This window comes from Flavobacterium sp., from assembly GCF_034111225.1.
Classification (GTDB): domain Bacteria; phylum Bacteroidota; class Bacteroidia; order Flavobacteriales; family Flavobacteriaceae; genus Flavobacterium.
Map to the genome: position 1 here is coordinate 288,358 of NZ_JAWUXR010000006.1, position 57,671 is coordinate 346,028.

At 30.9% G+C, this 57,671-nt stretch carries 54 protein-coding genes and 1 tRNA gene (2 of these 55 only partly in view); 22 read left to right on the plus strand and 33 right to left on the minus strand.

The window, feature by feature from the left end:
• A protein-coding gene (locus UXY25_RS03445; RefSeq protein ID WP_320814600.1) for a hypothetical protein crosses the window boundary here: on the plus strand, window positions 1–1,150 show its 3' portion. The gene continues 446 nt to the left of window position 1, outside the view; 1,150 of the gene's 1,596 nt are visible here — the last part of the coding sequence; its start codon lies beyond the left edge, outside the window; its stop codon occupies window positions 1,148–1,150.
• Between the two features lie 61 nt (window positions 1,151–1,211).
• A complete protein-coding gene (rlmB, locus tag UXY25_RS03450; protein WP_320814601.1) occupies window positions 1,212–1,946 on the plus strand; it encodes a 23S rRNA (guanosine(2251)-2'-O)-methyltransferase RlmB in 735 nt (244 codons plus the stop codon).
• Between the two features lie 29 nt (window positions 1,947–1,975).
• Here the strand turns inward: rlmB and UXY25_RS03455 are convergent, their stop codons facing one another.
• Window positions 1,976–2,734 (minus strand): rhomboid family intramembrane serine protease, encoded by a 759-nt coding sequence (locus UXY25_RS03455; RefSeq protein ID WP_320814602.1) that lies wholly within the window; start codon window positions 2,732–2,734, stop codon window positions 1,976–1,978.
• 72 nt (window positions 2,735–2,806) lie between these two features.
• Here UXY25_RS03455 and UXY25_RS03460 point away from each other — a divergent pair, with 72 nt between their 5' ends.
• The gene (locus UXY25_RS03460; RefSeq protein ID WP_320814603.1) at window positions 2,807–4,084 is read left to right on the plus strand and encodes a replication-associated recombination protein A; all 1,278 of its coding nucleotides are present in this window, start codon (window positions 2,807–2,809) and stop codon (window positions 4,082–4,084) included.
• 14 nt (window positions 4,085–4,098) lie between these two features.
• Here UXY25_RS03460 and UXY25_RS03465 read toward each other — a convergent pair whose 3' ends face one another.
• The 6 genes from UXY25_RS03465 to radC are packed head-to-tail and all read right to left on the minus strand — an operon-like array spanning window position 4,099 to window position 8,653.
• Window positions 4,099–4,833 carry a hypothetical protein gene (locus UXY25_RS03465; RefSeq protein WP_320814604.1) on the minus strand — a complete coding sequence of 245 codons (735 nt, stop codon included), beginning with the start codon at window positions 4,831–4,833 and terminating at the stop codon, window positions 4,099–4,101.
• Window position 4,834: 1 nt separating this feature from the next.
• The gene (locus tag UXY25_RS03470) at window positions 4,835–5,527 is read right to left on the minus strand and encodes a YjjG family noncanonical pyrimidine nucleotidase (RefSeq protein WP_320814605.1); all 693 of its coding nucleotides are present in this window, start codon (window positions 5,525–5,527) and stop codon (window positions 4,835–4,837) included.
• Between the two features lie 9 nt (window positions 5,528–5,536).
• Window positions 5,537–6,022, minus strand: coding sequence for a hypothetical protein (locus UXY25_RS03475; protein WP_320814606.1), 486 nt, complete (start codon window positions 6,020–6,022; stop codon window positions 5,537–5,539).
• Window positions 6,015–7,268 carry an ABC transporter permease gene (locus UXY25_RS03480; protein WP_320814607.1) on the minus strand — a complete coding sequence of 418 codons (1,254 nt, stop codon included), beginning with the start codon at window positions 7,266–7,268 and terminating at the stop codon, window positions 6,015–6,017. Before UXY25_RS03480 ends, UXY25_RS03475 begins: the two co-directional genes overlap by 8 nt.
• A 1-nt stretch (window position 7,269) precedes the next feature.
• Complete coding sequence (locus tag UXY25_RS03485; protein WP_320814608.1) at window positions 7,270–7,932, minus strand: ABC transporter ATP-binding protein; 663 nt, start codon at window positions 7,930–7,932, stop codon at window positions 7,270–7,272.
• Window positions 7,933–7,969: 37 nt separating this feature from the next.
• A complete protein-coding gene (gene radC / locus UXY25_RS03490) occupies window positions 7,970–8,653 on the minus strand; it encodes a RadC family protein (protein WP_320814609.1) in 684 nt (227 codons plus the stop codon).
• A gap of 181 nt (window positions 8,654–8,834) precedes the next feature.
• Here radC and UXY25_RS03495 point away from each other — a divergent pair, with 181 nt between their 5' ends.
• Entirely contained in the window at window positions 8,835–9,419 is a 585-nt protein-coding gene (locus UXY25_RS03495) for a DUF1287 domain-containing protein (protein ID WP_414601362.1), read from the plus strand.
• An 89-nt stretch (window positions 9,420–9,508) separates the two neighbouring features.
• On the opposite strand, the gene UXY25_RS03500 is transcribed toward UXY25_RS03495, so the two are convergent.
• Together UXY25_RS03500 and UXY25_RS03505 are read right to left on the minus strand one after the other, a co-directional pair.
• On the minus strand, window positions 9,509–10,864 hold the full coding sequence (locus UXY25_RS03500; RefSeq protein ID WP_320814611.1) for a UDP-N-acetylmuramate--L-alanine ligase: 1,356 nt from the start codon (window positions 10,862–10,864) through the stop codon (window positions 9,509–9,511).
• 79 nt (window positions 10,865–10,943) lie between these two features.
• Window positions 10,944–11,636, minus strand: a complete 693-nt coding sequence (locus UXY25_RS03505; RefSeq protein WP_320814612.1) for a hypothetical protein — start codon at window positions 11,634–11,636, stop codon at window positions 10,944–10,946.
• A 209-nt stretch (window positions 11,637–11,845) separates the two neighbouring features.
• Here UXY25_RS03505 and UXY25_RS03510 point away from each other — a divergent pair, with 209 nt between their 5' ends.
• Window positions 11,846–12,622, plus strand: a complete 777-nt coding sequence (locus UXY25_RS03510) for a hypothetical protein (protein WP_320814613.1) — start codon at window positions 11,846–11,848, stop codon at window positions 12,620–12,622.
• Window positions 12,623–12,694: 72 nt separating this feature from the next.
• Here the strand turns inward: UXY25_RS03510 and obgE are convergent, their stop codons facing one another.
• Together obgE and UXY25_RS03520 are read right to left on the minus strand one after the other, a co-directional pair.
• A complete protein-coding gene (gene obgE, locus UXY25_RS03515) occupies window positions 12,695–13,696 on the minus strand; it encodes a GTPase ObgE (RefSeq protein WP_320814614.1) in 1,002 nt (333 codons plus the stop codon).
• 39 nt (window positions 13,697–13,735) lie between these two features.
• Window positions 13,736–14,857 (minus strand): adenylate kinase, encoded by a 1,122-nt coding sequence (locus UXY25_RS03520; RefSeq protein WP_320814615.1) that lies wholly within the window; start codon window positions 14,855–14,857, stop codon window positions 13,736–13,738.
• A gap of 90 nt (window positions 14,858–14,947) precedes the next feature.
• Between UXY25_RS03520 and UXY25_RS03525 the strand changes: the two genes are divergently transcribed.
• The 8 genes from UXY25_RS03525 (at window position 14,948) to UXY25_RS03560 (ending at window position 22,596) form a co-directional block, all read left to right on the plus strand.
• Window positions 14,948–15,481, plus strand: coding sequence for a hypothetical protein (locus tag UXY25_RS03525; protein WP_320814616.1), 534 nt, complete (start codon window positions 14,948–14,950; stop codon window positions 15,479–15,481).
• 126 nt (window positions 15,482–15,607) lie between these two features.
• A complete protein-coding gene (locus tag UXY25_RS03530) occupies window positions 15,608–16,768 on the plus strand; it encodes a 5-(carboxyamino)imidazole ribonucleotide synthase (RefSeq protein ID WP_320814617.1) in 1,161 nt (386 codons plus the stop codon).
• A 9-nt stretch (window positions 16,769–16,777) separates the two neighbouring features.
• Complete coding sequence (gene purE / locus UXY25_RS03535; protein ID WP_320814618.1) at window positions 16,778–17,257, plus strand: 5-(carboxyamino)imidazole ribonucleotide mutase; 480 nt, start codon at window positions 16,778–16,780, stop codon at window positions 17,255–17,257.
• A 159-nt stretch (window positions 17,258–17,416) separates the two neighbouring features.
• Window positions 17,417–19,444 (plus strand): M3 family metallopeptidase, encoded by a 2,028-nt coding sequence (locus UXY25_RS03540; protein ID WP_320814619.1) that lies wholly within the window; start codon window positions 17,417–17,419, stop codon window positions 19,442–19,444.
• A gap of 136 nt (window positions 19,445–19,580) precedes the next feature.
• The gene (locus tag UXY25_RS03545) at window positions 19,581–20,087 is read left to right on the plus strand and encodes a GbsR/MarR family transcriptional regulator (RefSeq protein WP_320814620.1); all 507 of its coding nucleotides are present in this window, start codon (window positions 19,581–19,583) and stop codon (window positions 20,085–20,087) included.
• A gap of 398 nt (window positions 20,088–20,485) precedes the next feature.
• Window positions 20,486–21,397: a TIGR01777 family oxidoreductase gene (locus tag UXY25_RS03550; protein ID WP_320814621.1), complete on the plus strand. Its 912-nt coding sequence runs from the start codon at window positions 20,486–20,488 to the stop codon at window positions 21,395–21,397.
• A gap of 352 nt (window positions 21,398–21,749) precedes the next feature.
• On the plus strand, window positions 21,750–22,136 hold the full coding sequence (locus UXY25_RS03555) for a hypothetical protein (RefSeq protein ID WP_320814622.1): 387 nt from the start codon (window positions 21,750–21,752) through the stop codon (window positions 22,134–22,136).
• 4 nt (window positions 22,137–22,140) lie between these two features.
• Complete coding sequence (locus UXY25_RS03560; RefSeq protein ID WP_320814623.1) at window positions 22,141–22,596, plus strand: SRPBCC family protein; 456 nt, start codon at window positions 22,141–22,143, stop codon at window positions 22,594–22,596.
• On the opposite strand, the gene UXY25_RS03565 is transcribed toward UXY25_RS03560, so the two are convergent.
• Window positions 22,576–23,391 carry a hypothetical protein gene (locus tag UXY25_RS03565; RefSeq protein WP_320814624.1) on the minus strand — a complete coding sequence of 272 codons (816 nt, stop codon included), beginning with the start codon at window positions 23,389–23,391 and terminating at the stop codon, window positions 22,576–22,578. The genes UXY25_RS03560 and UXY25_RS03565 overlap by 21 nt on opposite strands.
• 147 nt (window positions 23,392–23,538) lie before the next feature.
• On the opposite strand from UXY25_RS03565, the gene gcvP reads away from it, so the two are divergent.
• The 3 genes from gcvP (at window position 23,539) to UXY25_RS03580 (ending at window position 28,068) form a co-directional block, all read left to right on the plus strand.
• Window positions 23,539–26,382 (plus strand): aminomethyl-transferring glycine dehydrogenase, encoded by a 2,844-nt coding sequence (gene gcvP / locus UXY25_RS03570; protein WP_320814625.1) that lies wholly within the window; start codon window positions 23,539–23,541, stop codon window positions 26,380–26,382.
• A 123-nt stretch (window positions 26,383–26,505) separates the two neighbouring features.
• A complete protein-coding gene (locus UXY25_RS03575; protein ID WP_320814626.1) occupies window positions 26,506–26,874 on the plus strand; it encodes a group III truncated hemoglobin in 369 nt (122 codons plus the stop codon).
• A 135-nt stretch (window positions 26,875–27,009) separates the two neighbouring features.
• A complete protein-coding gene (locus UXY25_RS03580; RefSeq protein ID WP_320814627.1) occupies window positions 27,010–28,068 on the plus strand; it encodes a 3-oxoacyl-ACP synthase III family protein in 1,059 nt (352 codons plus the stop codon).
• Here UXY25_RS03580 and UXY25_RS03585 read toward each other — a convergent pair.
• Genes UXY25_RS03585 through UXY25_RS03595 form a run of 3 tightly spaced genes read right to left on the minus strand, consistent with a single transcriptional unit; the run spans window position 28,043 to window position 31,370 of the window.
• Complete coding sequence (locus UXY25_RS03585) at window positions 28,043–29,524, minus strand: lipopolysaccharide biosynthesis protein (protein ID WP_320814628.1); 1,482 nt, start codon at window positions 29,522–29,524, stop codon at window positions 28,043–28,045. The two genes, UXY25_RS03580 and UXY25_RS03585, sit on opposite strands and share 26 nt — an antisense overlap.
• A complete protein-coding gene (locus tag UXY25_RS03590; RefSeq protein WP_320814629.1) occupies window positions 29,524–30,396 on the minus strand; it encodes a glycosyltransferase family 2 protein in 873 nt (290 codons plus the stop codon). Before UXY25_RS03590 ends, UXY25_RS03585 begins: the two co-directional genes overlap by 1 nt.
• A 2-nt stretch (window positions 30,397–30,398) precedes the next feature.
• Window positions 30,399–31,370 (minus strand): LamG-like jellyroll fold domain-containing protein, encoded by a 972-nt coding sequence (locus UXY25_RS03595; protein WP_320814630.1) that lies wholly within the window; start codon window positions 31,368–31,370, stop codon window positions 30,399–30,401.
• 76 nt (window positions 31,371–31,446) lie between these two features.
• Here UXY25_RS03595 and UXY25_RS03600 point away from each other — a divergent pair, with 76 nt between their 5' ends.
• From UXY25_RS03600 to UXY25_RS03615, 4 genes are all read left to right on the plus strand, one after another.
• Complete coding sequence (locus UXY25_RS03600) at window positions 31,447–32,298, plus strand: glycosyltransferase family A protein (protein WP_320814631.1); 852 nt, start codon at window positions 31,447–31,449, stop codon at window positions 32,296–32,298.
• 143 nt (window positions 32,299–32,441) lie between these two features.
• Window positions 32,442–33,347 (plus strand): DUF6268 family outer membrane beta-barrel protein, encoded by a 906-nt coding sequence (locus UXY25_RS03605; RefSeq protein WP_320814632.1) that lies wholly within the window; start codon window positions 32,442–32,444, stop codon window positions 33,345–33,347.
• 169 nt (window positions 33,348–33,516) lie between these two features.
• Complete coding sequence (locus UXY25_RS03610) at window positions 33,517–34,266, plus strand: ABC transporter permease (protein ID WP_320814633.1); 750 nt, start codon at window positions 33,517–33,519, stop codon at window positions 34,264–34,266.
• Entirely contained in the window at window positions 34,263–35,033 is a 771-nt protein-coding gene (locus tag UXY25_RS03615) for an ABC transporter ATP-binding protein (RefSeq protein WP_320814634.1), read from the plus strand. The genes UXY25_RS03610 and UXY25_RS03615 overlap by 4 nt, the downstream gene beginning before the upstream one ends.
• Here the strand turns inward: UXY25_RS03615 and UXY25_RS03620 are convergent.
• The 11 genes from UXY25_RS03620 to porU form a co-directional block, all read right to left on the minus strand.
• The gene (locus UXY25_RS03620; RefSeq protein WP_320814635.1) at window positions 35,026–36,399 is read right to left on the minus strand and encodes a DUF389 domain-containing protein; all 1,374 of its coding nucleotides are present in this window, start codon (window positions 36,397–36,399) and stop codon (window positions 35,026–35,028) included. The genes UXY25_RS03615 and UXY25_RS03620 overlap by 8 nt on opposite strands.
• Before the next feature lie 3 nt (window positions 36,400–36,402).
• The gene (locus UXY25_RS03625) at window positions 36,403–37,455 is read right to left on the minus strand and encodes a mannose-1-phosphate guanylyltransferase (RefSeq protein ID WP_320814636.1); all 1,053 of its coding nucleotides are present in this window, start codon (window positions 37,453–37,455) and stop codon (window positions 36,403–36,405) included.
• 28 nt (window positions 37,456–37,483) lie between these two features.
• On the minus strand, window positions 37,484–38,086 hold the full coding sequence (locus tag UXY25_RS03630) for a SprT-like domain-containing protein (RefSeq protein ID WP_320814637.1): 603 nt from the start codon (window positions 38,084–38,086) through the stop codon (window positions 37,484–37,486).
• 1 nt (window position 38,087) lies between these two features.
• Complete coding sequence (locus UXY25_RS03635) at window positions 38,088–39,230, minus strand: hypothetical protein (protein WP_320814638.1); 1,143 nt, start codon at window positions 39,228–39,230, stop codon at window positions 38,088–38,090.
• 62 nt (window positions 39,231–39,292) lie between these two features.
• The gene (locus tag UXY25_RS03640) at window positions 39,293–39,970 is read right to left on the minus strand and encodes an SDR family oxidoreductase (RefSeq protein WP_320814639.1); all 678 of its coding nucleotides are present in this window, start codon (window positions 39,968–39,970) and stop codon (window positions 39,293–39,295) included.
• Window positions 39,970–40,938, minus strand: a complete 969-nt coding sequence (locus UXY25_RS03645) for a M28 family metallopeptidase (protein WP_320814640.1) — start codon at window positions 40,936–40,938, stop codon at window positions 39,970–39,972. Before UXY25_RS03645 ends, UXY25_RS03640 begins: the two co-directional genes overlap by 1 nt.
• 72 nt (window positions 40,939–41,010) lie before the next feature.
• Entirely contained in the window at window positions 41,011–42,627 is a 1,617-nt protein-coding gene (locus UXY25_RS03650; protein WP_320814641.1) for a 2-oxo acid dehydrogenase subunit E2, read from the minus strand.
• Window positions 42,628–42,630: 3 nt separating this feature from the next.
• Complete coding sequence (gene pdhA, locus UXY25_RS03655; RefSeq protein ID WP_320814642.1) at window positions 42,631–43,629, minus strand: pyruvate dehydrogenase (acetyl-transferring) E1 component subunit alpha; 999 nt, start codon at window positions 43,627–43,629, stop codon at window positions 42,631–42,633.
• A gap of 127 nt (window positions 43,630–43,756) precedes the next feature.
• Entirely contained in the window at window positions 43,757–44,239 is a 483-nt protein-coding gene (gene cdd, locus UXY25_RS03660) for a cytidine deaminase (protein WP_320814643.1), read from the minus strand.
• A 67-nt stretch (window positions 44,240–44,306) separates the two neighbouring features.
• Window positions 44,307–45,485, minus strand: a complete 1,179-nt coding sequence (gene porV, locus UXY25_RS03665; RefSeq protein WP_320814644.1) for a type IX secretion system outer membrane channel protein PorV — start codon at window positions 45,483–45,485, stop codon at window positions 44,307–44,309.
• A 38-nt stretch (window positions 45,486–45,523) separates the two neighbouring features.
• Window positions 45,524–49,393 (minus strand): type IX secretion system sortase PorU, encoded by a 3,870-nt coding sequence (gene porU / locus UXY25_RS03670; protein ID WP_320814645.1) that lies wholly within the window; start codon window positions 49,391–49,393, stop codon window positions 45,524–45,526.
• A gap of 198 nt (window positions 49,394–49,591) precedes the next feature.
• Here porU and gldJ point away from each other — a divergent pair, with 198 nt between their 5' ends.
• The gene (gene gldJ, locus UXY25_RS03675; protein WP_320814646.1) at window positions 49,592–51,286 is read left to right on the plus strand and encodes a gliding motility lipoprotein GldJ; all 1,695 of its coding nucleotides are present in this window, start codon (window positions 49,592–49,594) and stop codon (window positions 51,284–51,286) included.
• A gap of 65 nt (window positions 51,287–51,351) precedes the next feature.
• Window positions 51,352–52,635 carry a UDP-N-acetylmuramoyl-tripeptide--D-alanyl-D-alanine ligase gene (locus UXY25_RS03680; RefSeq protein WP_320814647.1) on the plus strand — a complete coding sequence of 428 codons (1,284 nt, stop codon included), beginning with the start codon at window positions 51,352–51,354 and terminating at the stop codon, window positions 52,633–52,635.
• Between the two features lie 41 nt (window positions 52,636–52,676).
• On the opposite strand, the gene UXY25_RS03685 is transcribed toward UXY25_RS03680, so the two are convergent.
• The 7 genes from UXY25_RS03685 to UXY25_RS03715 form a co-directional block, all read right to left on the minus strand.
• Window positions 52,677–52,751, minus strand: a tRNA-Val gene (locus UXY25_RS03685).
• A gap of 82 nt (window positions 52,752–52,833) precedes the next feature.
• Window positions 52,834–54,048 carry a folylpolyglutamate synthase/dihydrofolate synthase family protein gene (locus UXY25_RS03690; RefSeq protein ID WP_320814648.1) on the minus strand — a complete coding sequence of 405 codons (1,215 nt, stop codon included), beginning with the start codon at window positions 54,046–54,048 and terminating at the stop codon, window positions 52,834–52,836.
• Between the two features lie 8 nt (window positions 54,049–54,056).
• A complete protein-coding gene (locus UXY25_RS03695; RefSeq protein ID WP_320814649.1) occupies window positions 54,057–54,860 on the minus strand; it encodes an energy transducer TonB in 804 nt (267 codons plus the stop codon).
• A 32-nt stretch (window positions 54,861–54,892) separates the two neighbouring features.
• Window positions 54,893–55,294 (minus strand): biopolymer transporter ExbD, encoded by a 402-nt coding sequence (locus tag UXY25_RS03700; protein ID WP_320814650.1) that lies wholly within the window; start codon window positions 55,292–55,294, stop codon window positions 54,893–54,895.
• Between the two features lies 1 nt (window position 55,295).
• Window positions 55,296–56,003, minus strand: a complete 708-nt coding sequence (locus UXY25_RS03705; RefSeq protein WP_320814651.1) for a MotA/TolQ/ExbB proton channel family protein — start codon at window positions 56,001–56,003, stop codon at window positions 55,296–55,298.
• Window positions 56,004–56,050: 47 nt separating this feature from the next.
• On the minus strand, window positions 56,051–57,406 hold the full coding sequence (gene nhaD, locus UXY25_RS03710) for a sodium:proton antiporter NhaD (protein WP_320814652.1): 1,356 nt from the start codon (window positions 57,404–57,406) through the stop codon (window positions 56,051–56,053).
• 7 nt (window positions 57,407–57,413) lie between these two features.
• Window positions 57,414–57,671, minus strand: partial view of a Glu/Leu/Phe/Val dehydrogenase dimerization domain-containing protein gene (locus tag UXY25_RS03715; protein ID WP_320814653.1) — the final stretch only. Its footprint extends 972 nt past the window's final position; only the last 258 of its 1,230 coding nucleotides appear in the window; the start codon falls outside the window, past its right edge — the gene reads right to left on this strand; the stop codon is at window positions 57,414–57,416.

Sequence of the window (57,671 nt, forward strand, 5' to 3'; positions counted from 1 at the left end):
AGTTGATGATTTGGTTATTCTTGGGTATGATAAGTTTCCAACTAATATTAAAAAAAATTGGGTAAAAAAATACAAGAAGAGAATATTTAACCAAGATTTAGTAAAAGAAATTAATGATGATTTTTCTGAACTTCCATTCATTACACAAACTAAATATCCGGAAATATTATTTACAGATAGTTCTACAAAAATTTACGCGTATTTAGAAAAATCGACACCTAATAAATTTGATGGCTTTATAGGATTTTCAAACGATGAAAACAGCAAATTGGTTTTCAACGGTTATTTGGATTTATCGCTGCAGAATATTTTTAATTCTGGAGAGAAATTCAAATTGTATTGGAAAAATGACGGAAAACAACAAACCTCATTTAATTTAGGAACCGAATTACCTTATTTGTTTAAAAGTCCGCTTGGACTGAAAACAGATTTAAGAATATTTAAAAAAGACAGTACTTTTCAAAACACTATCGTTGATTTAAATTTAGGCTACTATTTTACCTATAATAAAAAAGTATATTTAGGTTTTCAAAACACGAAATCTGTTGATATTCAAAAAGCAAATTCTGATGTGTTAAACAATTTTACAAACACATTTTACACAACAAGTTTTGAATACTTTAAACGAAATTTAACTGACTTTCTTTTTCCCGAAAGAATAAATTTTATTTTCAAAACCGGAGTTGGAAATCGGAAAATAAAATCAGAGAACACTTCGCAATTTTTCGGACAAATAGATGCTTCACATACATTGTACTTAAATACAAAAAACAACATTCGAATAAAAAATCAAACTTTTTACTTGAATAGCGACACTTATATCGTAAATGAACTATACCGTTTTGGAGGAATTAATTCCATAAGAGGTTTTAGGGAAAATAGTTTGCAAGCTAATTTTTTCTCGGGATTAATGCTCGAATACAATTATATTTTAGCGCCTAATATGTATGTACATTCTATTACCGACTATGGCTATTTTCAAGACAAAGCCTCAAATTTACAGAACAGTCTTTTAGGACTTGGATTTGGATTTGGGTTACTTACCAATAATGGCCTTTTCAATTTAGTTTACGCCAATGGATCTACAAATGAGCAAGCTATAAAACTTTCAAATTCAATAATTCACATCAGTTTTAAAACGAATTTTTAATTTATGGAAATTGGTTTTTTGAAACGCATTACATTTTCAACTTAAATAGTATCTTTGCCAAATGGAAAAAGAAAATCAAATATTTGGAATTAGAGCAATAATTGAAGCTATTGTTGCAGGTAAAGAAGTAGATAAAGTTTTTATTCAAAATGACTCTCAGAGTGAATTGATGCAAGAACTTTTGAAAACAATGAAAAAAAACAATATTAATTTTGTTTACGTTCCTGTTGAAAAGTTAAATCGATTGACTTCTAAAAACCATCAAGGTGCTGTTGCAAGTATTTCGCCAGTATCATTCCATGATTTAGAAACGCTTATTACAGCAGTTTTAGAAAAAGAAAAAACACCTTTATTTTTAATATTAGACCAATTATCTGATGCTAGAAATTTTGGAGCAATTATAAGAACTGCAGAATGTACTGGAGTAGACGGAATTATCATTCAAAAACAAGGTTCTGCACCTGTTAATGGAGACACCGTTAAAACTAGTGCTGGCGCTGTTTTTAATGTCCCTATTTGTAAAGTAGATCATATTAAAGATGCTATTTTCTTTCTACAAGGAAGTGGAATAAAAACTGTTGCTGCAACTGAAAAAACAGACAATACTATTTACGATATATCACTAGCTGAACCTCTTGCAATTATTATGGGTAGCGAAGACCGCGGTGTAAATCCATCTGTTTTAAAAATTGTGGATGAAAAAGCAAAATTGCCAATGTATGGAACTATAGAATCATTAAATGTTTCTGTGGCTTGTGGTGCTTTTTTATACGAAACGGTTAGACAGAGACAGTAGAATTTTGATTTTAGTTTGTTTTAGAAAAATTATTCCTTCTTAATTCCAATAAAATTATAAATTACCTTTAAAGAAGTTGTGAAGTATTCCTTTACGACTTCTTCTGGTTTTGGTGGCGGGCTAAACCTTCCTGTTTCATCGAAATTTTTAACAAATGGATCTAATTCAGGGTTAAAATCAGGTTCTTCCCAATCGTATAATATGGGTTTAGCAAATTGTGGCGTCCTTAAAACCAATGCAAAAGCTACTCCAGTTAAGAAGCCGCTTAAATGACCTTCCCAAGAAATAGCATCGTCTACTTTCGGAAACATGTACCAAACCATTCCTCCATAGAAAACTACAATTAGCAAAGACAAAGCGACTAGGCGATAATATTTGGTAAAAATCCCTTTAAAGAACATAAAACTTACTAATGCATAAACTAATCCACTTGCACCAATATGATAACTTGGCCTTCCTAACAACCACGTTCCTAAACCTGAAAATATAATTCCGAAAAAAAGTACTCCATACGATTGTTCTCTATAAAAAAACCGTAGCACTGCTAACAAAACCAACAAAGCAAGCGAATTATTCACTAAATGTTTTAAATCGCCATGAAGAAAAGCACTGAAAAAAATTCCTTTTGCACCAAATGCTTCTCTGGGATACACTCCGTAATGCGACAAGCTGATATGAAAGTGTTTTTCTACCCAAAAAACAGTCCACAATGACAATACAAAAAGTAAAGGCAATAACACTACAGATGGTGTAAAAACAAACGGATTATCTAAACTTGTTTTTTTCATACGTTTCAAGTCTCAAAGATAAGACCAAAAAATTTGTTATGCGCTTTTGTCAGAAAAATGTAATTTTACCAAATGGAAGCACCGTTAGCAGAAAGAATTAGACCTAAAAATTTATCGGAATACATAAGTCAGTTGCATTTAGTAGGCGAACAAGGTTCGTTAACACATCAAATTGCAAAGGGAATTATTCCAAGTTTAATTTTATGGGGACCACCTGGAACTGGGAAAACTACTTTAGCACAAATAATGGCCGAAGAAAGTAAGCGGCCATTTTACATCTTAAGCGCTATTAATAGTGGCGTAAAAGACATTAGAGAAGTTCTTGAAAAAGCCAAACAAAGCGGCGGGTTATTTACTGCTAAAAACCCTATTTTATTTATAGATGAGATTCATCGTTTTAGTAAATCGCAACAAGATTCTTTACTTGCAGCGGTTGAGAAAGGCTGGGTAACTTTAATTGGCGCTACAACTGAAAACCCGAGTTTTGAAGTGATTCCGGCTTTATTGTCAAGATGTCAGGTTTATGTATTGAATCCGTTTTCGAAAGATGATTTAGAAGCATTATTACACAGAGCAATTGCTACTGATACCTATTTACAAACCAAACAGATTGAATTAAAAGAAACTGAAGCCTTACTTCGATTATCGGGTGGAGACGGAAGAAAATTATTGAATGTTTTTGAGCTAGTAATTAATGCTACTGAAGAGGATTCTATAGTAATTACAAATGAAAGAGTAATGCAATTGGCTCAAAAAAACACGGTTTTATACGACAAAACTGGGGAACAACATTATGATATTGTTTCGGCATTTATAAAATCAATTCGCGGGAGTGATCCTAATGGAGCCGTTTATTGGCTAGCTAGAATGATTGAAGGTGGTGAAGATGTGAAATTTATTGCACGAAGATTGTTAATTCTAGCAAGTGAAGATATTGGTAATGCCAATCCTACGGCTTTAATTATGGCTAACAATGCTTTTCAGGCGGTGACAACTATTGGTTATCCCGAAAGTAGAATTATTTTGAGTCAGTGTGCAATATATTTGGCTACTTCTGCAAAAAGCAATGCTAGTTACTTGGCAATTGGTAAAGCGCAACAATTAGTTAAACAAACTGGTGACTTACCAGTTCCATTGCATTTACGCAATGCGCCAACCAAGTTAATGAAAGAATTAGGCTATGGTGATGAATATAAATATTCGCACGATTTTGCTAATAATTTTGCAGAACAAGAGTTTTTACCAAATGAAGTTTCAGAAACAAAATTCTTTGACCCTGGAGATAATGCTCGTGAAAGAGAATTACGTGCTTTCTTAAAAAATAGATGGAAAGATAAATATGGGTATTAAAATAAAGTTAAGCTCTAAAACTTCACTTCCACTTTTTCAGAAACTAAAACATCTTTTTGATAATAATCAAAATACCAGCCGTTCATTTTCTTCATAAAAACACCTTTTATTTCGCCTTTTGAAGCAATAAATACCGATTCGTTTGATGTAACGTAAATCAGGTAAATTACATTTGGAGTGCTGTCTACAATTTTATATCCGTTTGGAATTGGAAGTGCATATACAACTCCATCTTTAGCACTTTTAACTTCTGTTACAGAAGCGTCAGACACCTTAACAACCTCTTTTACTACAACAACTGGCTTTTCAATTACTTTTTCAATAGCATTTAAATTCTTGATTTTTAAACCACCTCTCAAAGACGTAAGTGCAACCCTTAGAGCTTCGTTATACGCTTTATGATAATCCTTCTCTCTACTTGTCCCTTCTGAACTTGTTAAGATAATATTATTTTGACAATCTGTTAAAACAACTTCAAGTTTGCTTACAAAAAGACTGTTATTTGCAACAACATCTGCAAACAAAACGTTACATCTATTATTCGCAATTTCTTTTGGCAAATTGTCTTCAGCATAAAACACTTTAAACCCTTCTGTTTCAAAAAATGATTTTGTCAAAGAATTTAAATTGTATTTATTCTCTTCATTTAAAAAAGAATATTTTTTAGGGACAATTATTACATCATAATTTGATTGTGCAGAAACACTAATTGTAAATAAAACAGCTATAATAAATACTACTTTTTGCATACTATAAAATATTTTTTAATTCTAATAAATGATTTACTTGATGAATTGGCTTTAGAGTTTTAGAATTTTGCTCATTAAAATAAATTGCATCTATCCCATAACTTAATGCGCCTTCAATATCTGCTTCTAAACTATCGCCTATCATGAGGCTCTCTTCTTTTGAAGCTTTAGCCAAAGATAATGCAAATTCAAATATATTTGGATGTGGTTTCTTAACTCCAGCCATTTCTGAATTGGTAATGGTTTGGAAGAAATGTTCAATTTTAGAATTTTTTAATTTTCTATCTTGAACCTCACTAAACCCATTGGTAATAATATGAAGATGATAATTCTCTTTTAAATAATTAAGTAGCTCAACTGCTCCATCAAATAACAAATTATTATCTGGCAAATGAGTGATGTAATCTTCTGAAAGTTGATGAATCATTTCATCTGTTATCGTAAAATCTAAAACATCAAAAACGTCTTTTAAACGATAATAACGCAAATCTTCATGAGAAATTTGGTTGACTTGATACAACTTCCAATAATGGTGATTTCTTGGAATATAATGCTCCAAAAACTCCACAACAGAAACTTCTAAATTGTGTTTCTTGAAAATAATTTCAAACGCAAACGCAGAATTTTTATCAAAGTCCCAAAGGGTGTGATCTAAGTCAAAAAATATGTGTTTTTTATTTTGGAAAGTTTTCAATTGACAGTACTATTTACCTACAGTTATTACTGCATTTTCAACATGATAAATCCAATCTTCAACATCATTATCATTATAACGAAACGTTCCTACTAAAGTTACATATTGGTCTGTTTTTAATTTAGGTAAATCTCCTTTAAATTTAATTCCCATAATTGTTTCTGGACCTGATTTTCCACAGAAAAAACAAGCTGCAAAAACATTTTTACTAATGGCATAATTTTTATTGTCGATAGGAATAATAAAACCAGTAATTACTATAGACTTCCCTTGCATAGACTTTAACTTTGGATTTATTACAGGAAACATTACTTCACCATACAACTTGTCTGGTTTTTTTAAATAATCAATTTTTCCTAATAACGTCCATGTCAAAGTATCTCCATATACAGAAGTTGTCGGTTTTTGAAATGTTGTTTTAGTTTCTTTAGTATTAAAACTAAATAATGTAATTGCAATTAATAATGCAAGAGTAAATTTGAATGTATTACGCATTTGCTAATGTTTTTGATATGTTTAAATTATAGGCTTTTACTGCTGGAATTAACGCTGCAATAATACCTACTGATATTGTTAATAAAAATAATACGCCTTCTTTTTCCCAAATGAATTCATAAGGATTAAAACTTAATTTAAAATCTTCCTCAGATGAGTTTGAAATAAATATCAATGCTACTCTTCCCAAAATCGTACCAAAGACGAATCCTACAACACAAAGCAATAAACTTTCTATCATAATAAGCTTTAAAAGCTGTAATCTCTTAGCTCCATTTACCCGTAAAAGTGCGAATTCATCTTTACGTTCTTTTAAAGTATTGAATAAAGCAATGAAAATTGAAATTCCAGAAATCAACATAATTCCATAAGCTAGATAACGAAGTGCGTCAATACCTATTCCAAATAACGCAAACAATCTATTGATTTCTAATGCTGGTGAAGCCGCTTGCATTTTTGTATTTTGAGGAATAAGTCTTTGCCAAGTAAGTTTTGCCATAGGATTTCTAATCTGTAACAAAACAGCCGTAATATCCATTCCTTTTTTATCTAAAGTAAAACCTTCTACATGATTTTCTTCACCATCTTCATGGACATGACCTTCTTCTCCGTGTTCCGGATTTGCTTTTTCATGTCCGCCGTGCATTTGCCATACACTTGGAATATTACATAAAATTAAATTGTCAACAACTTTACCTGTTTGTTCTGCAATCCCCACAATTTTATAAGCATAATGATCATGAACTTCTCCTTCGGCAGCATCGCCATGTGATCCAAAAAATTCATCTCCAACCTTTAAACTTAATTTTTTAGCAATTTCAGCACCAATAACTACTTCAAAATTATTTTCAAATAATTTTCCTTCAGCAATCTTTGCATTGTATTTTTCTAAATAATCAGGAGTAGTTCCCAATATTTTATAACCTCTATAATTATCTCCAAAAGCAAGTGGAATTGCTTTTTTTACAAATGGATGCTGCATCCAAACTTTTGCAGAATCATAACTTATGTTTCCTGTTGGTGCATCTACTTGATAAACCGAAGAAAGTATTAATTGCAATGGGCTTCCTTGTGCTCCTAAAACTAAATCGACACCATCAATATTATTCGTAAATTTTTCTTCAAACTGCTTTTCAAGTAAAACCAAAACGGTAATAATTGCAACACTTGAAGTTAGTAATATTATACTTAAAGCAGTATTTAATGGCTTAAACCAAATATTTCGCCATGCTAATTTTGTTATCATCTTACACTAACGTTATTTGGTTAATAAATCGTTCTTTTATTCTTCTATCATGCGTTACAATAACTAAAGCAGCTTTGTACTCTTTAGATAAACTTGTAAGCAACTCAATTACTTTTTCTGCATTTTTATCATCTAAACTAGATGTAGGCTCATCAGCTAAAAGAACTTTAGGCTCATTAATTAATGCTCTTGCAATAGAAACACGTTGCTGCTGACCAATACTCAATTGACTAGGTAATTTATGCGCTTGTTTTTCAATGTCTAATTGTTCCAAAAGTCTTTTTGCTCTTGTCGTATTCTTTTTACCATTGGCCAACCAACTTGCCATTTCTAAATTTTCTAAAACCGTTAAAGCAGAAATAAAGTGTGATTTTTGAAAAACCAAACCAATATTCTGTCCTCTAAATTTATCATTTTTCCCTTCATTTAGAGAAACAATATCAGTTCCATCAATAAGAATTCTCCCTGTTGATGGCTTTAACAAACCTGCAAGAATATGCAAATAGGTTGTTTTTCCTTTACCAGAATCACCCGTTATTAAGATTGTACTTCCTTCAGAACAATACAAGTTAGGCAAAATAAAAGATTGCTCTTTACTGTATGAAAAAGTAATATTTTCAGCACTTATAATCATTGGATAAGCTAATTTTTTAATAAGCTGCAATATAGGGAATTGAAAAGATATTATTTCTTAATGTTTTCTAAAAAATTCCTTCATCGGCAAAACTAAAATAACTGTGCTCTGTAATTATTACATGGTCTAAAATTTGAACATCCAAACTCCTTCCGGCTTCTTTTATTTTCTTGGTAATTTGAATATCTGCTTCACTTGCTTTCAATTTTCCAGAAGGATGATTATGCGATAAAATAATAGAAGTTGCATTATGCTCTAAAGCCATTTTAAATACAATTCGCGTATCGACAAGTGTTCCAGTTAATCCACCTTTACTAATTTGCGATTTATAAATCACCTTATTAGAATTATTAAGATATAAAACCCAAAATTCCTCGTGTGGTAATTCGCCAATAATGGGTTGCATAATTTCGAAAACCGCTTTGCTAGATGTGATTTTTAATAATTCAACTGCTTCTTCTGTCCTACGTCTTCTTCCTAATTCTAAAGCTGCAGCAATAGAAATAGCTTTTGCTTCTCCAATTCCTTTGAATTGAATTAATTGCTGAACTGAAAGCTTCCCAAGGAGATTTAGATTATTGTTTGTTGAAGCTAAAATGCGTTGGCAAAGTTGCACTGCACTTTCATTTCGAGATCCAGAACCTATAAGAATAGCTAGTAATTCTGAATCGGATAAAGAAATTCTTCCTTTTAGCAAGAATTTTTCACGTGGTCGATCATCCTCGGCCCACTGATTAATTGGCGTGTACATAAAATTTATTTTGGCGTTTATAAAAACAAAGTAAATTCTTTTTTTAATACGTTCAAAATAAATGCCTTGAAAAATACGTTTAAGAAACAAACACTATATGAAAATGCATTTCATCTTCTTCTTTTTTCCACTATTATTATGTTGCCAAAAAGAACAATCAACTCTTGCAACCGAAAGAAAAATGGCTAATCATGTTATAGAAATTGAGCAAGAAATAAAGTCAATTCAAAACCCAACTGATTTTTATCAAAAACTTTCAAATGCAGCAATTTCTATTATAGATCCAGATGTAGTTTACACACCTGACTATGTTGGAATAAAATACCCAAATGGAGATGTTCCTGCAAAAACTGGAGTTTGTACAGATGTTATTATTCGTGCTTATCGAAAACTTGATGTTGATTTACAGAAAGAAGTGCATGAGGACATGAAAACTAATTTTTCAAAATATCATAACTTAACAAAATGGGGCTTAAAAACTACCGACAAAAATATTGACCACAGAAGAGTCCCAAATTTGGAAGTTTTTTTTGAACGAAAAGGAGAAAAATTAAAAATAACAGATAATGCTTCTGATTACAAAACGGGTGAAATAGTTAGTTGGATGATTAACGGTAAATTGCCACATATTGGTATTATCACACATTTAAAGTCTAAAGACGGAAAACGACCTATGATTGTTCACAACATTGGTGGCGGACAAGTTTTAGAAGATTGTTTGTTTAATTTTGAGATTGTTGGGCATTATAAGTATAAGAAAGAATAATTGTCATTTCGACGAAGGAGAAATCGCAACAGTGATTAACATTGTGTGATTTCTCCTTCGTCGAAATGATAAACTTCAATGACAATAAACTACTCAATCAACGCTTTCACTTCATCAAAATTCAAACCGCCATAATTTCCTGAGCTCATCAACAATAAAGCAGAATTATCAAAGTTTTGAGCAAATAAGAATTCTTTAAACTCTGTTGGATTGGTATAGATAACTAAATCGTCACGTTTAAAAGACTGTGCAATTTGGTCATAAGTTACTTCTTCTAATTGTTTTATTTTTACTGCATCTGGCGAATAAAAAACAACAGCAACATCTGCAGACTCTAAAGCGCCTTCGTATTCTTTTAAAAATTCTGCATTTAAACTACTATACGTATGTAATTCCAAACAAGCAATTAATTTCCTTTCTGGATATTGATTTTTAACTGCTTTTGTAGTTGCGGAAACTTTACTTGGCGAATGCGCAAAATCTTTATAAGCAACTTTTCCTTTTCCTTCAGCGATTTTTTCTAAACGTTTGCTCGCTCCTTTAAAAGTAGCAATGGCCTCGTAAAAATCAGCTTCGTCAATCCCCATATTTTGGCAAATCCATTTTGCACCAGCAAGGTTATTCAAATTATGTGCACCAAAAACTTCAATTGGCATTGGACCGTCTGGAGTTTCTAATAATGTTACACCGTCTTCAACAGTATAAGCTGGAGTTGTATAAGGAATTCTTCTGATTTGGTTATCCGTTTCTTCAGCAACTTGTTTTACTGTGGCATCTTCTTCATTATAAATCAAGATTCCGCCTTTCGTAATTTGATTCGTAAAAATTCTAAATTGGTCAACATAATTCTCAAATGTTGGAAACACATTAATATGATCCCAAGCAATACCAGAAAGTAAAGCGATATTTGGTTTGTACAAATGAAATTTAGGACGTAAATCCATTGGAGAAGACAAATACTCATCACCTTCCAAGACAATAAAATCGTTGTCTTCTGTAAGATGAACCATCGTGTCAAAACCTTCTAATTGCGCGCCAACCATATAATCGACCTCAATATTATGATAATGCATGACATGTAAAATCATGGAAGTAATTGTCGTTTTTCCATGAGATCCACCAATAACTACTCTGGTTTTGTCTTTTGATTGTTCATATAAAAATTCTGGATACGAATAAATTTTTAATCCTAATTCTTGTGCTTTTAATAATTCGGGATTATTAGCTTTTGCATGCATTCCAAGAATAATTGCATCAATATCATTAGTTATTTTTTCTGGAAACCATCCCATTTCATTTGGCAACAAACCTTTTTTATCTAAACGTGATTTTGAAGGTTCGAAAATAGCATCATCACTTCCGGTAACTTGATATCCTTTATTATGTAATGCTAATGCTAAATTATGCATTGCTGCTCCGCCTATTGCTATGAAATGTGTCCTCATTGTATATGTTTAAAAATCAAAAGCTTAGAAGTTTAAGAGTTTTGGCACAACACCTTTTAAATACTTAAACCTATAACTTTTAACCTATTTTTTTATTAAAATTTTCTTTTAGTTGATTTGCTTTAGTTTTCTCATTTAACTTATTTAAATACAGATCGTACAATTTTTCAAAAGTAATTTGTGAATTACCTATTTTGTGAGCATTTAAATAATTTTTTTCTGCGTTCTTATATCTTTTAAAATATACATCAATATATCCTTTAGATAAATATCCGTCCACTTTTGAAAGTTGCATTAATTCATTAGAATAAACTTGTGCTTTCTTTTCACTACCGCCAATTATGGCAGGAATTTCTATATAAAACATTACCAAAGCCCAACGAGAATCTATATGAGTTTTATCCAACTTTACAGCTGTTAGAAAAGAGTTTTCAACATCATCAATCATTCCTAGAGCAGCAAACTTATTACTCTCTTTTGCTTTCATTCCTAAAGCTCCTCCATATTTATAATGATAATTAGCATTTTGAGGCTTTTGCTTTTTTATGTTTTCATAGCATTCAATAGCTTCATCCCATTCTTTATAAATTCCAGCAATATCTCCTAAATACTCTAGTGTTTTTAAATCAGACGGATGTTCTTCAAGGTTGTTGTTAAAATACACTTTTGCTTCTTTGTATTTTTTTTGGACAAATAACTTTTCACCCTTTTCAAAATTAGATTGAGAAAAGAGGCTAAAAGAAATAAAGAATAAACAGAAGTAATATTTCAAAGTGTAAAATTTGATTCAAAAATAAGAAAATGATTTTTAGTTGAGTTTATAATTAACGTAATTTAATTATAAAATACCATTTAATGCATTAATGTGATAAAGCGCAATTTTTAAAAATAATGGATGTATTTAAGAATTACTCCTTTTTTTTTTTATTTTTATCCCGTTTTGAAGTTAAATACAAATACTAAACTATAAAAAAATAACCAATGAGTTCTAAAAAAATTACAAAAATAGAAGGAGCTGACGAACAAGTTTCTCAATCGAAAGGATTTGTCCCTACAGAAGACAGTAAAGGCAAAGCTACTCAATTACGTATGTTTGCAGCATTATCATGGCTTGGTGCTATTGGTGCTCAAATAGGCGCAATATTATTATTATTTAAACCACCAGTTAATATGACGTGGGTTATTGTTTTAATAGTGGTGGATCTAGCTTTCGCAATATTAGGTTCTTATTTATGGAAAAAATCTAACCGCTTAGATCCTGCATCTGAGAAAAACAAGTTTATGTTTTTCATGCAAAGTCAATTAGGATTAGTAGTTGCAATAATTGCCTTTTTACCTCTGGTTATTTTTGTATTTACTAGCAAAAATTTAGATGGAAAACAAAAAGGGATCATTGGAGGAATTGCCGCAGTTGCATTAGTAATTGCTGGAATTGCTGGAACAGATTTTAATCCGCCATCTGTAGAACAATATACAGAACAAACTGAACAAGTTGAAGGATTAAACAATGGAGTGAATCATGTGTTTTGGACAAAATCAGGAAAAAGTTTCCACTTATTTCAAGATTGTGGATATATCAATTCTGACAGAACTACTGAAATTTTTCAAGGAACTGTTGCTCAAGCAAGAGAATTGAAAAACATTACTGACCTTTGTGATCGTTGTGGAAACAAAGCTAAGAAAAATCAAGAAACTGAGAGTGTTTTAGAAGCACCCGCTATTGAAGAAATTTCTGTAGATGCAGAAGCTGCTGAATAATTTCAAATAACTTTATAAAAAAACCGACTAACATAAGCTAGTCGGTTTTTTTATAATCATATTATTTAGAACCTAAACGTTTAACATTTTCCAAAGCTTGTCTTTCAACTCTACTAAACCATCTTCAGCTATAGATGAGACAAACATATAAGGAACTCCTTTTAACTCTTTATCTAAAACTTCTTTCATTTCTACCCTCAATTCATCATCAAGCATATCTGATTTAGAAACCACTAAAAGTCGGTCTTTATCAAGCATTTCTGGATTATAACGACGTAATTCGTCTAATAAAATTTCATATTCTTTCTTAATGTCATCTGCATCTGCAGGAACTAAAAATAACAATGTTGAATTTCGTTCAATATGACGTAAAAAGTAATGACCTAGACCTTTACCTTCTGCTGCTCCTTCAATAATTCCAGGAATATCTGCAATTACAAACGATTGAAAATCTCTATAAGCAACAATTCCTAAATTAGGCTTTAATGTTGTAAATGGATAATCTGCAATTTTTGGCTTAGCCGAAGTTAAAACTGAAAGTAATGTTGATTTTCCTGCATTTGGAAAACCTACTAAACCTACATCAGCTAAAACTTTCAACTCTAAAATAACATCTAACTCTTCAGATGGCATTCCAGGTTGAGAATAACGTGGCGTTTGATTTGTTGAACTCCTAAAGTGCCAATTTCCTAAACCACCTTTTCCACCTGTAGCTAAAATTTTTGTTTCATCATGATCTGTAATTTCAAATAAAACTTCTCCAGTTTCTTTGTCTTTAATTACTGTTCCTAATGGCACTTCAAGATATCTATCTTCACCATCATGACCAGTACTTCGAGAGCCACCACCATCACCACCATGAGTACCTTTTAAATGTCTAACAAATTTTAAGTGAAATAACGTCCAAAGATTTTTGTTTCCTTTTACATAAACATGACCTCCACGACCTCCATCTCCTCCATCTGGACCACCCTTTTCAATAAATTTTTCTCTATGTAAATGCGTAGACCCTTTACCTCCTCTACCGGAAGCTACATATATTTTTACGTAGTCTACAAAATTTCCTTCTGTCATTATTTCTAGTTTAAAGCTTAAAAATTATTTTTTAAACTCTTATAAATTCTCTATTACTGTACTTAATCTTTCTGTAATTTCTTCAATAGAACCAATTCCGTTTACAGCATGAAATTTATTTTGCTCTTTATAATAATTCATTAAAGGAGCCGTTTTTTCATTGTATTCTTGGTATCTATTTCTAATTTTTTCAACATCTTGATCATCTGCTCTACCCGAAGTTTTTCCTCTTTCTAGTAAACGTTGAACCAAAACTTCATCCTCTGCTTCTAATGCAACCGTAGCTGTTACGCTCCATTCTTTAGTTTTCAAAAATGCATCTAAAGCATTTGCTTGAGCAATTGTTCTTGGAAAACCGTCAAACAAAAATCCTTTTGAATCTAAATTTTTATCTACTTCACTTTGCAGCATTTTAATAGTTACTTCATCAGGCACTAAATCGCCTTTATCCATAAACGTTTTAGCTAATTGTCCTAATTCAGTATTATTTTTAATGTTAAATCTAAAAATATCTCCTGTAGAAAGATGTACTAAATTGTATTTTCCTTTTAAAAACTCAGCTTGTGTTCCTTTTCCAGCACCTGGCTTTCCAAATAAAACGATGTTAATCATGTTGTTGTGTGTGTTTGTATTAGTAGCTAATTGATAAACGTGTTTTAAATTTCGGCCTAATCCATCATAATCCAATCCATAACCAACAATAAATTTATTAGGAATTCTAATTCCTACATAATCTAATTTAATGTCTTTTGTATAAGCTTCTGGTTTAAAGAATAAAGTAGCAATTTTAAAATGCTTTACTTTTAGTTCTTTAAATATATTTTTTAATTCTTCAACTGTATTACCTGTGTCTACAATATCTTCTACAACTATTACCGATCTTCCTTCTAAACTTTCATTTAAACCAATAAGTTGTTTTACATTATTAGTAGACTTTGTCCCTTCATACGAAGCTAACTTTACAAAACTTACTTCGCAAGGGTATTCGTAATGTTTCATTAAATCAGCCATTACCATAAAGGAACCGTTCAAAACTCCTATAAAAACAGGTGTTTCTTTACTAAAATCAGCTGCTATTTGTTTTGCCATATTTTGAATAGCAAAATCTAATTCTTTAGCCTGTATAAAAGCCTCAAATTTTTTGTCGTGTAGCTGAATCATAATTTTAAAAATTAAAATAAGGGGCAAAGATAGTAATTAGTAGTTAGTTAGTACTGATTTGTTTTTAGTTTTATTTGTATTTTTGATTTTATGAATATACCGTTCTACACTAGAATAACAAAAGGAAAAGCGGCTAAAAGCTTTAGAGAAGGCAATAAAACATTCGTAATGGACCATCCAGAACACATGGATGAACTCGTCAAAATTGCTTTTACTGTTGCCGACAAAAATCACCATAAAGCTTTTTGGCCACTCGAATTAATCTGCGAAGTAGACTGTAGTTACTTTGAACCTTATATAAACACTTTTTGTAAACTACTTTTGAGTTTCACTAAAGACCATACCAAAAGACCAGTGTCAAGAATTTGTATGTTCTTAGCTAAAAGCAACAAAATTACTCTAACGAAAAATCAAGAGCAATTAATTATTGAAAACTGTTTTGACTGGTTAATTAAAGACGAAAAAGTAGCTGTAAAAGCATATGCTATGAAAGCTTTATATGAATTAAGTAAAACAAACAAATGGATCATTCCTGATTTAAAACAAATAATATCTGCAGATTACCCAAACCAATCAACAGGTTACAAAGCTTGTACAAGAGAAATTTTAAAAAAATTAAAATGATACAAAATGTTAATTATCAATTGTTAATTCATAATTGCTTAAGTATCTTTGTAGCACAAAACAACAACACACAACTACTCAAGCAAAGAAAAATCTTGGGTTCAATAAAAAAACAACTACACCAAAATGAATTACTTTTCTTCTGATTTTAAATTAGGGATTTTAGGCGGAGGCCAATTAGGTAAAATGCTTTTAGCTGAAACCAGAAAACTTGACATTCAAACTTTAGTATTAGACCCAAGTGAAGAAGCACCATCACGTTTTGGCTGCAATGCTTTTTACAAAGGAAGTTTAATGGATTACGACACTGTTTATCAATTTGGTAAAATGGTTAATATCTTAACTATTGAAATTGAAAATGTAAACCTTGATGCTTTAGAAAAGCTAGAAGAAGAAGGATTACCCGTTTTCCCTTCTCCAAAAACCTTACGTTTAATTCAAAATAAAGGAAAACAAAAAGATTATTATGTTACTAATGGCATTCCAACTTCAAACCACTTACGTTTTGTAGGCTTAGATGATCTAAGAGAAGGTTTATCAAAAGATGCACTAGATTTCCCTTTTGTATGGAAAAGTGCTCAATTTGGTTATGATGGAAACGGAGTAAAAATATGTCGTTCTGCTTTAGATTTAGTAAAATTACCTGATGTAGAATGCATCACAGAAGATTTAGTTCCGTTTAAAAACGAACTTGCAGTAATTGTTTCACGTTCTACAAATGGAGAAATAAAAACATATCCTGTTGTTGAAATGGAATTTCACCCAGAAGCCAATCAAGTGGAATATGTAATTTGTCCTGCGAGAATTTCAAACGAGGTTGCAATAAAAGCACAAGAAATAGCATTAAAAGTTTCAGAAGCATTTAATCATGTTGGTTTATTAGCTGTTGAAATGTTTCAAACCGAAGCTGATGAAATTTTGGTAAATGAAGTTGCACCAAGACCACATAATTCTGGTCATTATTCTATAGAAGGAAGTTATACTTCTCAATTTGAAAATCACATTCGCGCTATTTTAGGATTACCTTTAGGAAATACAAGTAGTAAAGTTGCTGGTATTATGGTAAATTTAGTGGGTGAAGAAGGATTTACAGGTCAAGTAGTCTACGAAAACATAGAGAAAATATTAGCTATTGATGGTGTAACACCGCATATTTATGGCAAAAGAGAAACGCGTCCGTTTCGAAAAATGGGACATGTAACGATTGTTAATCCTAATATGGAAGAAGCAAGAAAAGTTGCTGAAGTAGTAAAGAATACGATTAGAGTGATTAGTGTTAATCCATAAATATACAAAATGAGTAAAGTAGCCGTAATAATGGGGAGTATTTCAGACATGCCAGTTATGAAAGACGCCATAGACATATTAAAAGGGTTTAACATTGAAGTAGAAGTAGATATTGTTTCTGCTCACAGAACACCTGAAAAATTATTTGATTTTAGTCAAAATGCACATAAAAGAGGAATTTCGGTAGTAATTGCAGGCGCAGGTGGCGCAGCTCATTTACCAGGAATGGTAGCATCGATGAGTCCATTACCTGTAATTGGAGTTCCGGTAAAATCGAGTAATTCAATAGACGGTTGGGATTCTGTTTTATCAATCTTACAAATGCCAGGCGGAGTTCCAGTTGCAACAGTTGCATTAAACGGAGCAAAAAACGCTGGTATTTTAGCAGCACAAATTATTGGAAGTCATGACAAGTCTGTATTAGACAAAATTATCCAATACAAACAAGGTCTAAAAGAGGCGGTTATTAAAGCTTCTGAAGGTTTATAAAAAGATGAAGCTCCATCCCTGGAGCTTCTTGAAAATCTATTCACATTTAAGTGACAACTATAAAAAAAATTCTTTTTTGGGGCAAAAAGGCTTTAATTTCGAACTACATCATCATTTCATCGACAAAACTATACACTTTATCGGTAAAAACAAAATATTATGACAATTTTTTTAGAAAAATTCAGCACAAAACACGATTCTGCTCCGTTTAGTAAGATTAATCTTTCAGACTATAACCCTGCTTTTCAAGCTTGTATAGAAAAAGCAAAAGCAGAAATTGATGCAGTTATTGCAAATACCGACAATCCAACATTTCAAAACACCATTGAAGCGTTAGATTTTGCAGGAGAAAATTTAGATCGTTTATCAAGTATTTTCTTTAATTTAAATTCTGCGGAAACTTCAGATGAAATGCAAAAAATTGCGCAAGAAGTTTCTCCTTTATTAACTGCTTTTAGCAATGATATTACCTTGAATGAAGATTTATTTAAAAGAGTAAAAACAGTTTACGATCAAAAAGACAAATTAACCCTTACTACAGAACAAGCGACTTTATTAGATAAAAAATATAAAGGTTTTGCAAGAAATGGTGCTTTACTTAATGAAGATAAAAAAGCTCGCCTTCGCGAAATTGACAAAGATTTAGCCAAATTGAAACTTACATATGGCGAAAATGTTTTAGCTGAAACCAATAATTACCAACTTCATTTAACCAATGAATCTGATTTAAGTGGTTTACCCGAAGGAACTATTGAAGCAGCAAGATCCTTAGCAAAAAACAAAGAACTTGAAGGTTGGATTTTTACTTTAGATTATCCAAGCTATATTCCTTTTATGACGTATGCTGATAATCGTGAGTTAAGAAAAGAATTAGCTATTGCAGCTGGAAAAAAAGCATTTCAAAATAATGAATTTGACAATCAAGAAAATGTTTTAAAGATTGCTAAACTTCGTCATGAAAGAGCCAATTTATTAGGTTACAAAACGCATTCTCATTTTGTTTTAGAAGAACGGATGGCACAAAATCCTGATAAAGTAAAATCATTTTTAAATGATTTATTAGAAAAAGCAAAACCAGCTGCTGAAAGAGAATTTTCAGAATTAACTGCTTTTGCCAAAGAAATAGAAGGAATTGAATTTTTAGAAAAATGGGATGGAGCTTATTATTCGGAAAAATTGAAACAAAAATTATTCAGCTTAGATGATGAAAAGCTAAAACCTTATTTCAAACTAGAAAATGTTTTAAACGGTGCTTTTACAATTGCTGAAAAATTATATGGAATTACATTTAAAGAAGTTTTTGACATTGAAAAATACCATGATGATGTTCAAACTTTTGAAGTTTTAGATTTCGAAAACAAACTAGTTGCACTTTTCTACACCGACTTCTTTCCAAGAAAAGGAAAACGAAATGGCGCTTGGATGACATCGTATAAACCTCAATTTATCAAAAATGGAGTTAACGAAAGACCACATATTTCAAATGTATGTAATTTTACACCTCCCACAGAAAGTAAGCCTTCACTACTAACCTTTAATGAAGTAACCACTTTATTTCATGAATTTGGCCATGGTTTACACGGAATGCTAGCCAATACAACTTATCCAAGTTTATCAGGAACATCAGTATATTGGGATTTTGTAGAATTACCAAGTCAGGTTATGGAAAACTGGTGTTACGAACCTGAAGCTTTGGCTTTATTTGCAAAACATTATCAAACAGGAGAAATTATTCCGCAAGAATATGTAGAAAAAATTAAAGAAAGCGCTAGTTTCCTTGAAGGAATTGCCACTATGCGCCAAATTAGTTTTGGTTTATTAGACATGGCTTTTCATAGTAACGATCCGAAAGATATAAAAAGTGTAAAAGCATTCGAAGAGGCTTCTTTTGAAAACACAAAACTATATCCAGATGTAGCTGAAAACTGTATGAGCGTTTCTTTCTCACATATTTTTCAAGGAGGTTATTCATCTGGTTATTATAGTTATAAATGGGCAGAAGTTTTAGATGCTGATGCATTTGCTTATTTCCAAGAAAAAGGAATTTTTAACAAAGAAGTGGCTACCAAATTTAAAGACAATGTGCTCTCTAAAGGCGGAACTGAATTACCAATGGAATTGTATAAAAAATTCAGAGGTCAAGAACCAAAACCAGAAGCATTGCTAAAACGTGCAGGATTGTTATAGAACTTTAGATTCTTAGACATTTAGAAACCGAAGCATAACTACTTCGGTTTCTTTTTTTAAATAAACTTTCATTTATTTTTGAAACTTTAAAAACTTTTATATATCTTTGTTAAACCAAAAAGAAATAAACATCCAAATGGAATTCAAAGAAGCAAAAAATAAATTCGTTCAAACATGGGGAGCTTTAGGCTCACAATGGGGAATTAACAAAACCATGGCGCAAATTCATGCTTTGTTAATGATTAGTAACGAAGCTATTTCTATGGAAGACATAATGGAAGAATTACAAATTTCGCGCGGAAACGCTTCTATGAACATTAGAGCATTAATGGATTGGGGAATTGTTTATAAAGAATATAAACCCGGAGAACGAAGAGAATTTTTTACAGCTGAAAAAGATTTGGATGAATTAGCTGTAAAAATTTCAAGAGAAAGAAGTAAAAGAGAAATTAAACCAGCCCTGAAAGTTTTAAAAGAAGTTTCATCAATTGAAGCTAATAAAACAGAAGAAGAAAGACATTTTCTAGAACAAACATCTAAACTTTATGATTTCGTTTTAAAAGCGGATAATGTTTTGGACAAGATTACAGAATACAAAGACAATTGGTTAGCAAAACTAGTTGTAAAGATTATGAAGAAATAAATTAAAAAAATTTAATCAAAACTTTCATTTTTTTCTGAAAGTTTAAAAATAAAAAGAATCATGAAAAAAATAAGCTTTTATATAAATATCACTTTAATAGCAATAGCTGTTATTGTAATCATATTAAGTAAAATATTAAATTCTAACAATAATATTGATATTCCCTATCTAATTTTTCTAGGTCTATACCAAATAATTCTTTCCATTGGATTTACAATTTACTCAATTGTTATAAACAAAAAATTACTTGCATTACACATAATATATTGGATATTAGTATTTCTATTTTTCAAATACATTTTTAACATATGCTTTTACTTTTGTTTTTTAATAGCACTTTACAACTTATATATAAACTATTGTAGTTTTTCTATATCTAAATTTAACATAACTAAATAATGAAAAATAAATTAATCATAGCGGCAGGAACAGGCTTTTTAGGTCAGGTTTTGGTAAACCATTTTAAAAATAAATTTGAAGAAATTGTAATTCTTACCAGAGGAAAATCAGAAACCAAAAACAATATTAAATATGTGAATTGGGATGCGAAAACATTAACTGGTTGGGAAACCGAATTAGAAAATACAGCTGTTTTAATTAATCTTGCAGGAAAATCAGTTGATTGTCGCTATACAGAAGAAAACAAGGCAGCCATTTTAGCTTCTCGAATAGACAGCACAGCAATACTTAATCTTGCAGTATTAAGTTGTACGAATCCGCCTAAACATTGGTTAAACTCATCTACAGCTACTATTTACAGACATTCTGAAGACAAACAAATGACAGAAGAAAATGGTGAAATTGGCGATGATTTTTCTATGAATGTTGCCAAAGCTTGGGAACAAACCTTTTTTGAAGTACCAACAAAAAAAACTTTAAAAACTGCTTTACGAACTTCAATTGTATTAGGTAAAAAAGGAGGCGCTTTTATTCCTTTAAAAAGATTGACACAAGTTGGCTTTGGTGGAAAAAACGGAAACGGAAATCAATTTGTAAGTTTCATTCATGAAGAAGATTTTGCTAGAGCAATTGAATTTATCATCGAGAAAGAAATGATTGGAGCTGTAAATGTAGTTGCTCCAAATCCAGTTCAAAATAAAGACTTCATGAAACAATTGAGAAAAGAAGTTGGCGTTCCATTTGGTATTCCGTTATCAAAAACTTTATTAAAATTTGGAGCCAAAATCATAAAAACAGAACCAGAATTAGTTTTAAAAAGTAGAAATGTAATTCCTAAAAGATTATTAGACAATGGTTTTGAATTTAAACAAGAAACGATTGAAAAAACACTTAAAAATTTATTATCATGAATCTCAACATTATAGGGTATCTAATTTATTTAAGCATTACCGCTTTGATAATTATAAAAGTGGGGAACATTTGTTACACAAACGGAAACATTTATGTATCACAATTAATTCCTAATCATGAAGATTTATGCCTTAAAATAAATCAGGTTTTACTAAGCGCTTATTACCTAATAAATCTAGGGTATTGCGCCATAACATTAGTACAGTGGAACACAATAACAACTTACACTGAATTATTAGAAGTCATAACATTTAAAACAGCAATTATAATTTGCGCCATTGCTTTACTTCATTATTTCAATATTATACTCTTAACTAAACAAGTAAAAAAATTAATTTAAAAATCAACATTATGGAAACTTCAAAAATTTTAATCGGTTATGCAATTTATTTACCAATAGTTATTAGTCTAACAATTTACGTGTCCAAAACCTTATTCAAAAATAGCATTGTTTATATGACCGACATTTTTAACGGACGAGAAGAAATAGCAATTGCAACAAATAAATTATTTGAAACTGGCTTTTATTTACTAAATATTGGGTGGGCGTTAATGATACTAAAAATGAGCTTATATCAAAACACCTATCAAGAATTAATAGAAGACTTAAGTTATAAAGTTGGTGGATTTGCAATTTATCTAGGAGTAATGTTATTCTTAAACTTATATTTCTTCTTTAGAGGAAAAAGAAAAGCAAAAGAGTCTCAAAAAATAAATCAGAATTTAATTATAGAGTAACATCATGACAACCATCCATCTCATTACTAAAATAAAAGCCCCTATTGAAACAGTATTTAATAATTCTAGGGATATAACTGTCCATATAAAGACAGCAAGCAAAACAAATGAAAAAGCAATTGCAGGTATATCTTCAGGTTTAATTGAGTTGAATGAAACAGTAACTTGGCAAGGAATACATTTTGGTTTAAAATTACAGCACCAAAGCAAAATAACACAAATGCAATTTCCAAATCATTTTACGGATGAGATGATAAAAGGCAGTTTTAAAAGTTTTAAACACGAACACACTTTTACACATGAAAATGGAACAACGATAATGGAAGATAAATTAATGTATGAAACTCCTTTTGGAATTTTCGGAAAACTATTTGACAAAATAGTCTTGGAAAAATACTTAACAAATTTTCTTTTAGAAAGGAATAGAAGTTTAAAAATACTATCCGAAAAACAACAATAAAACCAACCAAAAGAAAGGAACACTCTCAACCCAAAGAGAAGTATAATATTTATCTCTATTAGAATTTGCATAAAAAGTAAAAAACAATAATAGTAATGAAACAAGAAAAGAAATGACAAATTGTATACTATTAAAATTAGGTATTAAAAACTCTAAAAGCAAAAAGAAAACGATTAATAAATAGCTACTAATTTTTGTTTTTTGAACACCCATCCGTTGTGGAATTGTTTTTAACGGAACAGCATCAAATTGTAGATCAATAATTTCAAACAGTAACATCAATATAAAGACAAATAAAAACCGTTGAAAACATTTAAAAGCAATTTGGAAAGTAAAATCTATTTCTCCATTTACAACAGGTAAAACAACAGTGACTCCAACCCATGCAATTGCGACCAAATAAATTTTGATTCCACTCCAATTTCGCATATTATCCATTTTAGGAAATAAAGGCAATGTATACAGAACAGTAATTAAAAGTACGAGAACACCAATTAGCTGAGTCAAAAAAAATAGTTGAAAAAAGTAAAATATAGAAGCAAAAAAAGAGAAAACACTTAATGCTATAATGTACTTAAATTTTAATGTCAGTACAATTTTTTTAACTCTAGCTAGTTCATCGTATTTTATGAAATTATAACCTACAATAGTTCCATAAAAACCAAAATAAGCTACCGGTTCATCATAAGGAATGTTTAACTTAAAAAAAGTAATGCGAATTAATGCATAAACTGCTAAAGCAACGTGGAGGCTACTTTCAATATAAAAGTCGAGAATAGTTTTAAAAATTCGCATGAAACAAAAATAAGCAATGTGTTAATAAGAATGCGATTTAGTTCATAAAATCACAAAAAATAGCCTTTTAAATCAAAATTATTACAAGATTAATAATTACTTTTGCCAAACAAATACACAACTGATTAAACCTACAGCTATTTGATTATGAAAACAGATTCATTTGCCTTAAGACACTTAGGACCAAGAGAAAACGATTTGCCAAAAATGTTAGAAACCATTGGTGTTGAAACATTAGATCAATTAATATTCGAAACAATTCCATCTGACATTCGTTTGAAAGAACCTTTAGAACTGGAACATATTATGACAGAGTATGAATATGCAAATCATATTCGATTATTAGGAAGAACAAATAAAGTTTTTAAATCATATATTGGTTTAGGATATCACCCCACAATAGTACCCCCTGCAATTCAAAGAAATATTTTTGAAAATCCAGGCTGGTATACAGCTTACACACCTTATCAAGCAGAAATTGCTCAAGGTCGTTTAGAGGCTATTTTAAATTTCCAAACTACTGTTATTGAATTAACAGGAATGGAAATCGCTAACGCATCATTGTTAGACGAAAGTACTGCTGCTGCTGAAGCAATGGCTTTATTGTTTGATGTTCGAACAAGAGACCAAAAGAAAAATAATATTTGTAAGTTCTTTGTTTCAGAAGAAATTTTACCTCAAACTTTATCGGTTTTACAAACACGTTCTACTCCAATTGGCGTTGAATTAGTAATTGGAAATCACCAAGAATTTAATTTTTCTGAAGAATACTTTGGAGCAATACTTCAGTATCCAGGGAAATACGGTCAAGTATATGATTATGCTGATTTCATAAAAAAAGCAAACGATAAAGAAATAAAAGTAGCTGTCGCTGCCGATATTTTATCATTAGTAAAATTAACACCTCCTGGAGAAATGGGAGCTGCTGTAGTCGTAGGAACGACACAACGTTTTGGTATTCCAATGGGTTATGGCGGACCACACGCAGCTTACTTTGCAACTAAAGAAGAATACAAACGTTCAATGCCGGGAAGGATCATCGGAGTTTCACAAGATGCTGACGGTAATCGTGCTCTTCGTATGGCATTACAGACACGTGAACAACATATTAAACGTGAAAAAGCAACTTCTAACATTTGTACAGCGCAAGTCTTATTGTCTGTTATGGCAGGAATGTTTGCAGTTTATCATGGACCAAAAGGGTTGCAATACATAGCTGACAAAGTACATGGAATGGCTTCTACTCTAGCTAATGCTTTAAATAAATTAGGAGTTTACCAAACAAATACTGCTTATTTTGATACTATTGTAGTAAAAGCTGATGCTAAAAAAATAAGAACAATTGCTGAAAAAAATGAAGTTAATTTCTTCTACATTGACGACGAAACGATTTCAATTTCTTTAAATGAAACGATTTTATTTAGTGATATTAATGAAGTAATTGCCATTTTCGCTGAAGCATTAGAAAAAGAAGCTTTTGAAGTTTCTGAATATGTTTTAGAAAATAATTATCCGATGCACTTGAACAGAAAATCGGAATTTTTAACGCACGAAGTATTTAACAAATATCATTCGGAAACGAGTTTAATGCGTTATATCAAAAAATTAGAGCGTAAAGATTTATCATTAACTCACTCAATGATTGCTTTAGGTTCTTGTACTATGAAATTAAATGCAGCAGCTGAAATGTTACCTTTAAGTATGCCTTATTGGAATACCATTCATCCATTTGCTCCATTAGATCAAGTGCAAGGTTACACAACAATGCTTAAAAAATTAGAGCATCAATTAAATGTAATTACTGGTTTTGCTGGAACTACATTACAACCAAATTCTGGTGCTCAAGGTGAATATGCTGGCTTGATGACCATTCGTGCTTACCACCAATCAAGAGGAGACGAAAAAAGAACTATTTGTTTAATTCCTGCTTCGGCTCACGGAACAAATCCCGCATCAGCTGCTATGGCTGGAATGAAAATTATCGTAACCAAAACTATGGAAAACGGTAATATTGATGTAGAAGATGTTAGAGAAAAAGCAATTCAATATAAAGATGAATTATCTTGTTTAATGGTTACTTACCCTTCAACTCATGGAGTTTTTGAAAGTGCTATTATGGAAATTACACAAATTATTCATGATAATGGTGGTTTGGTATATATGGATGGTGCAAATATGAATGCTCAAGTTGGATTAACAAATCCTGCTACAATTGGAGCTGATGTTTGTCACCTAAACCTACACAAAACATTTGCTATTCCTCACGGTGGTGGTGGACCAGGCGTTGGGCCAATTTGTGTAAACGAAAAACTAGTTCCGTTTTTACCAAGTAATCCATTAGTAAAAGTTGGTGGAGACAAAGCTATCACTGCAATTTCAGGAGCACCTTATGGTTCTGCGTTAGTTTGTTTAATTTCTTATGGATACATTTGTATGTTAGGTACAGAAGGAATTACAAATGCTACCAAATATGCTATTCTGAATGCAAATTACATGAAAGCACGTCTAGAAGATCATTATCCAATCTTGTATGTTGGTGAAAAAGGAAGAGCTGCGCACGAAATGATTTTAGACTGTAGAGCATTCAAAGAAAAAGGAATTGAAGTTTCTGATATTGCAAAACGTTTAATGGATTATGGCTATCACGCTCCAACTGTTTCTTTCCCTGTAGCTGGAACTTTAATGATTGAACCAACCGAATCAGAAGATGTAGCAGAATTAGATCGTTTTTGTGATGCTATGATTTCGATACGCAAAGAAATTGAAGTTGCAACAATTGAAGAACCAAATAACGTTCTAAAAAACGCACCTCACACATTAAATATGCTAACTGCTGACACTTGGATATTACCTTACACAAGAGAGAAAGCCGCTTATCCTTTAGAGTATGTTACTGAAAATAAATTCTGGCCAAGTGTTCGTCGTGTAGATGAAACGTATGGTGATAGAAATTTAGTTTGTAGTTGCGCGCCTATTGAAGCATATATGTAAGAACTTAGTGAATAAAAAATAGTAAAGAGGTTTCAAATTGTATTTGAAACCTCTTTCTTTTTATGACAAATATCAGATTAAACAATTACTATTATAGTAACTTTGAAGTAAAATACTATAGAAATGAATGATATTGCAACTAGGGAAGATATTTTATCGATAATGCGAGCTTTTTATGACAAACTTTTAGGAGATGATAAAGTTAATTTTTTCTTTACAAAGTTTACAAATACAGATAAACACCTAGGAGAGCATTTTGAAACACTTGCTACTTTTTGGGAGCAATCCTTATTTTTAAAAGGAGGATACACCAACAATATGTTTCAAATACATAAAGATGTTCATGAAAAATCACCTTTAAAAAAGGAACACTTTGATGTATGGTTAAATTATCTTAACCAAACAATAGATGAAAAATTTAAAGGACAGTTTGCCGAACAAATGAAAACACAAGCGCTGAGTATGGCAACAATAATGCAAATAAAGTTTTAGTAATTTAAAATTAATTCAGTTTTTAATATTTTTAACTAAAGTATTTTAACTATTTCACAATAATATGCATGCATACTTCTTTTTAGTGTGACATTAAATTAATTATCGTTATTTTAGCATATTAAAATCTCAACAATGCAAATTAAAATCACAGGTTCAGGAAGTTACATTCCCTCTTTAAGGGTAACAAATGAAGATTTTTCTAACCACGAATTCTTAAATGAAGATGGAACGAATTTCAAAGCTTCTAACGAAGTGATTGCTAGAAAATTTGTTGAGATAACGGGAATTCAAGAAAGAAGGTATGCTTCAGACGATATGAACAATTCCGACATGGCCGTAATTGCTGCAAAAAGAGCAATTGAAAGCGCCAATATTGACCCTGAAACTTTAGACTACATCATTTTTGCACATAATTATGGTGACATCTCTAAAAATAAAATACAATCGGATACAGTTCCAAGTTTAGCTTCAAGAGTAAAACAAAAACTTGAAATTAAAAACCCTAAATGCGTAGGCTTCGACATTCTTTTTGGTTGTCCAGGATGGGTTGAAGGCACAATTCAGGCTATGGCGTATATCAAAGCAGGGATGGCAAAAAAATGTCTTGTAATTGGTTCTGAAACTTTATCTAGAGTTGTTGACATTCACGATAGAGACAGCATGATTTATTCTGATGGAGCTGGAGCTACAATCATGGAAGCTACTTCTGATGAAGGTGGAATTTTATCATATGAATCAGCAACATTTGCTCTTGAAGAGGCTAATTATTTATATTTTGGTGAATCGTTTAATAAAAACCTTGATTCTGATGTTCGCTATATAAAAATGTACGGGCGCAAAATTTACGAATTCGCTCTTACAAATGTACCATTAGCAATGAAAAGTTGTTTAGACAAAAGCGGCATTAACATTAATCAGGTAAAAAAAATATTGATTCATCAGGCAAATGAAAAAATGGATGAAGCTATCATACAACGTTTTTACAAACTGCACAATCAAGATGTTCCAGAAGGAATTATGCCAATGAGTATTCATAAACTTGGTAATTCTAGTGTAGCAACCGTTCCAACACTTTTCGACTTACTTATAAAAGGAGAAATTGAAAATCAATCTATTAAAAAAGGTGATTATTTAATTTTCGCTTCTGTAGGAGCAGGAATGAATATTAATGCTTTTGTTTACCAATATTAATTTTATCCAATAACTTATCAGCCCAAAAATTCAAGCTAAAAACCAGCTTTAATTTATAAGTAATTAATAAGATTAAAGCAATATTCAATAAAACTTTAAAAGACAAATTCATTAAGTGATTAGAAAACTCTGGCAACATATAAATTGCCATTGTGATCACTGAAATGATTAAAAATAATTTTGCGTATTTTTTGTCAAATGGAAGTATTCCAAATTTTGAATAAATAAAATAGAGTTTAAAGCTATTAAACAAAGTCATTGCAATTAAGGAAGCATAAGCAACACCCATAATTCCTAGATTTGTTTTCGTTAAGAAATAAACATTTAAGCTTACGTTTATAACTACCAAAACCAATACCGAAATAATATTAAATCGAAAATATTTTGAATACGAAATGATTTCAGAATTAAATCCTGTTGCCATATTGAACAACACATTTGCGCCTAAAATAATAATAATTGGAATAGAATCTACCAATTTATCATATGTAGGAAGCATTTGAAACAAAGAATCAATTCCTAAAACGATGCAGCCAAATAAAATGGCACCAATAAAAAACAGCAATTTAGAAGTTTCAATATATTTTTCTCCCAATAATTTAATGTTTCCGCTTTTGATTAATGAGGAAACCTGTGGCGCATAAATAGCGTACATTCCCGTTGCCGGAATTGCCAGTGCAGAAGCCAACATCACACCAATAGAATAAGTTCCATTTGCTTCGAACGAAAGAAATTCAGGTATCATAAAGGAGTCAACTCTAAAAGCGAAGAAAGAACCAAAACTACCAACAAAAGAATAAAAACTGTATTTATAATAATCCTTTTTAGAAATCTGACTGAACAATGAACTAAAGTCAAAATTCATATTGATTTTATATTGTCTGAATAAATAAACAGAAAGTAAAATCAATAAAATAAAATAGGAACTTATAAACGCTACTAAACTACTTATGACATCAAAATAGCCCGAAAGTAATAAGATAAAGACAAATGGCAAAGCTAATTTAGGAATAATCTTTTCGAAAAAAGTGGGAATAGATAACTTCTGTAAATTAGTTGCTTGACGTTTAAAAAGTTCAACGAATGCTAGTGAAAAAGCAATAGGAAAAGCATAGAAAACATAATGATAATTGTCCCAAGTAATAACGTAATTACCCAAGAATAAAAAAATCAATACAATTGAACTAATTCCTAATATGGTTCTTATACCATATTTAAAAAGTTGCTTTCTATTCACTTCAGATAAGTCAGGATAAAAATGAATCAAAGCTTGAGCGCCACCAAAAACTAATATTGGAAATAAAATTTGAGCAATACTGTCTACATAACGCACAATTCCTAAAAATTCTTTATCATTTGGATAAATAAATATTGTTGAAAAAACGCCAATAATAATTCCCACATAATTAATTATGGTAAACCAAAAAGCTTGTTTATGTGAATTATTTTCTTGCATTATTTATAACTTTTTCTAGCTTTAAAGATAGTGAAAAAGTGAAATTTTAAAAGTATAAAATAACCAAGTAATTGGCAAAACATATTAAACACTTTCGGTAACGAATAAAACTTTAAAAAGTACTTAGGCAATCCTAAAACCGACTTGAATCCTTTTAGATAACTAACTATCAAATTGTTGTTTACATTTAAAACTTCTGCTTGAATTTTAAATTTTGCCTGCTTACAGTCTTTCTTAAAGTTACGTGTAATAATTCTATCGTGACAAATTTTAGAGTTCTTAACGACAACTGTTTTATATTTATGAAATAAAATTCTGTCTGTATAATTTCTATCTTCACCATAATGCTGAAACATAGGCTCAAAATACCCTACTTCTAAAATAACTCTTTTCGAAATTAACCAAGCTGCAGCATTTACAAACGGAACTTCATCTACATTCTCTGAAATAGATTTTATTTTTCTTTTCCAATACATTTCAAAACTTGCATCAAGATGAATTTCATCACCTGAATAATGAAGCGGACTAACAATTCCGTATTGTTCATTAGTTTCTGCAACCTCAACTAAATTTGAAATCGTTTCTGAAAAAACCCAAGTGTCTTGATTCAATAAAAAAACATAATCCGCACCTAGTTCTAATCCTTTTTGAATTCCAATATTATTGGCTTTTCCAAAACCTAAATTATCGGCAGATTGAATCAATTGGATTTTTGGAAACGATTGAATAATTTCAACCGAATTGTCTGAAGAATTATTATCTACAACTATGATGTTATTTTCATAATGAGATTGTTCCAAAGATTGAAAACATTTTTTCAACCATTTAGCTCCATTATAAGTTACAATTATTACAAAAACAGATTTATTCAAAATTATTTTTTAGAAAATATAATTTGACGAGAATCATCAGAATTATAAAGTTTAATAAAATATATACCCTCACTTAGTTCACTAATATTTATAATTGAAGAAAACGATTTTTTTAAAACTAATTGCCCAATTGAATTGTAAATCTCAACTTGTTCAAAATTAATATCCGTCGAAAAATTCAATTCATCAAAAGCAGGATTAGGATAAACATATATATTTTCGTTACTCATCGAGCTAATGTCATCATTAGATAAAGTTGCAGAACATAAAATATTTATTTCTGCATTAGTTAAAGCCCTATTCCAATATTTAAACTCATCTAAACTGCCCTTAAAATAATCTTCAGGCTGACTTAAAACACGATCGTGTCTGCCAATTACTCCAGGCTCATTTGAATAAACTAAACCTGTTGCAGATCCAGAAAAATTACCGCTCAAATTATTACAATCTACATAAATCTGCATATTATTTACAGAATTAACTACAACAACTACATGTTGCCAGTTTGCGGTAGATATAGACTGATTTGCAACAAAAGTATTTCTTGTTGATGAAATGAAATTATAATTTCCATTTCCAAAATTCACAGCATAACCGTTTGACGAACTTGACGAATTGAACCATATTCCTGCACTTCTATCTTGCTCAAAAGAAGTGTTAAAAACTACCTGATTTTGATATGAATTAGAATCATACTTTATCCAAAACGAGAATGAAACAGGTAAACTAGGCTTTAATTCATTAGAGTTTGGGAAATTAATATAATCATTTATACCGTCAAAATACACCGCGCTATTAATGTTGCTATTCCTATCTGTTGTAAAAACAGGTCCGTTTGCAAAACCATCATTATGATTTATACTAGAGTCTAAAAAATTATTATCAAAAGCATAATTAATCAAGAGTCCATTAGTTAAATCTTGAGCATTTAAACATAATGAGAAAAAAAATAAACCTGAGAGAATAATTTTCATAAAAAAAACAAATTATTATAAGTAATCAAAAGTAATATTTTAAATTTACATTAACTATTTCAACCTTTTATATTAAATGAATTATCAAATTATCATTCCTGCGCATAACGAGGAACAATTTATTGGATTAACATTAGACTCTTTAGTAAAACAAACGATTTTACCCAAAAAAATTGTTATTGTTAATGATAATTCTACAGATAATACTCAAAAAATTATTGACCAATACTACATAAACTATCCAGATGTTATCTCCAGCGTTACTATTCAATCAGAAGCGGTGCATTTACCCGGAAGTAAGGTAATTAAAGCTTTTCATGAAGGAGAAAAACAGATTGATAAAAATTATGATATAATTGTTAAGGCTGATGCCGATTTAATTTTCCCAAAAAATTATTTTGAAACCATTATTCAACATTTTCAGTCTGACGAAAAAATTGGAATGGTTGGTGGATTTGCCTACATAGAAAAAAATGGAGAATGGCTTTTAGAAAACCTAACCGATAAAGACCATATTAGAGGAGCTTTTAAAGCCTATAGAAAAGCGTGTTTTGAACAAATTGGTGGATTAAAACCAGCTATGGGTTGGGACACGGTAGACGAACTATTATGTAAGTTTTATAACTGGAAAGTTGTTACCGACAAACGTTTACATGTAAAACACTTAAAACCTACGGGAGCTAACTACAACAAAGCATCACGCTACAAACAAGGCGAAGCTTTTTATCGTTTAGGCTATGGTTTTAGCATTACCTTTATTGCTTCTTTAAAATTGGCTTTACGCAAAAAGAAACCTTTATTGTTTATAGATTATTTAAAAGGTTTTTGGAAAGCAAAATCTTCAAATATTAGTTTATTAGTTACTGAAGAACAAGCGAAATTTATTAAAAAGTATCGCTGGAAAAAAATGAAAGAGAAGTTGTTTTGATTTAAAAAATATAAATCATGTTTTATCTATTTTAGCTTAAGCATAAAAATGGTTTATATAAACAATGAATTCTTTTAATAGTTTTTAAAATTTTTAATCAAATTTTATTCGGAATATTGAAGAAAATTAGAAAAAATAAAATTATGAAAAAGAATTTCTTTACCTATTTTGCTTTCTTTATTTGCGTTTCATTACAAGCGCAAGATTATGTTGATATTGTAAAACTATCTAGCAACAACGCTACTTTAGGAAATATTGACGACAATTATGAAACTAGTGTTAACAATTTAAACTTTGAATTGTACTATCCATCTGTAATTAACGAAAATTTAGTTGTTCTTACAGGAATTACTGCCGAAAACACAGCATTAAATCTTACACCTTTTTCAGACAGAAGTAATTTAACAATGACTCGATTAAACCTAGGTGTGAAATATCAACATTCAGAAAAATGGTCTGGAACATATGTTTTCTTACCTAAAATTGCTTCTGATTTTAATAATATTGGCTCAAATGATTTTCAATTTGGTGGAATAGCTATTCTTGATTATCAAGCTAAAGAGAATTTAAAATATAAATTTGGTTTATACAGTTCTACTGAAAACTTTGGAACAACATTAACGCCAATTATTGGACTTTGGCACAGATCTAAAAACGAAAAATTATACATAAATGCAACATTGCCAATAAGAATGGACATTAATTATGCTTTATCTAGCAAATTTAGTGTAGGTTCTGATTTACTTACTTCGATAAAATCATATAACATGTCTGAAGCAAATTCATTATTTTATGTACAGGAAGAATCTATTCGTCTTGCGATGTATGCCTCTTATGGCTTGCTAGACAACGCATTGTTGTTAAGAGCGAAAGTTGGACTTGATACTACTGACTATGGATTATACAGCTCAGACGACACAGTTGGCGTACAAGTTTTAACAGTTCAATTAGGTGGTGATGATAGAACAAGATTAAATTCAGAGTTTGCTTCTGGATTATTTTTTGGAGGAGACATCATTTATAGATTTGATTTAAAAAAGAAAGAATAAATTATTGATTATTAATTTCTAAAAAGGCACTGTATAATAATTATACGGTGCTTTTTTCATAATTAAACTTTTAAATTAATAACTATATTGAATATGAATATTGAAAAATACAATCTCTAATAACACATAACTCGCAAGTTCTTCTTATTTTCGCTTATATTTATAAATTATGATGCTCATTCGATATTTATCGCAAATAGGAAAATATTTTATTATGCTTAAAGAGGTTTTTAAAAAACCTACTAAATGGAGCGTAATGAAACAACTAATTTTAAAAGAAATTGATGATTTAATTATTGATTCGTTAGGAATTGTTGCATTTATTTCCTTTTTCGTGGGTGGAGTTGTTTCTATACAAACGGCTTTAAACCTAACCAATCCTTTAATTCCTAAATACTTAATTGGTTTTGCTACAAGACAATCAATAGTATTAGAATTTGCTCCTACTTTTATTTCCATCATTATGGCGGGTAAAATGGGTTCTTTTATTACATCGAGTATTGGAACAATGCGTGTAACCGAGCAAATTGATGCTCTTGAAGTTATGGGTGTAAATTCACTGAACTATTTAGTTTTTCCAAAAATAATTGCTCTTTTATTATATCCTTTTATAATAGGCATCAGTATGTTTTTAGGTGTATTTGGTGGTTGGATTGCAGCTGTTTACGGCGGATTTTCATCGAGCAATGAATTTATAAACGGCTTACAAGTAGATTTTATTCCGTTTCATATCGTTTATGCATTTATTAAAACCATTGTATTTGCTATTATTTTAGCAACAATACCTTCTTTTCATGGGTTTTACATGAAAGGTGGAGCGCTTGAAGTAGGTAAAGCCAGTACCGTTTCTTTTGTTTGGACATCGGTTGTGATTATCTTAATGAATTACATTTTAACACAAATACTTTTAAGCGCATGATAGAAGTTAAAAAATTAGAAAAAACTTTTGGTGACCAAAAAGTATTAAAAGGAATAAGCACTCGTTTTGAAGCCGGTAAGACCAATTTAATTATTGGCCAAAGTGGTTCTGGTAAAACAGTTTTCTTAAAATCACTTTTAGGTATTCACACACCTGAAACTGGAACTATTGAATTTGATGGCAGAATTTATTCTAACTTAACAGATGACGAAAAAAGAGAGCTTAGAACAGAAATAGGAATGGTTTTCCAAGGAAGTGCTTTGTTTGACAGCATGACGGTTGAAGAAAACATAGGTTTTCCTTTAAAAATGTTTTCTAACAAAACTCCACAAGAGATTAAAGAACGTGTTGATTTTGTTATTGAAAGAGTAAACCTAGTTGATGCACATGCAAAAAAACCATCTGAATTATCAGGAGGAATGCAAAAGCGTGTTGCCATAGGAAGAGCAATTGTAAATAATCCGAAATATCTTTTTTGTGACGAACCTAACTCTGGTTTAGATCCAAAAACAGCTATTGTAATTGACAACTTAATTCAAGAAATCACAAAAGAATACAACATTACAACCGTTATTAATACCCATGACATGAATTCGGTTATGGAAATTGGTGAAAAAATTACGTTTCTTAAAAATGGCTTATTAGAATGGGAAGGTTCTAATAAAGAGATTTTCAAAACCGATAATGAAGCCGTTACTGATTTTGTATATTCTTCAGAATTATTCAAAAGAGTACGAAAAATGTATTTAGATGATGATGCTAGTTAAGATTAGTTTTAACTATTAAATTTACTTTTTTTGTTTTTACTTTCAACCAATTTTGAAGTTTCTCATTTTCTATATCCACAACTTCTTTTTTGAGTTTTTTATCCCATTTAATTAATACTTCAGTAATAGTATCTGTTGTATTAAAGTCGGTTTTTAATTTATCAATATAAGTAACATCTTGAATTGATTTATTGAAAGCTTTCATCTCATTCGAAATTTCATTAAAATAAAAAACATTTAAACTGTCAGTTTTAACTTTCAGTTTTAGCTGATTCAACTCATCTTGTTTTTGTAAAAGCTGCTGCTGAGTCGCCAAATAAAATTTCTCTAAAGTCTCAATTTTTTCAATCGCTTTCAATTGGGTTATATCTTGCCTTATAATAAATTGAATATCTGAATGCCCTAATTCACTCATTTTTAAATGCAACTTTTCAGTATCTTCTTCGTTTAAAATTGTACCCACTACAAAAAAAGAAACTGTTTTTTCTTGAAAATTTTTATCTACTTCCAGAATTGCAATTCCCTTTTCTTTGGTTAAATCATTTAAAACAATTTCAGATTTTCTTTCAAAATCTGATTTTTTATAAAGTTGAAAGAAAGTATAAAAACTTGGAATTAAAACACATATTGCAACTATTGACATAAAACGAGAAATTCTTTTTCTTTCTTTAGAATTAGCATATTTTTCATAAGGAAATTTCAACAATCGAATTACTATAAAAGAACCCGATGCAATAAAAACAGTATTTATAGAGAACAGGAATATAGCCCCAAAAAAGAAATCCCATTTAGCAGTAGCTAAACCATAACCCGCAGTACATAATGGCGGCATTAAAGCTGTCGCAATTGCTACTCCCGCAATTAAGTTGTAAATTTTCACCCTTCTGGTTAAAGCAATAATTAAAGCAAGTCCTCCAGAAAATGCAATAATTACATCTCTAACGTCTGGGAAAGTTCTTGCTAAAATTTCTGGTGTTTCGTCTTGAAAAAGTGGTATACTAAAGAATAGTGCTGAAGTAAGCAATGACAAAAAAATCATTACTGCAAAGTTCTTAAAAGCTTTCTTGAAAAAATCAATATCATTTATACCTAATGACAACCCCATACCGACAATTGGGCCCATTAATGGTGAAATAAGCATCGCTCCAATTTCTACAGCTGTAGAATTGATATTCAATCCTATAGAAGCAATTAAAATAGAAAAAATTAAAACCCAAGCAGTTTGCCCTCTCATTGCAATCCCAGCTTTAACGTCTTCTAGTGTAGATTCAACATCAGTATCTTTTCTTAAATCAAAAATTGAAAAGAAATTTCTTTTAAACAAAGTGAACATAGGTCGAAAACTATAATTTTTTCCGCTATTCATTAATTATAATTTAGTTGAAATCTTTTTAATATCTTGTTCTTTACTTTTGGGATATATCATTAACACATTATCTCTATCCACAATAATATAATCGTTTAAACCGTCAATTACAACCGTTTTTTTTCCATCCGTTCTAATTATGTTATTCGTAGCATTTTCCAGTAAGACTTTCGCATTTATAATAGCGTTTTCATTTTGGTCTTTTGGCAACTTATCATATAATGAACCCCACGTTCCCAAATCATTCCAATCAAAAGTTGCTGGCAATACAAATACATTTTCAGCTTTTTCTAAAATGGCATAATCTATTGAAATATTCTCAGCTAAAGGGTATTGCTCATCAATAAAAGCTCGCTCTTTATCTGAATTATATAATTCATAACCATTCATAAAATGGTTAAACATTTTAGGTTGGAATTTTTCAAAAGCTTCTAAGGCCGATTTAATACTCCAAATAAAAATACCTGCATTCCATAAATAATTACGGCTTTGAATAAATTGTTTTGCAGTATGATAGTCAGGTTTTTCTCTAAATTGAACAACCTTTTTTACAGGTCTACTGTCTAACTTATCAAATTCTATATAACCGTAACCAGTATTTGGAAAAGTAGGCACAATACCTAATGTCATTAATGACTCTTGTGTTTCACAAAAATCGAACGAACGTTGAATATTTGCTACAAACTGCATTTCGTCTTCAATCCAATGGTCACTTGGTGCAACTATAACAACAGCATCTGGATTTTGTTTTTTTATTTTTAAAGAAGCATATAAAATACAAGGAGCAGTATTACGCATTGCTGGCTCTAATACAATTTGCTCTTGTTTTACCATTGGCAACTGTTCTAAAACTAAATCATTATAACGTTCGTTTGTTAGGATAAGAATATTTTCTTTTGGGATTATTTGTGATAATCTGCTGAATGTTTTTTGAATTAAAGTATCACCTGTTCCTAACATATCGTGAAATTGTTTAGGAAAATCAGTTGTACTTACTGGCCAAAAACGAGAACCTACTCCGCCAGCCATTAATATTGCGTAATAATTTTTATTCATCTTTTATAATTTCAAAGTTCCAAAGCAATTAACTGGGCAGCAATTCTACCTCAGCATTAGGCTGAAACAGAAACACTTTTCCAGTATTTAATTCTAAACACTCGTATCGCTTTACTCTAAGTGCTATTTTTCTAAATATTCTACCATTATGAATTCTAAAATGACTTCCATAGGGTAACTCAAAGATATAGTTTTTATCGTTTTCTTCTTCATCAAATTGTTTTAAAGCCAAAGATAATGTAGCATCAGTATCACTACTTGCTTTAGGGTTTCTAAAATGACGCGCTAATAATGGCAACAATTGATTTGGAAATATCTCTGGCCTTATAAAAGGAACCATCAATTTCTGAAAAGTGAGTTTCCATTCATTTCCATGTGGTTTAATAAAACGTCCGTATTTTTCAAAAGCAACTAAGTGTGCAATTTCATGAATTAATGTCATTAAAAAACGATATTTATTCAAGTTTGCATTCACCGTAATTAAATGATAACCTTGTGCGTCTTTCCTGTAATCGCCATGACGTGTTACACGCTCGTTTACAATTTTTAAATGTACATGGTTTGCTTTGATTAATTCAAAACAAGATTGAACAGCGTGTTCAGGAAGGTATTTTTCTAAAACGTTACTCAAATTATTTATAATAATTTATTTTTCTTTTCCAAACATATAACTTTTCGCCGTTAATATATTTTACTTGTTCTGTCCAATTATTTTTATCATCAAAAGTATATTCGAATTTACATTCAACTTTTTTATTATCTTCATGATAAATTAACCCAATTAGGTTTTTTTCATCATATACATAATTTTCAACTCTAGCTATTTTAAAATCTATTTCAGGAAAATAAACACCAACTAATTTTACATTCTTTTTATTTAAAATTATTGTATGCTTTTCCGACTTTAAATAATGAGGATAAGTAATCATTTCTTCAATTACTCGACCTTCCTTATCATATTTATATTTGTAAATAGAATTAATAGTGTCAGAAGAATTAGTTTTTACAACATATTCAATTAAATCATTTTTTAAATAAAAATTTTTAGTTTTACCTGATAATTCATTTTCGTTTTCATTTTTAGGACTTTTTGAATAATGAAATATTTCTATTACATTTCCTCTTTTATCATAAAAATATTCTTCTTTGGTTTTATCAGTCGCGTAATCAGTCATCCCATATGATAGAATAGAATTATTCAGATAATTAGTAACCCAATAATTCTTGTCAACTTTTATTTTTATTCTTCCATTATCGTCATAAATATTTTTTATTCCTGATATAGCCCCATCATTATTATAAGAATTAATTTCTTTAATGCGAAGACTATCGTCATAAATTAAATATTCATATTTAAATTGCTCAGGATCATCGGAATAAAAACTAATTTGAGCTTTTAATTTATTTTCATAATTATAACTCTTATTAACTACTGAATAACTTTCAATATTCCAATTTCTTTTTGTTTGAATTAAATTTCTATTTTCATTGTACTTATATTCATATTCACAAACAGTATCTCCGTTTTTAAAGTACCATATTTCTTTTAAAGACTGACCATCAACATTAAACTCTTTAAAGTAATTCAAATAATGAACATATGGTGTTTTATACCACCAAGTATAAAATCTATTTTTAGTATATTCATTACTAGAAAAACCGTTATGTCCATAATCACCTTCCGTACTAAAAAGTTTTAAATTCTGTTTTTGTTCGTTTATAAAAACAAGTTCCTCTTTAACTGATTTTACTTTACCAAAAACAGTGTCTTTCATTTGGGAAAATGAAAAATTTATCCAAAAAATAAGAATTAAAAATGAAATGCTATTTTTCATATTTACGGGGTAGTTGATGAAACCTGCAATACTTTTCCGTTATAAAATTTATTTCCGGTTAAAGAAAAATAATGAATATAATTAGCCATTTCTTTTGCTGAAATTGGTGCTTCATATCCTGGAAAAGCTTCTTGTAGCATTTCGGTATTTACTGCACCAAGAGCTAAAACATTAAAAGCAATTCCTTGCTCTTTATATTCTTCCGCTAATAACTCTGAAAGTGTAATTACAGCTCCTTTACTAGAAGAGTAAGCTGCCAAACCTGGGAATTTCGAACTTCCTTGAATTCCACCCATTGAACTAATGGTAACCACATGGCTACCTTTTTGCATAAATGGAATACAAATACGTGTTAATTCGGCAACTGCGAATACATTTACTTTATATACGTTTTCAAAATCTGTAAAAGAAATTTCTCCAAAAGGTTTATTTAATAAACTTCCTGCATTATTGATAAGTACATCTACTTTTTTCCAAGTTGAATTTAAAAATTGTTCTACTTGAACAAATTGTTCTTTATCAGACATGTCTATTGACAAACATGTAATGTTTTGATGCGTTATAAATTCTGAAGGTGTTTTTCTTGAAATCGCTAAAACTTGATGTCCTTCATTAGCAAATTGCAATGCTAATTCGTAACCTATTCCTCGGGAAGTTCCTGTTATGATTATGTTTTTCATTATTTTTTCAATTGGATTTCTTTAGTGTCGGCATTCATCATCTTTTCTAAAACAGTAATCATTTTATTTACCACGTTTGCCATGTGAGTTGTATCCATTAACTCAAATTCATCATCTGGTTTATGGTAAAATTCAAAATTTTCAAAGTCGAAAGTCGAAACTGTTTGTGCTGGCACTTCAAATTCATTATAAAAAGGATAATTGTCTGAAGCTCTAAACAATTGATATTGCGTTTCAGCAGGTATGTATCCTATTAATTTTTCACCTGCATATTCATTCATTTTTTGAGCCATATTACTTCTGCCAAATCCTGTTAAGTACAAAAGCATATCGTCTCTATTCATTTTAACTCCAATCATTTCAAAGTTAAACATAAAATACAAATCCATATTCTGTTCTTTTAATTTCTTAGCTAAATGTTTTGAACCTAACAATCCTTTTTCTTCGGCTGAGAAAAACACAAATAACAAACTTCTTTTATTATTCTTGTTTTGAGCAAAATACTTCATAACTTCAGTAACTGCAGTTGTACCAGAAGCATTATCGTTTGCCCCATTTGCAATTTCATCTCCATTAACAGCACTTATTTTACCAATATGATCATAATGTGCGCCAATGATTACAAATTCATTTTTCATTTTTTCATCAGTTCCTTCCATATAACCTACAATGTTATAAGAAGTTTTATCAAAATTTGAAAGTGTATCACGATAGGTTTTAAAATAAGGTTTAACCCCATTTTTTTTCAGCATATTCTCTAAAAAAACACTTGCTTTTTCAATTCCTTCACTTCCTGAATCTCTGCCTTCTAATTCGTCTGAAGCTAAAAAAGATAAAGTTTTGGCAACATTTTCTGGTTTAGAAAAATTGATTACTGAAACAGCTCCTACTTCTTTAGTATTATTAACTACTTGATTTGTTTTACATGAAAGCACTAGAAGTGCAGCAAGAAATAAAATTTTTTTCATAAGATGTGTTTTTGTAAAAATAAAAAAATCCCAACAAATGTTGGGATTTTAAATATAAATATTAACTATTATTTATGCTAACATAGTTACAGGATTTTCCATAAACGCTTTAAACGTTTGTAAGAATTGAGCTCCTGTTGCACCATCAACTGTTCTGTGATCACAAGCCAATGTAACTGTCATTGTATTACCTACAACAATTTGTCCGTTTTTAACCACTGGTTTTTCAACAATTGCTCCAACTGATAGAATTGCTGAATTTGGTTGATTGATGATTGAAGTAAAAGATTGAATACCAAACATTCCTAAATTAGAAATTGTAAAAGTACTTCCTTCCATTTCAGCTGGTTGAATTTTTTTAGATTTTGCTTTACCTGCCAAATCTTTAACAGAAGTTCCAATTTGAGTTAAACTCATTTGGTCTGTGAATTTTAAAACAGGGACCATTAAGCCATCTTCAACAGCAACAGCAACACCAATATTTACATGGTGATTTATAACCATAGCATCTTCTCTCCATTGAGAATTTACTCGTGGATGCTTCTTCAACGCCATTGCAGACGCTTTAATCACCATATCGTTATAAGACACCTTTGTGTCTGGTAAATTATTAATCATTCCTCTAGACGCCATTGCATTGTCCATATCCAACTCAATAGTTAAATAGTAATGAGGAGCTGTAAATTTAGATTCTGCTAAACGACGCGCAATAGTTTTACGCATTTGAGAATTTTTAATCTCTTCTTGGAACATTTCTCCAGCTGGAACAAATGGTTGCGCTGCAGCAACAGAATTTGTAGCTTGATTTAACGCTTGAGTAGTATTTGAAGAAGCTACAGAAGGTGTGAAGTTTTCAACATCGCTTTTTACGATTCTTCCATTTTCTCCAGAACCAGCAACTTGTGCTAAATTGATTCCTTTATCTTGTGCAATTTTCTTAGCTAATGGAGAGGCTAAAATTCTTCCTCCATCATTTGCTACTACAGGTGTATTTGAAGCAGTATTTGAATTGGCTTTTGAAGCTTCTGAAACAACTTCTTTTGGAGCATCTTTAGAATTACCACCAACTTTATAACTAGCTGCAATACTAGAAACATCAGTTCCAGCTGGTCCTAAAATTGCTAAAATAGAATCTACAGGAGCTGTTTTTCCTTCTTCAACACCAATATACAATAATGTACCTGCATTAAAAGATTCAAATTCCATTGTTGCTTTGTCTGTTTCAATTTCAGCAAGAATATCTCCTTCTGAAATTTCATCACCTATTTTTTTCAACCAAGTAGCTACAGTTCCATCAGTCATTGTATCACTTAGCCTTGGCATGGTAACTACAATTACTCCATCAGGGATTTCTACACTTGTGTTTTCTGAAACAATATCTTGTTTTGGTTCTTCTTCATTACTTGGAGCAACAACTGAAGCACTATTTAATAAAGCAGAAATATCTTCTCCTTCTTTTCCGATAATTGCTAATAAAGAATCAACTGGTGCTGCTTCACCTTCTTGAATTCCAATATGCAATAATATACCTTCATGAAAAGATTCAAATTCCATTGTTGCTTTATCAGTTTCAATTTCAGCAAGAATATCTCCTTCTGAAATTTTATCTCCAACTTTTTTAAGCCATGTAGCTACAACTCCTTCAGTCATTGTATCGCTCAAACGTGGCATTGTAATAATTTCTGCCATAGCTTATAATTTATGAGGGATGAATGGATAATCTTTTTGATCGTATACAACATCATAAAGTTGTTGCACATCTGGATAATCAGATTCTTCAGCGAATGTTGCACATTCTTCAACTAAATCCTTAACTCTTTTATTAATTTCTTCAATTTCTTCTTCTGAAGCGTAATTTTTTTCTTTAATAATATCTAAAATCTGAGTAATAGGGTCAATTTTCTTATATTCTTCCACTTCATCTTTAGTTCTATAAAGTTGAGCATCAGACATTGAGTGACCTCTATAACGATATGTTTTCATTTCTAAGAAAGTTGGACCGTCTCCACGACGAGCTCTTTCCATAGCTTCATGCATAGCTTCAGCAACCTTTACAGGGTTCATCGCATCTACAGGTCCGCAAGGCATTTCATAACCTAAACCAAGTTTCCAAATATCCGTATGATTTGCTGTTCTTTCTACAGAAGTTCCCATTGCATAACCATTGTTCTCTACAATGAATACAACTGGTAATTTCCATAACATAGCCATATTAAAAGCTTCATGTAAAGAACCTTGACGAGCGGCACCATCCCCAAAATAAGTTAAAGTAACTCCTCCTGTTTCAAAATATTTGTCTGCAAAAGCAATACCTGCACCAACAGGAATTTGAGCTCCAACAATTCCATGTCCTCCATAAAAACCATGTTTCTTTGAGAATATATGCATTGAACCACCCATACCTTTTGAAGTACCAGTAACTTTACCTAATAATTCTGCCATTACATTTCTTGGATCTACACCCATACCAATTGGCTGAACGTGATTACGGTAAGCTGTAATCATTTTATCCTTTGTCAAGTCCATAGCATGAAGAGCTCCTGCTAATACAGCTTCTTGACCATTATATAAATGAAGAAATCCTCTTACTTTTTGTTGAATATATAGTGCAGCTAGTTTGTCTTCAAACTTTCTCCACAATTGCATATCCTCATACCACTTAAGGTAAACCTCTTTTGTTATTGGTTTCATTATTTTTTTATTAAATTGAATGCTTTTGCGCATTTTTCAACATACATGCCGCAAAATATTACAAAAGCAAAAATACTATTTACAACCTTATTGAAAAAATTAATTTTGTGTTTTTTACAACAATTAATTACAAATACTTTTTATCAAACATAAATGGAAGAATATTCTTCAAAGAATTTGATTTATATATTTTCCCTTTACCACCCATAAAATATATTTCGATATCACAATCTTGCTTGATTTCATATTCTGCAATGGACTGTCGGCATGAACCACATGGAGGAATTGGCTGATCTAAATCCCTATCAATTGGTGATGCAGAAATGAATAATTTTAAAATTTTAGCTGAAGGGAAATTAGAACCTGCATAAAATATAGCAACTCTTTCAGCACATAATCCAGATGGATAGGCTGCATTTTCCTGATTTGACCCTTGAACTATCTCTCCATTGTCAAGTAGAATTGCACATCCAACAGTAAATTTAGAGTAAGGCGCGTAAGCTTTCTTTCTTGACTCAATTGCTAATTGCATCATTTTTTGAGAAGATAAATCAAGCTCATTTAAATCTTCATACTCAACAAATGAAGTGGTTATTGTTATTTCTTTCATATTATAGGAAAAAAAATCCAAACTCTCTTAACAAGAATTTGGATGATTTAAAATTTAAAATTTTTATTTAAAGTTCATCGTATTTATCTCCAAAATTAAATGTTAGAGAGAAACGCAATGTGTTTTCTAATGGATTTCTAACTTTAGATGCAGAGAATAAATATGAAACGTCAATTTTTACAACATTATATTTAAAACCAGCTCCAAGTGTAAAAAACCTTCTAGCTCCTTTCACTTCACTCTCATGAAAATAACCTGTTCTTAAAGCAAATGAATCTTGATACCAATATTCTGCTCCCAAAGCATAAGTAAACTCTTTAAATTCTTCACTCAAACCATCTGGAGCATCTCCAAACGACTGGAAGATACCGCTTACCCATCCAATTTTTCTATATTCATTATTAGCAATTGTATAATCGGTATTATCAATTGTACCACTATTATCTTCATCTCCTACTTTCGGAGGTGTTGGAACCAATAACTTAGTAGTTTCACCTGTTACAGTAATCTTATTGTACTCATCAAAAATAAAATCAAAGCCAACACCTAAACGAAGGTTTGCTGGCATAAAATTGTCATTCAAGTCATCATTATCATAACTTATTTTCGGGCCCATATTTTGCAAGTTAAATCCTGCTCTCCATCGACCATTAAAATCAGCATAAGCAATTTCTTCAGATTGATAAAATCCAGCAATATCAACAGCAAAAGTTGTAGCCGCAGATGCATCATTTGTACCGTCATTAATTTTTAAATTTGACCTTACAAATCTAGCTCCAATTCCCATTGCAAATTTCTCACTCAATTTTAAAGAGTACGATCCATCCAATGCCAATTCATTTGGATTCACAACTCTAGGCACCTCATTAGGGTCACCTGTTTGTCTAAGCTCAATATCACCTAGTCCAAAATAACGGAAAGATGTTGCAAATGCACTTCTTTCATTTATTCTATTATAATAAGTCACTTGCCCTAAAGAAATATCGTTAGCAATACTTGTTAAATAAGGAGTATAACTTAATGAAAAACCTTGCTTATCAATTGAGAAAGCATATTTAGCAGGATTATGTTGTTGAGAATAGACATCTGCCGAAGTTGCAACACCCATATCTCCCATAGCTGCTGATCTTGCGTCAGCCGCAATAAGCAGAAAAGGAACTCCTGTAGTAATTACTCTATTATCATCTTGTGCTGATATACTTTGAATAGCTAAAATTAAGGTTAAGAAAAGCGCAATTTTTTTCATTTATTTTTTTAATTTAATTGAACAAATATAATGTTTTATTATAGGATTACAAGTTTCTCTATTTTTTCTGTTTTTTTACCTGTAGTTGTTGAACGTACAGTTAATTTATAAACATATACTCCTTTTCCTATTCTATCTCCAAAATCATCTTTACCATCCCAAGTGATTTCTCTACACAAAAAACCATCTGTTACAACTTGTTGATTTATTGTTTTTACTAATTTCCCTGTAATGGTTAAGATTTGTACCTGAACATCTAGTAACTCAAATGGCATATTATGAGAAAACCAAAACTCTGTATAACTTACAAATGGATTTGGGTAATTTAAAACTCTTTCAATTCTCAATCCATCTTCATTACAAACGGCATTGAATTGAATTTCTTGTGTTATTAAGTTATTATAGACGTCCCAAGCTTTAAAAAGAATGGTATGCATCCCAGATTCTAAATCTCTAAATGGAAACCGAACTTTCCCTTTTGTATAATCATCATTTTCCGTTTCGTAATAATCATTTAAAACATAAGGATTTGACTCATCGCCATCTAAAATTGCAACTATATCATGACCAATTCCACTTGCTGTATTTATTCCGTTTTCATCCTCTAAAAAAGCCAATAAATAAGGCGAGCAATTGGTAATTCCGCCTGAAGCAAAGCTTTCGTCATTCATATACAACCTCACTGTAGGAGGAGTTGTATCGCCAGGCGCACTTGTATTAACACCTCCGATTTGTATATCTGTATTATGCCCCGTTTGATTTTCTAATACTGGACTACTTCTTTTAGAATAAAAACTAATTTTACCAGTTCCAATAGGAATTCTTATATCTTGAGGAACTACAAAACTTAAATCAAACTTACCGTTAACCACTGATGCATTACCTCTAAAAATTGTCTCCCCTAATGTTCTAAAATTCATAATAATCAAAGTACCTGAACTGTTTGTAGTCCCATTATTACCAAGAGTACTTCGATTGATGTCTTTATCAAAGATCTGCACAGCTAAGTCACCGTTATAATCTGAAATTAAATTATCAAATTCATCTACAACTTCACCTGAAACTTTCATCAAACTTAAAGCACTAAATGTGTCATTTGGCAAACTTACGTCTACATCATTAACCTTTGTCAAAACAACCTTAGGCTTTGGAATCGCAAGCTTTAAAGCAGGGTCTCCAATATAAAAAACAACTCTTCTATTATCAGAACCCGTACTCAATTTTGTCAACCTTAATGCTTCTGAAACAGTAGGATAATCATTAGAACCAAAAGCATATAATTCTTGACTAAAAATATTATTCATAGTAAAACCAGTAGTAACCCCTATTTGCCTTGTTGTAGCGATTAAGCTAATTGCTCCTCCGTTCTTATTCCAATACATATATTCTCCACCAGTAAATCTATTTGGATCATCAAACCTAGTAAACTCGCATGTTATTGTTATAAATAACGGATACCTATATTTATTGGTTAAATTTTGCGCATCAATTTTTTCAAATAATCGTTCACGCCCTAAAGACTCTTCATTACCATGCCCAAAATAATTGAAAACCAAAGCCCCTAACTCTATATTATCTAAAAAATCATCTTTGGCTTCGGGATATCTTTCACCTCCTGCAGCAACTTGCTGAATATAGGCATCCGTATGTATTTTTTTCACATTTACGAATGGTTTTTGATCGACTAATGTATTTGCCAAGTCATCTAAACCAAATTGAAGAGTTGCATCCGTTTGGTTATCAGCATCATCAGAATATATGACGTAATTATTTCTCCACCTTCCAAATGATTTTTCATCATGATATTCAAGAACCTTATCAACCATTTCATTTGCTTGTTGCACGGAAGAAACCAACATTCGTCCAACAGCAATATCTATTCCATCCATTCCACCAATCATAGGGCCTTCTGAATCATCCATTAATCCATAAAAATCATCCGACATGAATGACAAATACAATGAAAAATTAGAAATATTATTGACTTCACTTGCCGAAGGATTAAAACCATGAAAAACCGGTACTATATTCGTATTACTAAACAACCTGTTCTTATAATCATATGAAGCATCTCCAAATAAATTTACATACTTAACTCTATTTGTGGAAATTGAAGCATTTTGGTAAACATATTTAATAAAGTTTCTAATTGCTGCAACATCTTGTTTACCTGAGCTAAATTCTTGATAAATACTTTCAGTAGAAACCACTTTCACTTTTAAACCAGAATTTGTTCTATGAAAACTAGCTAACCTTTCTGCAGAAGTCATCAAATTATTTGGAGTAATAATTAGATAATCTATATCCTCAAAAACTCCAGAGTTATTAAGAAAAATTGTTCCTTTTAAATTTTGATTAGAAACAACTGCATTTGACTCTCTTAAAGGTGTATAAATATCTGAGAGATCAACAGCAATATATTTTTTCACACTTCCCAAATTTGTTTTAAAGCTAAAACTTACTCCAGATGAATTTACATAGTTTAGAACATTAAAACGATCTGTCACATCCCAAACTTCACTAATTTGTGTTGCATTTATAAAACTATATTGGCCTACCCCAATATTAGACGATTCTTGGTTATTGAAAAAAGGAAATTGTTTTCCAAAACCATTTAAATTTCTAACAGAGGTTAATCTAATGAAATCTAAATAACCATTTGAAGAAGGAACTCCTCCATTATTATAGGTTAAATCGATATTAACAGTTGTTAAAGAAGAATTAAAAGTAGCATTTAAAACATTTTCATAACCTTCAACTCCACTAAACGCAACTAATACAGGAAAAGTAACACTACCTACTGTTTGATTGTTTGCTTTTACATCAAAAGAAGAAGCCCCAAAAGACTTTGAAGCAAAATTAATTTTCAAACCAATTGAAGATGAAACATCTAAATTAGGAATTGAAAAATCAAAACTCTGATTGTTATTGAAATTAAATTGCTCACCAAACCACCTTCTACCAACTTTACCTGCATTAACCAAATCTCTTTCGTAAGTTATAACATCATTATAATTAGTAAAAGTAAAACTCGGAGAAGCTAAAGGTTCAACCGCAGAAATAATTCTTTTACCTATTCCCGAAGATGTCGTGACATAAAAATAAGATTTATCCGAATATAAATTCACACTTGTTAAACTCTCAGTATTCCACGTATCAATACCTTCGGCATAAAAAAGAATGTAATCAGAGTCATTAAAAACGCCATCATCTTCGCCAATAAATTTAATTGCATTTTCGATTAAATCATTTGGATAAAATGTACTATTCAACAAAGGCAACATTCTTCCACCGTTCCCATATATTTTAATATTCCTAGGATCTCCCGAAACATTAACGCCTAAAGATTGTAAAAAAGTTTTAGATAATTTATAAACACCCGATTGTTCAACATAAAAACGATGCCATGTTCCAGAACTTAAAACTGAATTAGCAATAATTCTATTCACTGAAGCCGATCTAGCATAATTATCATAAGAATAATTAAATTGAAAAGAAATAACTTTTTTTAGAACACCATTTTCATTAACTATAGGAGACAACTTCAATAAAGAATAAAATTCTTCTTTAGCTTTTACAGATTCAATAGAGTACTCTATTTTATTAGGGATTTTAGAAATATCCAAATTTTTTAAATATTCCGGTTGAATAGTCTCAAACTTTATATTAGTTATCCTTAAAGAAGAATTATCAATAATACCAAGACTTTTAAAAGAGTATTTAAAACCAATTGTCTTATTAGGAATATTTAAATCAAAATAAATATCATTAAATTGAGGGAATTTAAAAAAGACATCTTCACTCAAATACTGCGTTGATTCCCTCCAAGTCAAAGAAACCCGAGATTCATTTTGGGAATGAACAACTCCAAAAAGAAATAACATAAAGTAAATAAAATTCTTTCTCATCTTAAAAAAACGTAATTTTGGTATATATATTACAAAGAGAAAAAAATAATTCATTAAATCTAAATTTATACAATAAAAAAAAAGCTAATACGTTATAAAAGAGTTAGATTAACAAATATTTAATATTTTTTCAAAAACATGTTGCAAGTTAATACATAATTATTATCTTGCGAGACTAAAATTATTACCTACTAAAGTATGAAAATTAAGAAAATTATGACTTTAAAATTGATATTGGCCTTGTCAGTAGCAATAGGTTTTACTAGCTGTAGTAAGAGCTCTGGAACAAAAGGCGGTTCAAAAGCAACGGGTTGGAAAATCAACGACAAAGAAGGTGGTTTCCAGTACAACTCAAAGTTTAAACAACAAGAAACTCCTCCGGGAATGATTCCTGTTGAAGGTGGAACTTTCACAATGGGTAAAGTACAGGATGACCCTATGCATGATTGGAATAATACTCCAAACCAACAACATGTACAGTCGTTTTTTATGGACGAAACTGAAGTTACTAACATTATGTATACTGAATACTTATTTTGGTTAAAAACAGTTTTTCCTCCAGAAGATGAAAATTACAAACACATATATACTGGAGCAATTCCTGATACATTAGTATGGAGAAATCGTTTAGGCTATAATGAAACAATGACAAATAACTATTTGAGACATCCTGCATATGCAGAATATCCAGTAGTTGGTGTTAATTGGATTCAAGCTACCGAGTTTAGTAAATGGAGAACTGACCGTGTAAATGAAAACATTCTTGAAAGAGAAGGGTATTTAAAAAAGAACGCAAAAGTAAAAGACGTTACTGCTGAAACTTCATTCAGTACAGAAACTTACTTAGCAGCTCCAACTCAAACTTTCGGTGGTAAAGAAGACGTAGTACTTAAAAAAGAATTAAACAAAAGCGGAAGACAAGAAGTTGCAGATACTGCAAAAAATGTGTACGCTCAAAGAAATTCTGGTTTAATATTACCTGAATTCAGATTACCAACAGAAGCAGAATGGGAATATGCAGCTGTAGCTCTAGTAGGAAACAGAGAATACAATATTTACAAAGGACAAAAGAAATATCCTTGGAACGGTCAATATACTCGTTCTGGAGACAGACAATATAGAGGAGACCAATTAGCCAATTTCAAACAAGGAAAAGGTGATTACGGCGGAATTGCTGGATGGTCAGATGACGGAGCCGACATTACTAATAAAGTAAAAAGCTACCCTCCAAATGATTTTGGTCTTTATGACATGGCTGGAAATGTTGCTGAATGGGTTGCTGATGTTTACAGACCTATGGTTGACGACGAAGCAAACGACTTCAATTACTTTAGAGGTAACGTTTACATGAAAAATAAAATTGGTGAAGACGGGACAGTCGAAATTGTAACTACTGACAATATTGCTTATGACACATTAAGTAATGGTAAAATTGTTGCTAGAAACTTCCCAGGTCAAATTGCTCAAGTTCCTGTTGACGATAACGAAACATACTTAAGAACTCAATTCTCTACTTCTGACAATAAAAATTACAGAGATGGTGATAGAGCTTCAACTAGACGTTTTGATTTTGGTTCATCTGAAGAAGGTGAAGATGGAAAAGAAGATCAATTTAGAATGTACGAATCTCCTAAACATACAATTTCAGTAGATAGTTTAGGCGAAATGACTAAGAAACATGACAAATCTAATGACAGAACAACTTTAGTTAACGATAATGTTAGAGTTTATAAAGGTGGATCTTGGAGAGATAGAGCATATTGGTTAGATCCAGCATCTCGTAGATATTTCCCACAAGATATGGCAACAGATTATATTGGATTTAGAAACGCAATGTCTAAAGTTGGACCAAAATCTAACAAAAAGACACCAAGAGGAAATCCAAAACAATAATTTACAATCATAATTTTATAAAAAAGCCCTTTCAATTGAAAGGGCTTTTTTAGTATATTCGCTTTATGAAAATGAAAAATTTATATATAAAATTTCTTGAATGCTCAGCAGTTTCTACTGACACTAGAAAAATTGAACAAAACAGCATTTTTTTTGCCCTTAAAGGCGATAATTTTGATGCAAATAGCTTTACTAAAGAAGCATTAGAAAAAGGTGCAAAATATGTTGTGATTGATAATCCAAAATATCACATCAAAGAAAAAACGATATTAGTTGACAATGTATTAATCACATTACAAGAACTAGCAAATTACCATAGAAGAATTTTAAAAACTCCAATTGTTGGACTAACGGGAAGCAACGGAAAAACAACTACTAAGGAATTAATTAATGCAGTACTTTCAACAAAATTTAACACTGTAGCGACAATAGGCAATTTAAACAATCACATAGGCGTTCCCTTAACTTTATTGAGATTCAATGAAGAAACAGAAATAGGAATTGTTGAAATGGGCGCAAATCATCAAAAAGAGATTGAATTTCTATGTCAAATCGCGGAACCAAATTTTGGCTATATAACAAATTTTGGAAAAGCACATCTAGAAGGCTTTGGTGGCGTAGAAGGAATAATAAAAGGGAAAAGCGAGCTGTACAATTATTTAAAAGAGAACAATCAAATTGCTATTGTGAATTTAGATGACTCATTACAAGAAAAAAAGACAGAAAACATAAAACGTTTTACTTTTTCTAACACCAACATCAATACTAACGTATATATTAAGTCAATTGAAGCTAATCCTATGGTTAAAGTTGAATTTAATAATACAAATATATCCTCAAATTTAATAGGAACTTATAACGCCAATAACATTAACGCTGCAATAACTATTGCAAAGTATTTTAAAATTGAAGATTCAATCATCAAAAGCGCAATTGAAAACTACATACCTACGAACAACAGATCACAATTAATTGATAAAAACAGTAATAAAATTATATTAGATGCCTACAATGCAAATCCAAGTAGTATGGCAGCAGCAATAACTAATTTTATACAAATCGACAAGCCATCAAAAGTTGTCATTTTAGGAGACATGTTTGAATTAGGACATGAAAGCCTAACTGAACATCGAAGCATTATAAACTTATTAAAGAATGAGGAGAACATAACTTCACACTTTGTTGGGAAGGATTTCTATTCTAATAAAGAAAACTATTCGCATATACATTTTCATCAGAACTTTGAAGAGCTTTCAAATTATTTAAAAGAAAACAATTTAAAAAATAGTTTTCTTTTAATAAAAGGATCAAGAGGAATGGCACTTGAAAGAGTCTTGGAAATTATATAAAACAAAAAAAAGCACTTCAATTGAAGTGCTTTTTTTGTTTGTGGGCGATGAGGGGTTCGAACCCCCGACCCCCTCGGTGTAAACGAGGTGCTCTGAACCAGCTGAGCTAATCGCCCCAATAAAACACAATACTAATTCCGTATTGCGAGTGCAAATATACACTAGAAATTAGTATTTCCAAACAATTTTTAAAATTTTTTAAATAATTTCGGCTACAACAAAAGTACTACCGCCTATGTATATGAAATCCGATTGATCAGCTGAAGAAAACGCACCATCATAAGCATCTCTTACAGAAGAATATACTTCTCCAAGAAGATTATATTGAAGTGCTTTCATCCTTAAAATTTCTACATCAAGTCCACGAGAAACATTTGGCTTGCAAAAATAATAAATCGCATTTTCAGGAAATAAAGGCAAAATAGAATCTAAATCCTTATCATTAACCACTCCTAAAACGATATGTAAATTGGTGAAATTTTCTTTTTCAATTTGATTTAAAACAATATTTAAACCGTGACTATTATGTGCAGTATCACAAACTACTTTAGGAGCGCTATTTAAAATTTGCCACCTTCCTAATAAACCGGTATTTAATATCACATTCAAAAAACCTTTTTCAATAGCAGAATTTGACACAACAAAGTCCCCTGTAAGACAATTCAATGTAGATAAAACAGTTTTTTTGTTTGCGATTTGATAATCACCTAAAAGTGCAGAAGGAATAACATCAAAAAATTCATCTTGCGCATACATGATTTTTGAATTCTGTTTTTTCGCCAATTCATCAAATACAGACTTAGTTTCAGTAACATATTCGCCAATTACAACAGGTATATTTTTTTTTATGATTCCGCCTTTTTCAAATGCAATTTTATCTAAAGTATCCCCTAAAAACTGTGTGTGATCTAAACCAATATTTGTAATAACAGAAACCAAAGGTGTGATAATATTGGTAGCATCTAATCTACCACCAAGACCAACTTCAATTATGGCAACGTCTACTTTTACATTAGCAAAATAATCAAACGCTAAACCAACAGACATTTCGAAAAAACTCAATTGATATTCCTCAAAAAAAGATTTATGCTTTTTTACAAAATCAACCACATAGTCTTCGGAAATTACATTTCCATTAACACGAATGCGCTCCCTGTAATCTTTTAAATGAGGTGAAGTATATAAACCCACTTTATAACCTGCCTCTTGCAACACAGAAGCTAACAATGAAGAAGTAGAACCTTTTCCATTAGTTCCTGCAACATGAATTGTTTTAAATTGCGTGTGAGGATTATTAAGATAATCATCTAATAAAATAATATTAGACAAATTATTTTTATAGGCAGAAGCGCCTTGATTTTGAAACATAGGAAGTTGACTAAAAAGCCAATCGGTTGTTTCTTTATAAGTCATTTGAAAAATTATTCGCCAAGTTTAAAATTAACCACAACAAAACCTATTTGAGTTTCGGGAGCATTTGAATCAGCTTGCCACTTAAACGTTTTAGCCGTTTCTAGAGCAGGATTAACCAAACAAGGATTAGTATTTGTAGTTCCTTGAGTTCTTTCAGCTTTAATAACATTTCCGCTTCGGTTTACCCAAATTTTAACCACAACAGTACCTGATTCATTACAATCTTGTACTTTTTTAGTATTGCCCGCTAATTTTCTTCCTGCTAAACCCCAACCTGTTCCGTTTCCAGAACCGCTTCCGTTTCCAGAACCACTTCCGTAAAAACTATTGGCATAAATACTTCCATTCGGATCACCTTTATCGCCAGCTACTCCATCATTACCATGTCCGCCTTGTGCTGTTCCGTCCGATTTTGGCCCATTTAAAATACTACTCAACGCACTATTGGTCTCTTGAGAAGGTTTTGGTGTAGGCTCTACCTTAGGTTTAGTTTCTGTAGGTTTTTTTGGTTTTGGCGTTTCTTTTTTAGGTTCAATAACAACAGGTGAATCATTATCGCTAGTTAAAATCTCTTCGTCTTGTGTTGTTTCCGGTTGTGCTTGCTGCTGTTGTGGGGCAGATTGTATCGCTTCTGTAGGTTGAATTTCTCCTTGTCCTACATCGCTTGTTCCAAAATTAACGGCAATACCGTTTTCTGGAGGTGGATCCATATAAGTAAGACCCAAAAATGCGAACAATAGAAATAGTATTACAAATAATATACTTGTAATAGTAAATGATTTTTTTTCTTCTGGAGTTTCTAAAAAGTTCATTATTTCTATTATTTAATTATGCGAAATGTAAATTATTTTGGATTTACAGCCGCAACCATTTTAATATGATTTCGATTAGCTATATCCATTACATAAATTACATCTTTATATGGAACATCTTCTTCAGCACGCAATATAATAGCTCTGTTTTTATCTTCTGTTGTAGGTAATATTGCTAACAATTGACTTTCTAATTCCGCTTTAGCTATTTCGTTTTTATCTAAATAGAACTTTAAATCATTCGTAATATTAACAGTCAAACTTTTATTACTATCCGTTTTACCTTTCCCTTTAGGCAATACCAAATCCAAAGCATTAGTCGTAACCATCGTAGAGGTTATCATGAAAAATATCAGTAATAAGAATACAATATCCGTCATAGACGACATATTAAATTCTGTAGATACTTTATTTTTATTTTTACCTAACTTCATATTATACTGGTTCGTTTAATAAATCTAGAAAATCAACAACATTTGCTTCCATTTGGTTAACAATCTTATTTGTTTTAACAACTAAATGATTATAACCCATGAAAGCTATAATACCAACTACAAGACCAACAACAGTTGTAGTCATAGCAGTATAGATACCTTCAGCAAGAGCACCAACTTCAATTTGTCCTCCACCGCTAGCCATTTTATGAAAAGCAAGAATCATACCAACTACAGTTCCTAAGAAACCAATCATTGGTCCGGCTCCAGAAATAGTAGCCAACATACTTGTGTTTTTTTCTAATTTATACAATTCAAGATTACCTGCATTTTCAATTGCTGTATTAATGTCTTCAAGAGGTTTCCCAATACGTGAAATTCCTTTTTCAATTAAACGAGCAACTGGTGAATTAGTTTGTGCACATAGCATTTTGGCAGAATCAATTTTACCAGAAGTAATATGCAACTTAATATTATTCATAAAACTAGCATCAATTTTACTCGCTTTATTAATAGCCATAATTCGTTCAAAATAAAGAAACAAGGCCATAAATAAAAGCAAGAACAAAACAATCATTATTGAAATTCCACCTGCTCCACCACTGGTAAGCAATGACCAAATAGATAAAGTTTGTTCAACTGGTTGTGCGTCTTCTGTTAAAACTTGGCTAGCAACCGCTAAACTATCTGCTTGAAGAAATAAACTCATATTTTAATTTTATTATATAACGAATGAAAAACGAAAAAATTGTTACTCTAATGCCCTGCATTTAATAAAAAATCTCTTAAAATAATAAAACCTACACTTCCTGATAAAAATCCAACAAGTGCTAACCACCCGATATTTTTTAAATACCACATGAAATCAATTTTCTCCATCCCCATTGCAACAACACCTGCTGCAGATCCAATAATTAAGATACTACCTCCAGTACCGGCAGAGTATGCAATAAAATGCCATGCTGGCTCATCTAAACCTATTTGAAACATTCCAATACTTGCCGCAACTAATGGTACGTTATCAATTATTGCCGAACCAACACCTAATAACAGAACAACTAAATCAGATATTTTTGTAGAAGCATGTTCTGTACCAAGATTAGGCACATTAGCTTCTAAAGTTCCTGCGAAATCGAACAACATCCCAAGAGATTCTAAAGCTGCAACAGCCATTAAAATTCCTAAGAAAAACAATATACTTGGCATCTCAATTTTTGAAAGTGATCTATGAATTGGACTATGATGAACATTCTCTGAAGTTGCATCACCCATTGAAAATTTTCTATTACTTAAAAATTCTGCAACAGCTGCAACAATAGCTAAAGACAACATCATCCCTACATAAGGAGGTAAATGCGTAATAGTTTTAAATATTGGTACAAACAAAATAGAACCTAGCCCTAAATAAAACATTATAGCACTATAGTTATCTTTTGGTTTATCTTCAGAAACTTCTGCTTCTAGAAAACCTTTAAATATTTTCGTACGAGAAGCAATAAATGTAGGAACTACGAAACATAAAATAGAAGGTATTAAAACGTGTTTTATCAACTCACTAGCAGAAACTTTATTTGCAATCCAAAGCATAGTAGTTGTAACATCTCCAATAGGAGACCAAGCTCCACCAGCATTTGCAGCAATAACAATTAAACCTGCAAACCAAAGACGCGTATCTCTATCTTTTATGATTTTTTGTAAAATTGTAATTAAGACAATAGTAGCAGTCAGGTTATCAATAATAGCAGAAAGTACAAAAGCTAAAATCGTAAATAACCAAAGTAATTTACTTTTACTTTTTGTTTTAATAAATGATTTAATAGTGGAAAAACCATCGAAATAATCAACAATTTCAACAATTGTCATGGCACCCATTAAGAAAAACAAAATTTCAGCCGTTTTACCTAAATGATGCAATAAAACGCCTTCTACATGATGACTCTCTTTTCCAATTCCAGGTAAAATTTCAAAAACTTCTAAATGATTTACAGCGATTAAAGCCCATAAAATAGCCATCATTCCTAACGCAGGAATTAATTTGTCTATTTTAAAAGTGTGTTCCATAGCTATAGCAACATAACCAAGAACAAATATTGTGATTAATAGAATTTCCATTTTTTAATTATTTAATAAGTTGTTTTAGTGCAATTTCGAAAGCACGTGCACTTATGTTCATTTTATCAGAACTAGCATCATATGTTTTTTGAATCGCCGATTTGATAATATTTGAAGTATCAGAAAAAATTGATTCGTCAGTCATTTGTACTTTTTTCTCCATAAAATATGCAAAAACTCTTGCCATTCCACAGTTAGAAATAAAGTCAGGAATCAAACTTACTTTTGAGTCTGTTTCTTCCATGATTGAACCAAAGAAAATTTC

Bases quoted from the DNA above. Each gene is read 5' to 3' on its own strand.
- rlmB (WP_320814601.1), top strand. From the start codon at position 1,212: ATGGAAAAAGAAAATCAAATATTTGGAATTAGAGCAATAATTGAAGCT.
- UXY25_RS03455 (WP_320814602.1), bottom strand. From the start codon at position 2,734: ATGAAAAAAACAAGTTTAGATAATCCGTTTGTTTTTACACCATCTGTA.
- UXY25_RS03460 (WP_320814603.1), top strand. From the start codon at position 2,807: ATGGAAGCACCGTTAGCAGAAAGAATTAGACCTAAAAATTTATCGGAA.
- UXY25_RS03465 (WP_320814604.1), bottom strand. From the start codon at position 4,833: ATGCAAAAAGTAGTATTTATTATAGCTGTTTTATTTACAATTAGTGTT.
- UXY25_RS03475 (WP_320814606.1), bottom strand. From the start codon at position 6,022: ATGCGTAATACATTCAAATTTACTCTTGCATTATTAATTGCAATTACA.
- UXY25_RS03480 (WP_320814607.1), bottom strand. From the start codon at position 7,268: ATGATAACAAAATTAGCATGGCGAAATATTTGGTTTAAGCCATTAAAT.
- radC (WP_320814609.1), bottom strand. From the start codon at position 8,653: ATGTACACGCCAATTAATCAGTGGGCCGAGGATGATCGACCACGTGAA.
- UXY25_RS03495 (WP_414601362.1), top strand. From the start codon at position 8,835: ATGGCTAATCATGTTATAGAAATTGAGCAAGAAATAAAGTCAATTCAA.
- UXY25_RS03500 (WP_320814611.1), bottom strand. From the start codon at position 10,864: ATGAGGACACATTTCATAGCAATAGGCGGAGCAGCAATGCATAATTTA.
- UXY25_RS03510 (WP_320814613.1), top strand. From the start codon at position 11,846: ATGAGTTCTAAAAAAATTACAAAAATAGAAGGAGCTGACGAACAAGTT.
- obgE (WP_320814614.1), bottom strand. From the start codon at position 13,696: ATGACAGAAGGAAATTTTGTAGACTACGTAAAAATATATGTAGCTTCC.
- UXY25_RS03520 (WP_320814615.1), bottom strand. From the start codon at position 14,857: ATGATTCAGCTACACGACAAAAAATTTGAGGCTTTTATACAGGCTAAA.
- UXY25_RS03525 (WP_320814616.1), top strand. From the start codon at position 14,948: ATGAATATACCGTTCTACACTAGAATAACAAAAGGAAAAGCGGCTAAA.
- UXY25_RS03530 (WP_320814617.1), top strand. From the start codon at position 15,608: ATGAATTACTTTTCTTCTGATTTTAAATTAGGGATTTTAGGCGGAGGC.
- purE (WP_320814618.1), top strand. From the start codon at position 16,778: ATGAGTAAAGTAGCCGTAATAATGGGGAGTATTTCAGACATGCCAGTT.
- UXY25_RS03540 (WP_320814619.1), top strand. From the start codon at position 17,417: ATGACAATTTTTTTAGAAAAATTCAGCACAAAACACGATTCTGCTCCG.
- UXY25_RS03545 (WP_320814620.1), top strand. From the start codon at position 19,581: ATGGAATTCAAAGAAGCAAAAAATAAATTCGTTCAAACATGGGGAGCT.
- UXY25_RS03550 (WP_320814621.1), top strand. From the start codon at position 20,486: ATGAAAAATAAATTAATCATAGCGGCAGGAACAGGCTTTTTAGGTCAG.
- UXY25_RS03555 (WP_320814622.1), top strand. From the start codon at position 21,750: ATGGAAACTTCAAAAATTTTAATCGGTTATGCAATTTATTTACCAATA.
- UXY25_RS03560 (WP_320814623.1), top strand. From the start codon at position 22,141: ATGACAACCATCCATCTCATTACTAAAATAAAAGCCCCTATTGAAACA.
- UXY25_RS03565 (WP_320814624.1), bottom strand. From the start codon at position 23,391: ATGCGAATTTTTAAAACTATTCTCGACTTTTATATTGAAAGTAGCCTC.
- gcvP (WP_320814625.1), top strand. From the start codon at position 23,539: ATGAAAACAGATTCATTTGCCTTAAGACACTTAGGACCAAGAGAAAAC.
- UXY25_RS03575 (WP_320814626.1), top strand. From the start codon at position 26,506: ATGAATGATATTGCAACTAGGGAAGATATTTTATCGATAATGCGAGCT.
- UXY25_RS03580 (WP_320814627.1), top strand. From the start codon at position 27,010: ATGCAAATTAAAATCACAGGTTCAGGAAGTTACATTCCCTCTTTAAGG.
- UXY25_RS03585 (WP_320814628.1), bottom strand. From the start codon at position 29,524: ATGCAAGAAAATAATTCACATAAACAAGCTTTTTGGTTTACCATAATT.
- UXY25_RS03595 (WP_320814630.1), bottom strand. From the start codon at position 31,370: ATGAAAATTATTCTCTCAGGTTTATTTTTTTTCTCATTATGTTTAAAT.
- UXY25_RS03600 (WP_320814631.1), top strand. From the start codon at position 31,447: ATGAATTATCAAATTATCATTCCTGCGCATAACGAGGAACAATTTATT.
- UXY25_RS03605 (WP_320814632.1), top strand. From the start codon at position 32,442: ATGAAAAAGAATTTCTTTACCTATTTTGCTTTCTTTATTTGCGTTTCA.
- UXY25_RS03610 (WP_320814633.1), top strand. From the start codon at position 33,517: ATGATGCTCATTCGATATTTATCGCAAATAGGAAAATATTTTATTATG.
- UXY25_RS03615 (WP_320814634.1), top strand. From the start codon at position 34,263: ATGATAGAAGTTAAAAAATTAGAAAAAACTTTTGGTGACCAAAAAGTA.
- UXY25_RS03620 (WP_320814635.1), bottom strand. From the start codon at position 36,399: ATGAATAGCGGAAAAAATTATAGTTTTCGACCTATGTTCACTTTGTTT.
- UXY25_RS03625 (WP_320814636.1), bottom strand. From the start codon at position 37,455: ATGAATAAAAATTATTACGCAATATTAATGGCTGGCGGAGTAGGTTCT.
- UXY25_RS03635 (WP_320814638.1), bottom strand. From the start codon at position 39,230: ATGAAAGACACTGTTTTTGGTAAAGTAAAATCAGTTAAAGAGGAACTT.
- UXY25_RS03640 (WP_320814639.1), bottom strand. From the start codon at position 39,970: ATGAAAAACATAATCATAACAGGAACTTCCCGAGGAATAGGTTACGAA.
- UXY25_RS03645 (WP_320814640.1), bottom strand. From the start codon at position 40,938: ATGAAAAAAATTTTATTTCTTGCTGCACTTCTAGTGCTTTCATGTAAA.
- UXY25_RS03650 (WP_320814641.1), bottom strand. From the start codon at position 42,627: ATGGCAGAAATTATTACAATGCCACGTTTGAGCGATACAATGACTGAA.
- pdhA (WP_320814642.1), bottom strand. From the start codon at position 43,629: ATGAAACCAATAACAAAAGAGGTTTACCTTAAGTGGTATGAGGATATG.
- cdd (WP_320814643.1), bottom strand. From the start codon at position 44,239: ATGAAAGAAATAACAATAACCACTTCATTTGTTGAGTATGAAGATTTA.
- porV (WP_320814644.1), bottom strand. From the start codon at position 45,485: ATGAAAAAAATTGCGCTTTTCTTAACCTTAATTTTAGCTATTCAAAGT.
- porU (WP_320814645.1), bottom strand. From the start codon at position 49,393: ATGAGAAAGAATTTTATTTACTTTATGTTATTTCTTTTTGGAGTTGTT.
- gldJ (WP_320814646.1), top strand. From the start codon at position 49,592: ATGAAAATTAAGAAAATTATGACTTTAAAATTGATATTGGCCTTGTCA.
- UXY25_RS03680 (WP_320814647.1), top strand. From the start codon at position 51,352: ATGAAAATGAAAAATTTATATATAAAATTTCTTGAATGCTCAGCAGTT.
- UXY25_RS03690 (WP_320814648.1), bottom strand. From the start codon at position 54,048: ATGACTTATAAAGAAACAACCGATTGGCTTTTTAGTCAACTTCCTATG.
- UXY25_RS03695 (WP_320814649.1), bottom strand. From the start codon at position 54,860: ATGAACTTTTTAGAAACTCCAGAAGAAAAAAAATCATTTACTATTACA.
- UXY25_RS03700 (WP_320814650.1), bottom strand. From the start codon at position 55,294: ATGAAGTTAGGTAAAAATAAAAATAAAGTATCTACAGAATTTAATATG.
- UXY25_RS03705 (WP_320814651.1), bottom strand. From the start codon at position 56,003: ATGAGTTTATTTCTTCAAGCAGATAGTTTAGCGGTTGCTAGCCAAGTT.
- nhaD (WP_320814652.1), bottom strand. From the start codon at position 57,406: ATGGAAATTCTATTAATCACAATATTTGTTCTTGGTTATGTTGCTATA.